This window comes from Candidatus Dadabacteria bacterium (assembly GCA_026705445.1).
Lineage (GTDB): Bacteria > Desulfobacterota_D > UBA1144 > Nemesobacterales > Nemesobacteraceae > Nemesobacter.
Genome location: JAPPAR010000003.1, coordinates 1 through 57,671 on the forward strand (window position 1 = coordinate 1; position 57,671 = coordinate 57,671).

A 57,671-nucleotide genomic window follows, 5' to 3' on the forward strand; every position below is an offset into this window, starting at 1 on the left:
AAATGGGGAATTGTCCTCAATCTTGAGCCGCAAACTAATTTTTAGAAGTGCCCTTTCTTGAAATCGAAGACATGCGTTCTACCAACCAGCTGACCGGAAGCAAGAAATCCGGCTTTTTGTAGCTCAGTTCGTGCTCATTTTACCTTTATACTGCCCGCTGCGCAAGCAAAATTGCGCGATATTGCGGGAAGAAGCTTTTCCAGAGGGGGAGTTATCTGCCGAGAAGAGTCTTTATCTCTTCTCGTTTGTTTCTGTAAACAGGATTGTCGGGTTCAATCTCACAGAGAACTTCAATTATCCCCAGAGCGTCTTCGTAAAGCCCTTGGGAAACATAGAGATTAAGCATCGTGTCCGTCTCGAAAACTCCGGCCTGCGACCTGATTTCCTCCTCCGGTTCCGGGGAGGGCTCCTCAGATTTCCCGGTATCCTCCCCCCTGCGCCATGGATCGGGAACGGGCGACAGGGCAACCCTGAAGGCTTCGGCTGTTCTGCCCGCGCTTTTGTATATATGAATCAGAAGGTCTGACGCCTGAGTGTTCCGGCGATCAAGAGAAAGCGCTTTTTTGAGTTCCTCCTCCGCAGCGGCGGCATTCAAGCACATAAGATGCGCCCTGGCCAGAACGAGTCTCGCCCGGCTGTTATCGCCTTTTTCCTCCGTAAAATCAGAAACCGTGCGTCTCGCCGTGGTCACGTCTCCAAGTGCGAGATGAACTTCCGCCAGAGCGAGAAGCGAATCGGAATCGGGAAACATCCTCAAGGTGTATTCGTACTTTTCCTTAAGCGCTTCAAGCTCACGCCGATTAAGGGTCTTAAGCTCATCCATAGGCCTTTTTGTTTTTAGAAATCCCGGTAATCGCCGCACCTTTTATCGATCCACCCTGAGCAATAAACATGCGCAGGAATCAAACCGGCACCGCCCTACCAAGAATACCGCAACGCTGTGGGGCGAACAACTCCAAACAAGACGCCGCCGCGACCCGGAGCTATCCTCTTTTAAGAAAAGAAAACATCTCCACTTCCTTTATGCCGACTATCTTGGCAAGCAGAAAATAAAGTATGACTCCTGACCCTACCGAGGCGGCCATAACCAGCGCCTTGTGAAAAGAGAAACCGCTTTCGCTCCAGTTAGAAAAACCGGCAACTGCACTTACCGCAAAACCCATTACAACCGCGATTGCAAGAATCCTGAGCGAAAAAAAGAGCATGTCGCGGGAGAGAAAATGTCCCAGACGGCCGTTCAGCAGGACAACCAGCAGGACAAAGTTCGCTACTGAGGAGATTGAACTCGCAAGCGCAAGTCCCAGGTGGTCAAGCGAGAACACGAATCCCAGAACGAAACCGCAGACCGCGTTCAGCAGGAAACAGAAAAACGCCACCTTGACCGGCGTCCTTGTGTCCTGAAGGGCGAAAAAAGCGGGTACGGTGATTCGAATTCCTCCCACCGCAAAAAGCCCGAGCCCATAGCCCAGGATGGCCTGAGAAGTATTTACAACCGCCGCGTAATCAAACTGCCCATGCTGGTAAAGAAAGTTGCAGAGGGGTACCCGCAGAGCTACTATGCCGACCATTGCGGGCACCATTATAAACAGTATGCGCCTCAGGGAACGCTGATACTCCGCGCCGAACCCCCCGTAATCATCCCTCGCCGCATAGCCCGAGAGCGCGGGGAGCGTAACGGTCGCCAGGGAAACGGCCACCACCCCGAGGGGAAACTCTATTATCCTCTCCGCGAAATAAAGGTAGGAGACGGTTCCCTCGGACATAAATGACGCGTACTGGGTGTTTACGAGTATGTTGAGATTGTAGACCGCTATTCCGAAAAGCTGAGGGAACATGAGAACCGCGAGTCTCCTGACCGCGGGGTGATTGAAGGTTTTCGCGAAGCCGAACATGAACTTTTCTTCGCGAAGATAAAACAGGTGGAGCAGCAGCTGCAGCACCCCCCCGCCAAGGATCCCGAAGCAGAGAGAAACTATAGGCACTTCAAATTCCCTGTAGAGGAACAGGGCGCTTGCTATTACGCACAGATTGAAAAGAACCGGAGAGAAGGCCGGTGCGAAAAAATGCCGTACGGAGTTAAGAACCCCCATCGCGAGAGCCGTAAGAGATATAAAAAGCACGTAGGGGAAAACAAGCCTGTTAAGATAGACCGCCAGATCGAAAGTCTTCTGATCAAATCCATAGGCGAAGAGCTTCACCAGCCAGGGGGAAAAAATTATCCCCAGCGCCACGACTAAAACGAGAATGATGAAAAGCACAGTGAATGTGGAACGCAGGGCGTCCTTTGCCCCTCGTCTGTCCCCCGACTCAAGGTACTCCGAGAATATGGGTACGAAAATCGCCGCCAGAGAGCCTTCGGCGAAAAGACGTCGCAGCAGGTTGGGAATACGAAACGCGACGTAAAAAGCGTCGGTCTGGAAACCCGCTCCGAAAATCGCCGCCACCACAACATCCCGCAGGTATCCGACGATCCTGCTCAACAGGGTAAGAAAACTTACTAGCCCCCACTTGTCCGTATGGTCTTCCCTTGTTTCCATGAAGATCCTAGTCCTCCGGCGGATCACCGCTCCTGGGAGGGTCGACAAAATCAAACTCTATTTCCCCCCTGAGCGCTTCCAGCACTCTGCGCGTTTCCGAAGTAAGTTCGGGAGTGGTGATCACCTTTACTATCATCTCCTTCGGAACTTCGGTTCTAACCCACATCAGGTGCCCGTAGGTGCCGAGTATCGCCTGCAAAAGAACATTGGAACTCTTGTCGGCAAGCTTTATAAAAAAAACAGACATTTCTTCTGAAGCAACCCCATGTGGAATCTCACCCTCCGAATCATCATGTCCTCTGATGAGAGTATATACAAAATAAGCCAACAAGTAGAATTGCGACCCCAACGGATAGTATTTTTTCTTATGCCCCCTCACGACATCATCCATTATTAAAGTAATATCTAGCCTTATATTTTTACCGCTCAACCGCTGAAAAGACTAGCTATTTCAAAATGTTACTTGACTTTTTACATGTTTTTTTATAATTTATGAATTGGCATGACAGGAATATATTATGGCATATAATGGCAGAAGGTAGCATAAAATGTTCAGAGGAAGATACGAACATACTATGACCAAGACCGGAAGGGTCAGTATTCCTTCGAAGTTCAGGGAGGTCTGCAGGAAGAAATATTCCGACGAGACCTTCGTAATAACGAACTTTGACCGCTACCTCATCGCCTATCCCATGAGGGAGTGGAATGAACTCGAGAAAAAGCTCTCCAAGATATCCATAACCGACAGCGAGGTTACGTCTTCAATACGCTATCTCATGGGAAACGCGGTTGACTGCCCTATAGACAACCAGGGAAGAGTTCTCATTCCTCAGTCGCTACGCTCATACGCCGCCATTGAAACTGAAGTCGTTCTGGTTGGCATGCTGAAAAAGATAGAGATCTGGTCAAAGGAAATATGGGAGAAGGAAAACGGCTCAGGGGCATTTGAGACTTTCATACAAAGCAGGGAGGTGCTCGCCGGATATGGTCTCTAAGAGAATAAGAGCCGCGGGCACAAGTTCTGAGCCGCAGGAGCAGTTCCATTCCCCAGTCATGGTAAAGGAGGTAGTTGAATACCTCGACCTGCCGGAGGGAGCAATCGTGGTCGACTCGACCGTGGGTCTCGGCGGACACTCCGAACATATTCTCAATGAATACCCTTCGATATCGAAGCTGATAGGCATGGATGTTGATCAGGCCACGATCTCTCTTGCGAAAGGCAGGCTTTCGGCCAACGCGGAAAAAGTAGAGATAGTGAAGAGAAACTTCATACACATTAAAAACACGGTCAATTCCATGGGAATAGAATACGTGGACGGCATCATCGCCGACCTGGGAATTTCCTCTTTCCAGCTCGAGCGTAGCGGTAAGGGATTCAGCTTCAACAGAAACGAGTTCCTCGACATGAGGATGGACGCGGGTCTTCAGTTCTCCGCCTACGATCTTGTAAACGAGATGAGAGGCGAAGAGCTTGAATACATACTGAGAAAATACGGCGAAGAGAAGTTCGCGCGGAGAATCGCTAACTCGATAATGAAAAGCCGGACGAAAAAACCCATACAGACTTCCCTCGAACTGGCCTCGATAATCTCGAACTCAATTCCCAAAAAGTTTCATCCGAAAAAAACGCATCCCGCGACCAAGACTTTTCAGGCGCTTCGGATCTCGATTAACAACGAACTCGACAATCTGGCGATCTTCATTGAAGAAGCTGTAAAGATCCTCAATACAGGAGCGAGGCTAGTGATCATCTCCTTTCACTCGCTTGAAGACAGAATAGTTAAGAACATGTTCAGAAAACTCGACTCCCCGTGTGCTTGTCCTCCAGATCTTCCCGTATGCGCATGTGGAGAATTTCAGCAGGTAAGAAGGGTGACCCGCTCGGTCGTACGGCCCGGGAGAAGGGAAGTGGAGGAGAATCCCAAGGCGAGAAGTTCAAAAATGAGGGTTGCAGAGGGGGTATAGTCGCAGATGAGAAGAAAGTTTGCCGGGAGGAAAAAAAGAGAAAAGGGATTATTTTCTCGTACATTAATCATTTTCTGTATCACTTTGATAATTGCGCTTTGCTTTCTGCGAATCAAGGTAGAACACACAAGGACCGGTTACGAGATTTCGAAAAACCGAGAAGTCGAAAGGGCTCTTTTAAAGGAAACCGTGATGCTTCACCACGAAATTTTAAAACTCAAATCTCTTGAACATCTCAAACCAGTGGCGGATAAAAAAGGATTCAGGTTCGCCAGTTACAAAGATGTCGTTTTCGTTGAAGAGGTAATAGTTGCACAGGAAGAACAGGATGAGGGATTCTGAAAAACAAAAACGGAAGTTTTATATTGCCTCAGTTTTTATTACAGGTCTGTTTGTGCTTCTGGGATACAGATCCTTTGAACTCCAGGTGCTCCAAAGTGAGAAGTTTTCCGCCGGGGCTAAAAAACAGCACAGCAGGGTTTACAGGATGCCTCCGGTACGGGGAACCTTGTTTGACCGGAATAAAAAACCTCTGGCCACAAGCGTCTGGGCAACTTCGATCTATCTGAATCCCAAGGAAGTAAAAAACCCGGACAAGCTTGCACGGACAATATCGAAACCGCTGGGTCTGTCCCGCAACAAACTGATCAGTCTTACACGTTCTGACAAGCCCTTTGTATGGATCAAAAGGGGAGAGGACCCCGGGACAGCAAAAAAGATAGAGGCCATGGGTCTTTCGGGGGTCGGTTTCGCCGAGGAACCGAAAAGGATTTACCCCAACGGTTCTCTGCTCGGGCAGGCGATCGGATTCACCAACATAGATCTTAAGGGAGTGGAGGGGCTTGAATACGGCTTTGAAAAAACGCTTGCCGGCAAACCAGCCACGGTGAGGATCAGAACCGACGGCAGGGGAAATAGCATATCCGACGTCCTGCTGAATGCGAAAGAACAGTCTACGAAGGGAAGCGACGTGCTGCTTACCGTGGATTCCAATATACAGCACATGACGGAAACTGCGCTCGAGAAAGGCATAAAGGAAATGAAAGCGGATAGGGGAGCCGCTCTCCTGATGAATCCTCAAACTGGTGAGATACTCTCCATGGCCTCCTATCCGTTTTTCAATCCTAACCGCTTCGGCGAGTTTTCTCAGGAAACGAGAAAGAATCTCCCTGTGTGGATGTCCTTCGAGCCCGGTTCCACGCTGAAGGTATTTTTGGCGGCGACCCTGCTTGAAGAAAAAATGGGGGATGAGAATACCGAGTATGACTGTGAAAACGGAAAGAAGAGAATCGGCCCGAAAGTAATAAAAGACGTGCACGGCCACGGAATCCTGACGGTTTCCGAGACCATCACGTATTCAAGCAACATATGTGCCTGGAAAATGGGGGAAACCTTAGGAAAGAAAAAACTTCACGATTCGCTCAGGAATTTCGGTTTCGGAGAAACGGTTGGAGTAGACCTTCCCGGGGAAGCCACAGGGAGAATACAGAGCCTAAGGGACTGGGGAGATATAGAACTGGCAACAATATCGTTCGGACAGGGAATATCGGTAACGGCAATCCAGCTGGCAACCGCGCTTTCGAGTATCGGAAACGGCGGATATTTGATGAAGCCTTATATCGTGAAGAAAATAGTCTCACCCGAGGGCAAAGTTCTCATGGAAAGAAGCCCGGAATCTGTAAAAAGAGTCATCTCCTACGATACGTCTTCTAAGGTCACCAGAATCCTTGAACAAGTAGTGGAAAACGGCACGGGTAAGAACGCCAGCATTCCCGGCTACAGAGTCGCGGGAAAAACAGGCACGGCGCAAATGCCTAATCCGCAGACCGGCACTTACTACGAAAACAGATATCTTTCGTCATTTATCGGTTTCGCCCCTGCTGATAACCCACGTCTTGCCCTCGTCGTAATCGTCGAGAACCCCAGAGAACATAACTACGGAGGGGTAGTCGCAGCGCCCATTTTCAAGTCCATAACTGAAAAAGTCCTGTTCTACATGCAAATACCTCCAGACAAGGAAAAGCTTGAAAAAATGGTCATGCCGGACATGGTGAACAAAAGCGCAAGAGCCGTCATGAAGTGGGCGGAAAAAGAGGAAGTGTCGGTCAGGTTCATAGGAAACGGCTACGTGGTCAGCCAGCATCCACCTTCAGGGAAAAAGATAAGAAGGGGAACAGACTGCACTTTCATCCTCAAGCAGAACATATGAGATTATCGGATGTTCTGAGAAACGCAGGAATCGAAGCTATAACTGGATCCAAGAATCCGGGAGATACGGAAATTACGGGAATAACTCTCAACTCGCAGAATGTGGAACCGGGGTCTCTTTTTATTGCCATCAGGGGCAAAGTCACCGACGGGCACAATTACGTCGCCTCCGCGGTAGAAAAGGGAGCGGTGGCGCTTCTGCTTGAGGAGATTTCAGCGGAAATTCCGGACCTCGGAGTTCCCTTTGCGAAAACGAGCGACTCTAGGGCTGCGGCATCCATTGTCGCCTCCAATTTCCATGATCACCCTTCCCTTGCAATGAAGGTCGTTGGGGTGACGGGGACAAACGGAAAAACCACTGTGTCTCACATGATAGAAGCCGGCTGGAAAGCCGATGGGGTAAACACGGGTCTCTTGGGAACAATAGAAAACAGATACATGGGTAAGACCGAACCTGCATCCCTTACAACACCTGATCCCATAGCTTTTATGAGCATGCTGCGTGAAATGAAAGACTCAGGAGTGACAAACGTCACGGTCGAAGTGTCCTCGCACGCCCTTGATCTAAAAAGGGTTGACGGATGTCACTTCGACGCGGCGATATTCACGAACCTCACCCAGGATCACCTGGACTACCACAAGACGCTTGAAGATTACTTCAGGGCGAAAGAAAGGCTTTTCTCGGAAATTCTCGAAAAAAGCGCAAAAAAAGAGGTGTTTTCGATAATAAACGCGGATGATCCTTTCGCAAGCAGGATATCCGCCTCGAAAAAAGGTCTGAAAATAACGTTTTCCACGGAAAAAAAAGACTCAGTCGTATTCGCGGAGAATTTCACGCTTGATTTTGGAGGTATAAAGGCCACGCTGGCCACCCCGTGGGGCAAGGTGGAACTTGATTCAAAACTCATGGGGAAACACAACCTCTATAACATGATGGCGGCAGCCGGAACGCTCCTCTCTCTCGGTTCGTCCCCAGCGACAACCGGGAGAGCGCTGAGTGAACTCAGGCGCATCCCTGGAAGGCTCGAGAAAATTGAGAGCAGCCTGGGAATAGATGTTTTTGTGGACTACGCCCATACCCCTGACGCGCTTGAGAACGTGCTTGCGTGTCTGAAACCTTTCTGTGCTCAGAGACTCATCACTGTCGTGGGTTGCGGAGGCGACAGAGACAGGGGAAAACGCCCCCTTATGGCTGCTGTGGGACGCAGGTATTCGGACATGCTGATAGTGACTTCGGATAACCCCAGAACGGAGGATCCGGAGAGGATAATAGAAGATATGACCGAGGGGGTAGAAGCCCAGGATACGGGGGTAGTGGTAATAACCGAAAGGGAGGAAGCCATAAAGAACGCCGTGGATAAGGCCGTACCTGGAGACACGGTTCTTATAGCGGGAAAAGGTCATGAGAACTACCAGATAATCGGCACTGAGAAAATTCATTTTGACGACAGGGAGATCGCAGAAAAACACCTTGAAGCCAGGGAAAGGAGGGGACTTTGAGATTCAGCCTTGACTTTCTGTTAAATTCCACGGGAGGGAGCCTCGTCGGCGGCAAGATGCCGGTTGGAGCTTCGGGGGTCTCCATTGATTCCAGAAATATAGAGAAAAACCAGCTCTTCGTCGCCATAGAGGGGCCCAACTTTGACGGGCACGATTACGTCGCCGAGGCTTTTGAAAAAGGCTCTGCGGGGGCGATAGTGGAAAAATACCCGCAAATACAGGACTCAAAACGCAACTGCGGCGCGATAATAAAAGTCGAATCCACGCAAAAAGCCCTCCTTGAGATGTCAAGACACTGGAGAAATTCGTTTCCCGACCTAAAAGTCGCCGCCATTACGGGTTCGAACGGAAAAACTACAACCAAGAACATGACCCACAGCATACTGTCCGTATCAGGCAGCGTGCTCAGCACCCACGGCAACCTAAACAATCAGATAGGTCTTCCGCTCAACCTTCTGAAACTGGAGAAAAGCCACGATTTCTGCGTGCTCGAGATGGGGATGAACTCTTTCGGAGAAATAAGAACCCTCGCGGATATCGCCTCGCCCGATGTGGGGACGATCACCACTGTAGGAAAAGCTCACCTGGAGGGAATGAAAAACCTGGAAGGAGTCGCAAAGGCTAAAGGAGAATTGGTTGAAAACTTCGGAGAGGAGAACACTTTCTGTGTAAACATTGACGATCCCTGGGTGGAGAAGATAGCGGCCCGCGTGCGCTGCCGGAAGATCACGTACGGGGTTGCCTCTCCGGAGGCTTTCATAAGGGCAGACGACATCAGCCACGAGGAAATGGAGTCCATCGAATTCACGATACACATAGGCAACCAGTCCGCCAGAGCGAGAATAAGGGGGATAGGAACTCACAATGTTTCAAATGCCCTTTCCGCCTCCGCTCTTGCGCATTCTCTCGGATGCGGAATGAGCGAGATACTGGCAGGTCTTGAGAAATACGTTCCCTCCGCCATGCGCCTTGAGGTTATCCGTACCCCTTTCGGCTTCAGAGTCATAAACGACTCATATAACGCAAATCCCGACTCGATGCGCGCGGCACTTGATGAACTCGTCGCCCACCGGCGCGGCAAGGCGAAGGCGGTAGCGGTTCTTGGGGACATGCTTGAGCTGGGAGAAAACAGCGAAAAAGAACACCAGATGATCGGGGAACATATCTCGAAGCTCGATCTTCATATGGTAATAGCCATGGGAGAATTCTCCCGGTCCCTCGTATCGTCCGTACGAGGGCAGACGGCATGTCACGTGGCGGAGAGCCCGCAGGAGGCAGCGGCCCTGCTTCTTGACGCGTGCCGAGAGGACGATTTGGTGCTTGTGAAGGGGTCCCGGGGAATGAAGATGGAAACGGTAATACAGATGCTTTACGAAAAATAAGCCATGCTCTACTTTCTGCATCTTCTAAAAGACGACTTTATTTTCTTAAATGTTTTCAAGTATATAACTTTCCGTTCTTTTGGGGCCGGGCTGACTTCGTTTGTCCTCTGCGTCCTCCTCGGGAAAAAGCTGATTGACCTGCTAAAAGCGGCGCAGCTCCAAGAAACCATACGCAAAGAAGGACCCAGCAGTCACGGCGTAAAAGCCGGCACTCCAACGATGGGGGGCATATTTATCGTAATGGCCATAATGATCTCATCCCTTCTCTGGACGAACTTCCTCATAGACAAAGTCATGCTCGTGCTTCTGTTCACGGCAAGCTTTGCCATTCTGGGATTTTTCGATGATTTCATGAAGATAAAGAGAGGAAAGGGTATAAGGGCAAGAGTAAAGTTTCTCTGCCAGACGCTCATAGCCGTGACTTTCGTGGTCATTCTCTGCATGAACGAAAGCGGAAGTTTCTCAATGTCCATGAGAGCCGGTGAAAGCGTGGTGTATCCCTCGACCTCGGTGGTGTCTCCGTTCATAAAGCAGGCAGTTGTGGATCTTGGGTATCTCTACATACTTTTCGCTCTTCTGGTCACCGTAGGTTCCTCAAACGCGGTGAATCTCACCGACGGTCTTGACGGTCTGGCCATAGGTTCGATCGCTATCGTAACCACCACTTATATAATCTTCGCCTATCTCGCCGGAAACCTGCAGTTTGCAAGCTACCTGCAGATTCCGCACGTGCAGGGAGCCGGGGAATTGGCCATCTTTCTCGCGGCGGTCGGAGGAGCATGCCTGGGGTTTCTCTGGTACAACTCCCACCCGGCCGAGGTGTTCATGGGAGATGTGGGTTCCCTTTCGTTGGGAGCAGCTATAGGATTCAGCGCCCTGATGATAAAGCAGGAAATACTCCTGATAGTGGCAGGGGGAATATTCTTCGTGGAAACGCTCTCGGTGATAATCCAGGTGATCTCGTTTCGCTCTACAGGCAAGAGAGTTTTCAGGATGACGCCCCTTCATCACCATTTCGAGCTTGCCGGATGGGCGGAATCGAAGGTGGTGGTGCGTTTCTGGATAATATGCGTGGTTCTTTCTATTCTCGCTCTTTCAAGTCTAAAGATAAGGTGACCAAATGGATCTCGACGAAAACAGATTCTTGATCGTGGGGCTCGGGATAACCGGAGTAGAAACTTCAAAATTCCTCCACTCCAAAGGAGCCTCGGTGAAAGCAACAGATTCGAGGGAAACCGGGGAACTCGGACCCGTGGTGGAGAAACTCGCGGCGGGAGGCGTGGAAATCCACTGCGGGACTCACGCGCCCGAATTCTTCGAATGGGCCGATACGATAGTACTGAGTCCAGGGGTAAGGTTCGATCTTCCCGAGATCAGGAACGCCCGAGTAGCGGGAAAAACGGTAATAAGCGAAATCGAGCTTGCGTGGAACTTCTTATCAAAACCGGTAATAGGCATAACGGGAACAAACGGAAAGACAACGACCACGTCCCTTCTCTCGGAAATGCTCAAACGAAGCGGAATAAGAATCTTTACGGGAGGAAATATAGGAACGCCCCTTATATCGGTAGCTGAAAAAGACGACGAATACGACTTCCTGCTGCTTGAACTCAGCAGCTTTCAGCTCCAGGGAATAAAGGATTTCTCTCCCCACATCGCGGTAATCCTCAACATATCACCGAACCACTTGGACCACCATTCGAGCATGGAAGAATACGAAGCGGCTAAGCTCGGGCTTTTCGCAAACCAGAAAGAAAATGACTGGGCAGTATTCAATGCGGACGATCCGGCGGTGCTTAAGGGCTCGAACAGCTTCAGGGCAAAAAAAATATCTTTCGGAACCGGGCAAGAGAAAACCGACGTCTACTGCAAGGAAGATGAAATAGTGTTCGGAGAGCTTTCCTTCTATCTTCGGAACTCGGCGCTTGTCGGAGAACATAACAAGGAAAACATAATGGCAGCGGTGGCCGTTGCGGGAGTACTGGGCTGTCAGCGGGATCCGGTGCAGAAAAGCATAAACGAATTCCGCCCACTTCCGCACAGAATGGAATTCGTGCTGACGACAAGGGGGGTAGATGTGTACAACGACTCAAAATCCACAACTCCATTCGCCACTCTAAGAGCAATTGAGAGCCTCCCCCCGCCGATCATACTGATTGCCGGAGGAAAGGACAAAGGAATCGACTACAACTGCCTTAAGGACGCAGTGGCAAGCAAGGTAAAAGCCCTGGTCCTGATAGGGGAGACAAGAGAGAAAATACGCGCCCAACTAGGCGACCTGGCGCAGACAACATGCGCGGACTCCCTGAAAGAGGCGACACAAAACGCTTTTGAACTGTCCAATGCCGGAGACACGCTCCTGTTTTCTCCCGGGTGTTCAAGTTTTGACATGTTCGGCTCATACGAGGAAAGGGGAAATCTGTTTAAGGAGATCGTAAGAGATGTTTGATTTCAAAAACAGGGATTTTGACGTACTGCTCCTCGGGCTCGTCCTCATAGTGGCGGGAATCGGGGTGGTGGCCGTATACAACTCAAGCTCCATATACTCGCTTGAAACCTATAACAACTCGATGCGGTTTCTCAAATTCCACGTCATATATCTTCTCGTTGGAATAACGGCCATGGTGACATTGATGCACATGAAGCCGTCTTTTGTAAGAAAGCTGGTTTACCCGGGTTATCTGCTCGGACTCGCTTTACTCGTAATCGTGCTTTTGCCTGAAATAGGAAAAGAAGTCGGCGGGGGACGAAGGTGGATTTCGGTCTGGGGATTCTCGTTTCAGCCGTCTGAGTTCTGCAAGTACATGCTGGTCATCTACATGGCGCACTTCCTGTTCAAGAAGGGGGACAAGATGGACAGCTTCTGGATCGGCATATTTTCTCCCCTGCTTGCCGGTGGCGCCTACGTGGGACTTATCCTGGCCGGGCCAGACCTCGGAACTTCTTTCCTGGTTCTGGCAATTCTTTTCATAATGCTCTTTGTCGGAGGAGCAAAACTCCAGCACCTGCTCAGCATCGGAATCGGGGCCGTGGGACTGCTCGTGCTGGCTATCATCAAAGAGGGTTACAGAATGGAGAGAATAATGTCCTTCCTAGACCCGTGGAAAGACCCCCTCGGCTCGGGATACCAGGCCGTTCAGTCGTTCATGGCCTTCGGTCTCGGCGGAATATACGGAAGCGGGCTCGGGAACAGTTCCCAGAAACTGCTTTTCCTTCCCCAGGCCCACACGGATTTCATCTTTTCGATAATAGGCGAGGAATTCGGATTCATAGGGGTAATAACGTTAATCGTGCTTTTCCTCATGATTCTGGGAAGGTGCGTAAGGATATCCATGCGGGCGGAAGATCCTTTCTCAAGATACATGGTATTCGGTTTCACGGCGCTCATAACGCTCCAAGCAGCGCTTAACATGGGAGTTGCGGTCGGCCTCTTCCCCACCACGGGACTGACGCTGCCTCTTGTAAGCTACGGAGGAAGCTCTCTTGTATCAACGCTTGCGGCGTTCGGAATCATCCTGAGCGTCTCTAGATTCAGTGCTAAGGAATGATGAGAGTGATAATAGCCGGAGGAGGAACAGGAGGACACGTATTCCCCGCGATATCAATCGCGGAGGAAATACTTGAGAGAAACAGCGGGAACGAGGTCATGTTCGTGGGCACCGAACAGGGAATCGAAAAAAGGATTCTTCCAAAGAAGGGATACAGAGTCGAATTCATAAAATCAAGGGGAATTGTAGGAAAAAGTTTCTCCCAGAAGGTGATAGCGGTGATTTCAATACTAGGAGCGATGCTGAGTTCCCTCAGGATACTCAGGGATTTCAGGCCCGATGTAGTTATAGGAGTCGGTGGATACGCGTCCGGACCTACCCTGCTTTGCGCCTCGATAAGTTGCATCCCGACCGCCGTCTGCGAACAGAACTGCGTCCCGGGGCTTGCCAACAGAATTCTCTCGAGGTTCGTCGGCAAGATATTCATAACTTTCGAAGAAAGCAAGGAGCATCTTCCGGCGAAAAAAACCGTGCTCACCGGAAATCCCATAAGACGCGATCTCACACATGGGGCCGCGGAGAAAAAAGCCCACCAAAGCGCCCAGCGAAACGTATTCGTACTCGGAGGAAGCCAAGGAGCGCGGAAACTGAACGAAATCGTTCCCCAGTCATTGGCAAAACTCGGCACCCGGGTAGACGTGACCCATCAGACCGGGGAAGTCCACATAGAAAGTGTGAGGGAAACTTACCGTCAGCTCGGCATTTCGGCCGAAGTGTTCGGATTTACAGACGACATGTCGCGGATATATGAAAAAACAGATCTCGTGATCTGCAGAGCCGGCTCCGGAACGCTGTCCGAGATAACGGCGTTCGGCATACCGTCAATACTGATCCCGCTTGCCTCCTCCACGCATGACCACCAGCTGAAAAACGCCAGGATCCTGGAGTCAAACGCGGCGGCAACGGTGGTTGAGGAAAAGGAACTTTCGGTCGAAGGTCTTTGCGCGGTTATTGAGAAAACCCTCGAACAGGAAACCCTCGACCGCATGGCGGAAAACTCGAGAAAACTCGCGCGGCCACACGCCGCCCGGGAAATTGTAGACGAAATCGAGCATATAATCGGGTAATCGAATGTACGGCAAGATAAAGAAAGTTCATTTCATCGGTATAGGCGGCATAGGAATGAGCGGCATAGCCGAAGTACTGATCAACATGGGTCTTGAGGTAAGCGGTTCCGATCTCGCGGAAACCCAGATAACCCGACGGCTAGCTTCCTTGGGAGCCGTCGTTCACACGGGCCACAGCTCGGAGAACATCAAGGGAAGCGAGGTGGTCGTATACTCTTCGGCCATCAGGAAAGACAATCCCGAGATGATTGCCGCCGCCGCGGCCAGGGTTCCCCTCATACCCAGGGCGGAAATGCTCGCAGAACTGATGAGACTCAAGTTCGGCATCGCAGTAGCCGGAAGCCACGGAAAAACCACCACGTCCTCCATGATAGCGTCGGTGCTTTCCCACTGCGGTGCCGATCCAACCATAGTGGTAGGAGGAAAGCTGCGGACCATAGACTCAAACGCCCACCTTGGAACCGGACGTTTCATGGTAGTGGAAGCCGATGAGAGCGACGGATCATTCGAAAAACTCTCTCCGGTCGTCACGGTGCTCACAAATATCGACAAAGAGCACCTTGATTACTACGGAGACATGAAGGCCCTCGAGCTTGCCTTCTCCAACTTCCTGCACAAAATTCCCTTCTACGGACTCGCGGTAACATGCGCCGACTGTCCGAGAACCGCAAAGATAAGCAGGGAATTCAACAAAAAAATACTTACTTACGGAATAAACAGCCCCGCGGATCTAATGGCCGAGAACATACGCTTTTCCAAGCTGCGGACATCGTTTGAAGTAACATACGGAGGTTATCTGCTCGGAGAGGTGGATCTCAGCACTCTGGGAGCTCATAACGCCCTAAATTCCCTAGCCGCAATAGCCGTGGGAATGGAATTCGGCTTCAGTTTCGAGAAGATAAAAGAGGGTCTTGCAACCTTTGAGGGCACGGAAAGAAGACTGCAGTTGAAAAGTGAGAAGAAAGGTGTAAAGATAGTAGACGATTACGGGCATCACCCGAGTGAGCTGGAAGTCACTATAGAAGCTCTTAAGGCAGCGTTTTCCCAAGAACCGATTCTTCTCTTCCAGCCCCACAGATTTTCTAGGACAAAGCTTCTTTACAACGACTTTGTCAGGGTTTTAGGAAAAATAAAACACCTATACGTTCTTGATATATATCCCGCCGGGGAGAAACCGGTGAAGGGAATAACTTCAGAAAAGCTAGTCGAAGACATAAAGAAAGCGGGCAATGCGAACGCACGTCACGTGGATGACCCCGATGCTTTCGTGAACCGTATGGCAAACGAGCTCAAAAAAGGGGATATCCTGCTTACCTCGGGCGCCGGGAACGTCTGGAAGTACGGGGACAGGATCGCAGAACGGATCGTATGAACAACTCAACTCAAAGCAGCGACCTTGAAATACTGGTCAACTACCCAATGAGGAAATACCTGTACATAAAAGTCGGGGGAGAGGCGAAACGCCTCGTGTATCCACAGAACATGAAAAGTTTCCTTGAACTGCTAAGACACTGCCACGAGTCGGGGGAGAAAGTCACCGTGCTCGGAGCCGGTTCCAACACCATAATAACCGAGCAGGGAATAGACGGCGTAGTCATAAGCACGAGGAAGCTGAAGGAAGTACGCATAGACGGAACACGCGTCGAAGCCGAATGCGGTGCAATGCTCTCATCCATAATGAACAGATCGATCCGCCTCGGACTCACAGGGTTTGAGTTCGCCGCCGGTATACCTGGAACGGTCGGAGGAAGCATATACATGAACGCCGGCGCAAACGGGGGAGAGATAAAGGACGCGGTAAAAAAAGTTTACGTATGGCACGAGGGCGAGGAAAAAGAACTGTCAAGAGAAAAGATAAATTTCGAGTACAGGAAAAGCAACCTACCTGAAGGCGCCATAGTCACGAAAGCCGTGTTCGAACTGCGCGAGGGAGACAGGAAGAAAAGCGAAGAGAACGTGAGACAGTATCTCGCTTACAGAAACAGGACCCAGCCCGTAAAAATGGCCAACACGGGTTCGGTCTTCAAGAACCCGCCCACGGTCAGTGCGGGAGAACTGCTCGAGGGGCTGGGATTCAAGGGGCTTTGCGTCGGCGGAGCCAAGTTCTCGGAAATCCACGCAAACTTCATCGTGAACTTCAACAGGGCAAAAGCCGACGATATCATCACGCTCATCGAGAAAGCGAGGGAAGCCGCGTTTGAAGAACGGAACATAACTCTTGAGCCCGAAGTCGAAATAATGGGCAAGGAAGCAAGAGCCACATGAACATGCTGACAAAGGGAATATCGGCGGTCTTTTTCTTCTCAGTCTGCTCTATTGCTCTTTTCGCAATAGAGCCGACTGAGCATCTTACCGTAAAGGAGGTTGTCATCACGGGAAACAGCAAGATAAGTTCCTCGGAAATCATAAAACGCTCCGGAATAAGAGCCGGCTCAACATCCATGCTGTTTCCCACTTCTAAAGCAAAGCGGGAAATCCTTGAGAATCCATGGGTAAGCGAGGTGCGGGTGAAGAAGTTTCTTCATGGAAAAATAAGAATTGAGATCTACGAAAACGACCCCTTCTGCATAGTGGCCCAGGAGGGAGCTAAGCCACACTACATAGACGTAACGGGAAGACGGCTAGGCATAGCAGAACCGCCGCAAGGTCTTGATTTTCCGGTTATCTCAAGCAAGAAGGAAATCAGTCCGGGTCTCATGCTCCAGGCAATCGAGATTCTCAACCTCTCCAAGTCAAGTCCGGCTCTTGGCTGGTCGGAAATTTCAGAGATAGTAGTGGAAGAAAACTTCGGCATCAAGCTCTTAACCCTTGACCGTAGGTTCGTAACCTTCGGGAAGAACAACATGAAAAGCAAGTGGCACAAAGTTGAGAGGATAATAGATCACTCGCGCAAGAATAATCTGGTGGAAAAAGATATAGACATAAGTTCGGGCGACGTAGGCGTAATAGGCTACGATTCCTAACATTACGAGATGGCACAGAGAAAAAACAGTTCGCCACCGATAGTTGGTCTCGACATAGGGACGACGAAAGTCTCCGTAGTGGTTGGAGAATCCGACCCGAGCGGCGAAACCGAGATAATCGGCGTCGGCAACCATCCCTCCCACGGGCTCAAAAGGGGGGTAGTGGTCAACATAGAGGAAACCGTGGACTCCATACAGAACGCGGTCGAGAAAGCCGAACACATGTCCGGACATGTGATAAAGGAGGTCATAGTAGGAATAGCTGGCGGGCATATAAAAGGGATGAATGGACACGGAATGGTCACCCTGCGGGAAAAGCAAGTAACTCCCAAGGATATCGACAGAGTCATAGAATCGGCAAACGCCCTTCTGATCCCCGCGGAAAGGGAAATTATCCACGCCATCCCGCAGGAGTACACGGTTGACAGGGAAAGCGGCATAAACGATCCGGTTGGTATCCACGGATTAAAGCTTGAGGCAAACGTCCACATAGTCACAGGAGATGTGACCGCGGCCCGGAACATCATAAAATGCATAGAAATGTCGGGGATGACTTCCATTGACATGGTAATTGAGCAGATAGCTTCAAGCGAAGCGGTTCTTACGCATGACGAGAGAGAAATTGGGGTAGGAATGATAGATTTCGGAGGAGGCACATGCGATATAGCGGTATTTATGAACGGAAGCATCAAATATACCGAAAGCATCACCCTCGGGGGAGACCATCTCGACAGAGATATCGCGTTCGGACTCTCCGTTCCGCTCCCCGAGGCAAGAAAGCTCAAGGAAAATCACGGCGTGGCCACAGCCAAGCCGAATGAAATGATAAGCGACGACAGAATAGAGGTAAAAAGTGCTTCGGGACGCGAGCCCAAGCGTATTCTGAAAAAAGATCTTACGGCGATAATCCAATTGAGAATGGAGGAAATCTTTACTCTGATAAAAAAAGAATTCTTAAAGCAGGGATTCATCGGCATGCTTCCGGCTGGGGTGGTGCTCACGGGAGGGAGCAGCAAGATGCAGGAGATGGCGACTCTTGCCGAGCGGGTACTCGACATGCCGGTTCGCATCGGCATACCCCGCGACGTAACCGGTCTCACGGACATTATCACCGACCCCATATACTCAACCGGGGTGGGGCTGGTTAAATACGCAAGTTTAAATAAAGAATCCGGCGTTCCGGCAGGAGTGCTGACGCAGAAAAATGTTTTTACGAGAATGAAAGGATGGTTTAACGAATTTTTTTAAAGGAAAAATCCAACCGGAGGGATAGACATATGGCAAGTTTTAGGATTGAGAATGTTGATGATGGCTTAGGCAGAGCCAAAATCAAGGTTGTAGGAACAGGTGGGGCCGGCGGAAACGCCGTCAACACCATGATAAGCAGAGGACTTAAAGAAGTGGAGTTCGTCTCCGTAAACACGGATTTCCAGGATCTGAGCAAATCACTGGCGCCGACGCAACTCCAGATAGGAGAAAGTATATCTAGGGGCCTCGGTTCCGGGGGAAATCCCCAGATCGCTAAGGAGGCCGCTCTTGAGGACCGAGACAAGATAGCGGAGGTTCTCGGAGAGGCCGACATGGTTTTCATAACCGCAGGAATGGGAGGCGGAACCGGTACTGGCGTTTCTCCCGTAATCGCCCAAGTATGCAAGGAGAGGGATATTCTCACCGTGGCTATCGTCACAAAGCCCTTTGAATTCGAGGGAATTGCAAGAAGGGAAAAAGCCGACTACGGAATTGAGGAGCTGGACAAACATGTTGACACGCTGATTGTGATTCCCAACGACAAGCTTGCGGCCATACACAAGGTCAGCATTCTTGACGCTTTTCGTCAAGCGGACGAAGTTCTTTACCAAGCGGTAAAAGGAATTTCCGACATCGTTACGGGAACCGGATACATCAACGTCGATTTTGCCGATGTGAAAAGCGTAATGGCAAATCACGGAGGCAAAGCCCTTATGAGTTCCGGGTTCGCACAGGGTCCGAACCGGGCGACTCAGGCAGCGCAGATGGCCATAACAAGTCCTCTTCTCGAGGAAGTGTCCATTGCTGGAGCCAAGGGGATACTGATGAACGTAACGGCTTCGGAGGATTTCGGAATTGAGGAACTGAACGAAGCGTGCAATCACGTGAGGGAAAGGGCAAATGGCGATATCGATCTGATTTTCGGTCTGGTCTTTGATGAAAAGGCCAAAGATTTCGTAAAAATCACCGTGGTCGCGACCGGGGTAGAAAATTATATCGATAAAAGGGTGACCGATATAATTTCGGAACAGCCGTACAGCCCCGATATAGAGGAAGACCTAGACATACCAACTTTCGTCAGAAGAAGAGAAAGAATCGCCCGCTAAGAAAACGCCGGGCGGTGTCAGACAACCTCGGATCTGCCTTCCTTAAGGAATGGCAGGTCCACCCTCGGGGTATCGATCCACAGCCCCTCAATGTCGTAGAATTCCCGGACGGGCCGGTAGAACACGTGGAGAACCACGTCCACGAGGTCAAGTAGCACCCATCGGCCTTCGGAGATACCTTCAGTCCCGAATATTTTTACTCCGTGTTTTTTAAGTTCCCGTTCAACGCTCTCCACTATGGTCCGCACCCCCCTGTCGGAGTTCGCGCTGCACACAACGAAATAATCCGCCACGTCGCTTTTTTCCCTAATTTCCAGAATTACGGGATCCTCCGCCTTCTTCTCCCAGGCGGCGCGGGCGACAAACAAGGCTTTTTCCTTGGGCTCTATGGTTTTTCCTCCAGCTGGTATAGGCCGTTTTCCGCTATGTATCCCTCTACTTCCCGCGCGACCAGATACCTGAGGGAGTTGCCCCGGCGCGCGAGTTCCCTAACCTCCGTGGAAGAAACCCTTATACCGGCGATATTTACGAAAAACAGCTCATTTGAGCTTTTGTGAGCAAAAACATCCATACCCCTGTCATCATAAGAATATCGAAAGTCATTTTCGAGGGCAAGAGGAATTGGACTAGCGGAATCAGCAAAGTCGTAACCGGGTCGGCGAAGAACAACGAAGCTTGAGTAGTTAAAAAGCTCCGAGAAATCTTTCCACATGTCTATTTCCGCAAAAAGTTCGCAACCCATTATAAAATAATGCTGGTTTTGCGGATTGCTTTCGTTAAGCGTCCTGAGGGTATCGATAGTGTAGGAAGGAGGTTCCCTGCGGAGTTCCATGTCGGAAACCTTGAAACGGGGATTACGCTTTACTGAGAGGTTAAGCATATTGAGCCTGTGGGAGGGGGAGGCCATGGTTTCTGAGCTTTTATGAGGAGAGACAAGAGTCGGAATGAAGACCACCTCGTCAAGCTTCAGTTTTTCGCTTATCTCCTCGGCGGCTCTCAGGTGACCCGCATGCACAGGGTCGAACGAGCCGCCCATAAGCCCTACCCTCATATGTAACCCTCTATCATCATTTCATCGCCGAACCTTCTGACCTTAATATTCTTGATATTGATCGCTTCCTCAATCGATTGCTTTCCAAGGTCCCCGATCATACTCATCCCGTCACCTCCTATAATCTTTGGCGAGTAAAAGAAAACTACCTTGTCAACCAGGCCCTCACGGAGAAAACAGGCCCCCACCCTGCTTCCACCTTCAACCAGAACTCCGCACATTCCCATGGCCCCGAGTTCATTAAGAAGGTCTGCTGCAGACACATGGCCCGCTGAATCGGATTTTAATCTCAAGATCTCGGCACCAAGTTCACGAAACTTCTTTTCCTTAAGCTTTCCCGGCCTCTCCGTAGTGGCTATTATGGAGCGTGGGTGAGTGCTGAAAATCTTCGCTTCGGGTGGAATACGAAGCTTTGAATCCATAATCACCGGAACCGGCTGCCGCATGTTTCCCCTAACGAGTCGAACGTCAAGTCCCGGATCATCCGTAAGCACCGTGTTTATCCCGACAATTACTGCGTCCACCTTCTTTCTGAGACGATGGGCCATTTTTCTCTGCCTCAGGCTCCCTATCCACTTGGAATCACCTGTTACGGAAGCTATCTTGCCGTCAATGGTCGAGGTGGATTTTAAGATTACGAAGGGAAGCCCCGAAACGACGTGCCTGTTGAAAAACTCGTTTATTTCCGCGCATTCCCTCTCAAGCACGCCTGTTCTTACTGCTATCCCGTTTTTGCGGAGCTTGGCCACCCCTTCTCCGCTTACTTTCGGGTTAGGATCAATGGCTCCCACAACAACATCCGATATGCCCGAGGCTATTATGGCGTCGGTACACGGAGGAGTAAGCTTTTCGGTATGACAGCAGGGTTCAAGCGTCACGTAGAGCGTGGCACCCTTAAGAGAAATTCCTTTTTTGGCGGCATCTAAGAATGCTTCTATTTCCGCATGCGGGGACCCAGCTTTTTTATGGTAGCCGCTGCCCACAATCCGTCCCCCAACTACGCAGACAGCACCGACCATGGGATTGGGACTGGTGCACCCTTCTCCCCTGAGGGCAAGCCTCAGGGCCTTTTTCATAAATTCCCTGTCATCTCGAGCGGACATCAAAAAACCTAGTGCAAAGCCTCCTTGTCCGAGGTGAAAAGCGCCCTTGTGAACTGTTCGGCGTCAAATTCCCGCAGGTCCCCGAGACCCTCCCCAACTCCTATATATTTCACAGGAAGACCTAACTGTTCCGCTATTGCCACTATTATTCCCCCCTTGGCGGTCCCGTCGAGCTTAGTAAGCACTATACCGGTCACCCCGATTGCCTCGCCAAAAACCCTAGCCTGCTCCACGGCATTCTGCCCAGTAGTTGCATCAACGACAAGGAGAGTTTCATGGGGGGCTCCCTCGAGTTCACGTGCTACCACTCTCCTCAGCTTCTTGAGTTCGTCCATAAGCCCCGTTTTCGTGTGAACCCGCCCGGCGGTATCTATTATAAGCAAGTCAATACCCCTTGAAACTGACGCCTTTACCGCATCGTAAGCTACGGCGGAGGGGTCCGCCCCGGTCTGGCCACGAAGAAAATCGCTTCCCACCCGTTCCGCCCACACCCCGAGCTGCTCAACCGCAGCCGCCCTGAATGTGTCGGCGGCGGCTACCATTACCTTTTTTTCTTCCCGTGTGAACCTGTTGGCGATTTTTCCTATGGAAGTAGTTTTCCCGACGCCGTTAACTCCCGCCACCATGAAAACCGTCGGTTTGGCGGAAAGCTCAACCACCGGACTCTCAACTCCCCTTAGAATGTCGAGGATCTCTTTTTCAAGAAGGCTTTTTATTTTCTCCATGTCTCCACCATCCCCTACCCCAACAGCAGATGAGACTTTCTCTCGCAGCTTCGCGGTGGTCGCAACTCCCATATCCGACATTATGAGTACCTCCTCGAACTCATCCCAGGCTGCGTCATCAATCTTCCCGGATGAAAAAACATGCTCAAGATTCTGAAGAATCCCCCTGCGAGTTTTGGAAAGTCCGAAGCTGAGTCTCGAGAAGAAATCCCCTTCCGTATCATCTTCTTTTTCTTCCGCAACAACTTCCTCCTCCGGCTCTTCGGGAACCTTGGTTTCCTCCGGTTCCTCTTCGGCTTTCGGTTCTTCGGGTTCAGCTTCAGTTTCTTCAGGGGAAATCGGCTCTTCGGAAACCTCGATCGGTTCAGCAACAGGTACGGAATCCGCAGGCGGCGTCACAATATCTTCTTCCACAGCTACAGGTTCGGGCGCGGTAAACTGCGGTTCAGGCGCAGTCTCGACAACTTGCCCGGGTGCGGCTTCCGGAGCGGGGGGTTCGGGCGGTGGCTCCACCTCTTCAGGTTCAGCGGAAACGGCCTCGGGCTGCTGCTGCGCCACGGTCTCCGGCGCAACTTCTTTCTTCCTGAAAAGAAAATAAACCGCCGCAAGTACGGCGACTGCTATAGCGACCGGAATCGCAATCTCCAGATCAATATGGGTTCCAAGCCCTGATAGAAGTTCAGTAGCCTCTTTCATATGGCCTGTCCGGTTGAAAACAGTTTTTTGCCGATAAAAAACGGTCCTAGGCTTTCAAGGTGCCTTGAAGTCTGCTGCGTCTTTCTCATCCTCTCCACCAGCGCGGAAAGAGGATAGAGATCTCTGCCCAGAATTCCTATCACGAAATCATTGTCATTTTTGTCAAGACCGTGGCTCGCAAGACGGATGTCCTTTGCGTATCCCGCATCCCCGAACTGAAACCCTACCTTGCCGTGTTCCCCGAGAACAGCTCTTTGCTCCTCGTAAGGGAGAGTTTCAAAGGCCTTAGCCCTCCTGAGCGGATACCATATGGCCCAGACAAGTTCCGGGTCAAAGATTTTCTGCTTCGGGCCCGAAATCAGGGTTCTTTCGAGTTCCTTTTCATAACCAAGCGAGTACGTCCTTCCGAGCATCGTGTACTCAGGCTTCGGCTTAAGTGTGGCAAAAGAGGAGTCAGAGAGAAATTGCCTGAGTTCCGTGACGAAAAATTCGGGAGTCTCGCTCATGGTCAAAAGGCCTGCGCCTTTGTAATCATTTACGTCCGAATAAAGAACCGCCGCTAAGGAAGAGTTCTCAAGATCCCGAACCAAAAGGGATTCAAGCACCGGATCAATACCCCCGAAACCCAGAAACTGCATGAAAAGCCTTCTGTCAAGAGACTCGCCTCCCCTTCCTTTCTCGCTTAAGTCAAGCTGATTGTCTGTGGGTTTGCTCATATTTCATCACCGGACTTAGGGGTTAAGTATCTATGATTTAAGGGCCTAACTCAATGCGATAAATCTCAATCGAGCCGCTGTGGTATAGTATTATAGAGAAGTGAGGACGGGGGTAATGCCGAATAAGCCCAGTTTTTCCGATTTAGCTTACAAAAACAAAAAGAAAGTAACCCGTAAACAGCGGTTCCTTGAAAAAATGGACGAGATTTTACCGTGGGAACTACTGCTTGAACCCATACTAAGCAAATATCCGAAGTCGCGTAAAGGGCGCCGACCCGTTCCGGCCAAGGTTATGCTGCGAATTTATCTGATGCAGCAATGGTACGGCTTGTCGGACCCGGCAATGGAAGAAAGCCTTTATGACACTGAGTCCATGCGCCGCTTTGCCGGTGTGTCAATGCAGAGGATTCCGGACGAGACTACTATTTGCAAGTTCCGCCACTTTCTGCTGAGGCACCAAATAACCGAAGGGCTGCTCCGTCTCACCGGGGAGTGCTTATCAGAATGCGGCTTAACGGTGAGCAAAGGCAATATTGCCGAACCCAGAATACGCAGGGTAAGACAAAAAGCCGACGCAGGCAAAAGATAGAAAAAGGGCAGATCACCACCCTTCCCCTCTCAAGTAGATACACTTCGAAATCAACAACAAGCCGATTGTAAAGTGAGACTCAGAACTTTCCTTTCAGAAATTCCACTTTTTAATGTCCGGCATTATCTTCAGGAAGGAATGCACAAATAAAAGAAAACTTATGTGGAAGTATCGCGGTTCTTCTGAGCCGGTTCAGGCACCAGGTGGTCTTACTGGTGCATCATGTTCAGAAAGTCCGTATTGCTTTTAGTTCCCCGGAGCTTGTCGAGGAGAAACTCCATTGCTTCGGTGGTGTTCATCGGATTGAGGATTTTTCGAAGAAGCCATATGCGGTTAAGCTCGGACTCCGCAATAAGAAGCTCTTCCTTTCTGGTTCCCGATCTCTGAAGATCTATGGCAGGAAACACCCTCCTCTCCGCAAGGCGACGGTCAAGATACACTTCCATGTTTCCCGTTCCCTTAAACTCCTCAAAGATAACCTCGTCCATGCGGCTCCCGGTATCTATAAGGGCGGTAGCTATTATGGTAAGGCTTCCTCCCTCCTCCGTGTTTCTCGCCGCCCCGAAAAATCTCTTGGGTCGCTGAAGAGCGTTTGCCTCTATTCCTCCGGAGAGCACTTTCCCGCTTGCGGGAGTCACCGTGTTGCTCGCTCTTGCAAGCCTGGTAAGGCTGTCGAGCAAGATAACGACATCCTTTCCGTGCTCGACATATCTTTTAGCCTTCTCGATCACCATGTCGGCAACCTGTATGTGCCTTTGCGCCGGTTCATCGAAAGTCGAACTCACGACTTCCCCCTTGACCGACCTCTGCATGTCGGTGACCTCCTCCGGGCGCTCATCTATGAGCAGAACGAAAAGCTCAATTTCGGGGTGATTCTCGGTTATCGCATTGGCTATTCTCTGGATTATTATGGTCTTGCCAGTGCGGGGAGGAGCCACTATCACGGCTCTTTGCCCCTTCCCCACGGGCACGAAAAGATTCATCACCCTCGAGCAGAATTCGTCTTTCTCATATTCAAGATCTATTTTCTCTTCCGGGTGAAGGGGAACGAGTCCCTCAAAAGGCGTTCTCTGCCTGCATATCTCCGGAGAGTCGTAGTTTGCCTCCTCTATTTTGAGAAGGGCCAGGTTCTTTTCCCCTTCTCTCGGGAGCCTCACAAGGCCTTTTATCGTGTCCCCGGTTTTCAGGCTGAAAGATCTTATCTGGGATTTCGAAACGTATATGTCGTCCGGACTAGGCAGATAGCTGTATTTGGGAGACCTCAGAAAACCATAACCTTCGGCCAGGATTTCAAGCACCCCTTCGGCTATTATGGAACCATGGCTTTCACTCTGTGCCTTGAGCAGGGAATAGATAAGGTCCTGCTTCGCCATTCTGGCGGTATCTTCAATGCCGGCCTGCCTGCTAAGTTTTATCAGGTCCGAGGGCTTTTTCGCTCTGAGATCGTTCAGGTAAAGCAGCTTGCCGTTTCCGTTTTTCTGCTCTCCCTTTTTCTGGACAGCATCCGCAGCTTCCGCTTTAGAAACTTTTGCCATACGGTAAAACTCCTTGAACTAAGGCATTGTTAAATTTTTTGGTTCAAAAAAATAATCGAAATCTTTTGAAGTGTCAGGAATGCGACAATCTCGCGCGTTAAGAGTTCAAAATGAAAAATCAGTACAACCGATATAGTTAATAGTATTGCCGCGTAACAAGCTTGTCAATATCTAAAATCGAACTTGCCAAGAGAAAAGTCTGATCCGCAGAAAATCCACACCGCTTTTCCATGAGAATCCCGTTCCTGCCTGACAAGCGTATTTAACACCTAGTACCATGCGGCTGAAACTACTTTTAGTAAATACACACAATGAGGAAAAATGTCAAGATGTTTTGGTCTCAGCAGCGCTCCCCGCACGTATAGGGAAGTTTCCGAAGCGCTGTGGCAATTTGAGGGGATTTTCGGTTATACTTTATGCGAGAATATGCAGAAACGGAGAAACAAGGGGGTGAGCTAAGATGGCGGGTCATTCCAAATGGGCGAATATAAAACACAGAAAAGCCGCAGTTGACGCCAAGAGGGGAAAGATATTCACCAAGCTTATCAGGGAGCTTACGGTCGCCGCTAAGGAAGGAGGAGGCGATCCGGAATCCAATCCGCGTCTTCGCACCGCTGTAGCAACTGCGAAGGGTGCCAACATGCCCAACGACACGATAGAAAGGGCCATAAAACGGGGCACCGGGGACATCGAGGGAGTAGTCTACAACGAGATATTTTACGAAGGGTACGGACCCGGCGGAAGCGCCGTATACGTAAAGACCCTTACCGATAACAGAAACAGAACCGTCTCTGAAATAAGAAGAATATTCACCAAACACGGCGGAGGGCTCGGGGAGAACGGCTGCGTTGCGTGGATGTTCGATCTTAAGGGAAGAATCGCGTTTGCCGAAGACTCGGTTGATGAGGATGCTCTTTTCGATCTGGTAATAGACGCGGGGGCTGACGACGTGTGCACCGAGGACAGCGATATCGTGGTTATAGCACCCACAGAGAACTATGAAACCGTAAAGAGAGCGGTCTCCGACGCCGGAATACAGTACGAATCGGCCGAAGTCACCATGATACCGCAGACAAACGTTAGAATCGAGGGCCGGGACGCCGAACACATGATAAGATTGATGGAAGCGCTTGAAGACAGCGACGATGTCCAGAACGTGTACGCCAACTTCGATATAGACGAGCAGTTACTCGAGGCAATTGGATAAAATTTCCGACACCAGGGTCATGGGAATTGACCCCGGATCAAGATCCTGCGGCTACGGAATCGTGGACGGCGCAGGAAACCGGTTAAGCTACGTAACCAGTGGAACAATCACCCCTGTGCCCGGAAACTCCGCTTCTGAAAGACTGAATGATATCTATGTCGGGATCCTGAGGGTAATTGACGATTACGCTCCCTCGGTCGTATCAATCGAGGAGATGTTTTTCGCTAAGAATGCGAGAAGCGCCATAAAACTCGGCCAGTCTAGGGGCATAGCGATCCTGGCGGCGGCGCAGAGAGGAATCCCGGTAAGCGAGTACGCACCCACCAGAGTAAAGCTCGCCCTGACCGGCAGAGGAAGAGCAGGCAAGGAAGAGATGCAGAAAATGCTTTCCTACATGCTCGGAGTCAGCGAATTTCAAAGCACAGACGAGTCAGACGCACTCGCGATCGCGATCTGCCACTTAAGTCTTTCAAAATACGGACTGCCGGACGGCGCTATTGGCAGTGCGGGAAACCGGCGCAGGAAAAAGAGATTCACCGTAAATGATCTATCTGCTTAGAGGCGCAATCGCTTGTAAGGAAATCGGGACCGTAGTCATTGACGTAAACGGGGTCGGTTACGGAGTTACCGTTCCACTTTCGACTTACTATGATCTCGGAGTCGTAGGAGAGGAAGTTGAACTCAAAATACATACAAGCCAGAGGGAAAACAGTATTGAATTGTTCGGGTTTCTCACCGAAGCGGAGAAAAAACTCTTTGAAAAACTCATCGGCGTTTCCGGCATAGGACCGAAAGCAGCCACGAACGTACTTTCGAACATTTCCGCCTCAGAGCTTGTAAGATCCATAATAAACGGGGACTTGGCGCAGAAAAAAATCCGTGGCATCGGCACCAAAACCGCTACCAAGATAGTAAACGAGCTTAAGGACAAGCTTGATGACCTTGCGGCGGACGAAGAGTCCTCGATATCGAACACCATGCTTAACGACACGATTTCCGCGCTACTTAACTTGGGTTACACGAGGGCCGAGGTAGAAAAGAAAACCCCCGAGATCAAAAAAATCATCGAGGTCTCGGGTTCCATAGAAAATGTGCTCCGGGATTCTCTTAAGGTGATAAGAAACTAAATGTCACAGAACACAAGAAAAACCGTTTCGCCCGAATACACGGAAACAGACGAGCTTACGGACGTAAATCTCCGGCCTGCTTTTCTTCGGGACTTTATCGGGCAACCGAACGTTAAGGAACAGGTCGCCATATTCATCGGTGCCGCCAAGGCAAGAGGCGAAGCCCTAGACCACGTCCTTCTCTCCGGCCCCCCAGGACTTGGAAAAACCACTCTCGCCCACATATTCGCAAATGAACTCGGCGTGGGGCTGCACCTTACCTCGGGGCCCGTTCTCGAAAGAACGGGAGATCTCGCTTCCATGCTTACCAACCTTGACGAAAAGGACGTGCTTTTCGTTGATGAAATACACAGAATAAACAGAGTCGTAGAAGAATATCTTTATTCCGCTATGGAGGATTTCAAAATTGACCTCATGATAGGAGAAGGCCCAACGGCAAGATCGGTAAAAATAAACCTTAACAGGTTCACCTTAATAGGAGCAACAACCAGAACAGGGCTTCTCACCTCCCCGTTTCGCTCCCGTTTTGGGGTCGAACTCAGGCTTGACTACTACAGTACAGAAGAGCTCTCAAGCATAGTGAAAAGGTCCTCCGGTATTCTTGGGGTCGAGATAACAGACGAAGGGGCCCGCGAGATGACATCGAGGGCAAGAGGAACCCCCAGAATAGCCAACAGGCTTCTTAAGAGAGTAAGGGACTACGCCCAGATGAAATCGGACGGGCGGATAACCGAAACCGTGGTCAGGGACGCCCTTTCGATGCTTGAGATAGATTCAATGGGTCTTGATAACCTCGACAGGGCGATACTTACCTCCATAATCGAAAAATTCGGAGGGGGTCCCGTAGGAGTAGACACTATCTCAGCCGCGGTGAGCGAGGACAAGGACACAATAGAAAACGTCTACGAACCCTTTCTGATAAGAGAGGGGCTAGTAGAAAAAACCCCTAGGGGAAGAAAGGCTACAAAACTCGCCTACAGGCATTTGGGACTCAGCCCTAGCAAAGGTCAGCCAAAACTTCTCTGATCCACGCAAAAATCTGAAAACATTCAGTCAAGGGGGATTTCCCTTATGAATTCATCCCAGTGATTCCCGGAAATGGAGTCTATTATTTTCCTCGGTTCCTTGTAACCTTTCTCCCCGGGAAATAATTTGCTGTATACCTCGTCCCTCACCTCAAGCCACCTGTCTATCGCCGCGTAGTTCTTGAATTTTACCACGGTTTTGTAGGTCCAAAGTGGCTTTATGGTATGTATTCTCTGTGAATACATCCTGTAATCGTCAACGGTGATGCCCCTCTTTTTCATTTCCTGCCAGAAAGGAAAAAGACGAGTTCTGTATACCCTGAGAAACTCCTCGCGGTTCTCTGGCGCTACAGTATAGAAACTTTCTTCCACCACAATCGTGTATCTGTCCTCCTCCGCGTGAACTGCCACGGCAGTCACGAGGGAAAAAATCAGAATAAAAATAGCTGAAAAACAGTGCTTTTTTGACATTTTGATCCCTCCATTGAGCGGATTATTCACGGATGTTCGCAAACCCCGTACTGTCTTTCAATTCTACCTGACAGCAAAGTTATGTTTAATTCCCCAAAACGGGTAAAATAGTTTAGTTAAGGTTTCCTGTATGATTTTTATCAGCAGTTATCTTTTCGCACGGCATCTGGTTATCCGGCCGCCTGCCACCCGCGACATGGCTTGAGAAATTTACCGACGGAACCGGAATTTTCGAATTTCGCCTAAGCACCCTTTATGAATCTGTTCACGGAAGGAACAAACAACATATTAATGCTGCTTGTAAGCACCGGGCCTGTGGTCAAGGCCGTGCTTCTGCTTTTAGTTTTCATGTCAGTTTTTTCCTGGGCGATTATCTACACAAAATTTCGTCTTCTAAGAAGTTCTTCCAAGAAATCAACCGCGTTTCTCAACCTTTATCATTCAAACGAAGACATGAGGGCACTTCTCTCCTTCTCGGAGAAAGTAGGTGGCCCGGTTGCGGAGTTGTTCAGGGCAGGCTACGCGGAAGTGGTGAAAACGGAGAAGAAGAAAAACCGGGGAGAACTCGATCCTAAGGAATCCGGAGACATTTCTTCCCGTTCCGAATCTGTAGACCTGGTGGAAAGGGCGCTTAACAGGGCGATGACCAAAGAAGCTTCAAAGCTGGAAAAGTCCTTGGTTTTCCTCGCAACCACCGGCAGTTCAGCTCCGTTCATAGGGTTGTTCGGAACCGTGTGGGGCATTATGAACTCCTTTATAGGACTTGCGGGAAGCAAAGGGGTCCCCTCGCTTGAGGTCGTGGCTCCAGGAATCGCGGAGGCTCTTATAGCAACCGCTATCGGTCTTGCGGCCGCCATCCCCGCCACAATAGCTTACAACTACTTTGTCAACCGGGTAAGGGCCATGGAGGTGGAAATGGAGCATTTCTGTGCCGGATTTCTTAACACGGCGGAAAGGTATCTAAACAGGTAGCGGGGAATTTCGCCTCATGGCAGCGGGAAAATTCAACACCGGCTGGCGCAGGTCAGTCCTCTCAGAGATAAACGTCACTCCCTTTGTTGACGTAATGCTGGTTCTTTTAGTTATTTTCATGGTCACCACCCCAATACTTTATCAGGGAATCAGGGTAAACCTTCCGCAAACGGCATCTTCTAAAATCCCGGTCAAAAACCAGAAACAGATAACTGTGACCGTAACCGGGTCCGGAAATATATTTCTCGAAGACACTAGCTACTCCCTTTCAGAAATCGCCACAGCTCTCGGTAAATTAATGGCGGCCGAGGGAACCACGCCCGAGAGCGGACGGGTTTTTCTCAGAGCGGATAAATCAGTCAAATACGGATTCGTGGTAAAGGTCATAGACGAGATAAAGAAAACCGGTGTTGAAAAGCTAAGCCTGATCACGGAATCAAAAAACATAAAGGACAAATAAGCGGACATGTAAAAAGATGAAGGGAGAAAAGAATCATTTTCGCAAAGGACTTTTTATTTCCTTGGGTCTTCATCTGCTGATTGTCTGTCTGCTTGCTCTTGGGGTCGGAAGGCACGGGCCAGTTTCTCCCGAGCAATCAATAGAAGTGTCACTCTCGACCCAAGTTCCGCGCGCCAGCAAGAAAAAATCAGTTGTTAGGGCTCCCAGCCGTCCCAAAAAACCGGAGAAAAGCGCAAAGAAAATCAAAAAACCCGCTAAGGAACAAGTAAAAGCTCCCCAGAAAAAGAAAAAAGCGGATCCTGTGATAACGAAAAAAGAAAAAAGCCCGGATCCCCCTACCCCGCAAACAAAACCAGACGAGAAGCCGAAAGAACCTCCAGTAGCAAGCAAAGAGACACCACCACGCACAGAACCCGAAACGGAAAAGGAAGAAGCGGTCGCCGAGAAAAAAGCTCTTGAATCCGAGAAAAAAGAAGTGATCAGGAACATTAAAAAGGAATCCGTTTTAAGTAACATCAAGAAAAGTGCCGAACAAGCGTCTGTCGAACCGGCTCCCAAAGAATCTGCCCCGGGAGTCATCTCACTTGTGCTTGACGTCTATTACAGAACAATATCGAAACGGATACAGAGGAGCCTGATACTGCCACTTAACATAGATTCCGGTATCCTTCTCGCGGCTCAGGTAAATTTTTACATGAAAGAAACCGGCGAGGTTTACAATGTGGGAATAGAAAGAAGCTCCGGAAACCTGAAGTTCGATTCTTACTGTATAAAGGCCGTAAACGACGCTTCGCCGCTTCCCCCTCCGCCAAGTGAGTTGAGAGAAAGGATAAAGTCGGATTTCTTTGTCATCTCCTGTGAAAGCAAAAAGTGATTCGCATGCGGCTGATACTCGTAAGACACGGAAAAACAGACTGGAATGAAACCGGAAAATGTCAGGGGATAAGTGATGTTCCGCTTAACCCCACCGGAATAGAACAGGCGGAGAAAGTAGCTTTCTCTCTTAAGGACGAGAGTGTCGACCGCATATACTCGAGCAACCTTGTAAGGGCGAAGACGACGGCGGAGAAAATCGCCGCGTACCACTCAATTGACGTTGATATCAGGGATGATCTTCGGGAGATGGACCAAGGAATTTTTGAGGGGCTTGATTTCTCCTATATAAGGGAGAAGTATCCCGACGTGCTTGAACACTGGCGCAAAGACCCGGAGACCTTGCAGTTACCAGGCGGAGAGTCATTAAAAGGGGTTCAGCAAAGGGCTCTTGACGCCATAGCAGATATCAAAAGCCGCTTCGAATCGCAGAACATAGTGGTCGTAAGCCACAATATGGTTATAGGAACACTGTTTTGCAGTTTTACCGGAAGATCCCTTAAGAAATTGCGAGATTACATAGTAGATGAAGCCTCAAAAAGCGTTGTTGAAGTATACGACGGCAGGTTCGTTATAATATCCTTTAACGATATCGATCACCTAGGTCCTCCCGTCGAGTAAGTCAGGCCGCAAAAACTCATGAAGGACGAAATACTGAAAATCATAAAAGAGTCCGTGGATTCGCTCGCGCTACCCGGAAGCCCAATGGGAAACGAGACAGAGTTCGAGGTGTCGGTACCGAAAAAAAAGGAATTCGGCGATTTCTCCACGAATGCGGCGCTCGTTATAGGAAGCATGAAGGGCAAAAATCCCCGTGAAGTCGCGCAAAAAATAGTCAAGGCCATAGAGCAGCGCCAGCACGGTTTCATAGAAAGGCTTGATATTGCGGGGCCGGGATTCATAAATTTTTTCGTTAACGAAACCCTGTTCGAATCACAACTTAGAGAGATTCTTCGTCTCGGCGAAAAGTACGGAGCCTCACTCCAGGGTTCCAGACAGAGAGTGATAGTTGAATTTGTAAGCGCCAATCCTACGGGCTATCTTCATTTCGGCCACGCCCGAAATGCCGTTGTCGGAGACTCGGTATGCAGAATACTTTCCTTTTGCGGATACGGAGTGATCAGAGAATTCTACATAAATGACGCAGGCAGGCAGATGGATATGCTCGGCGAGTCGGTATACTCGGCTCTCGCACAGTCCTACGGACTCGCAAGAGAGCTTCCAGAAGACGGCTATCGCGGCAAGTACATCTCAGAACTCGCCGAGGAAATAAAAAAATCGGAAGAATGCCCTCAAGTGCCTGGGGATGAATCGGAAGCTATAGAGTTCTGCAGAGAGTTTGCTTACTCAAGGCTTCTTGAGGAAATAAAAACTGACCTTCTGAACCTAAGGGTGGATTTTGACAACTGGTACAGCGAGAGAATTAAAATACACGGTCGCGGTTCTGAAGAAGGAAAGCTGGACAAGACTCTTACCAAACTCGAGGATCTTGGGACAGTTGAAAGAAAAGAGCAGGCGCTCTGGTTCAAGGCTTCCCTATACGGGGACGGCAAGGACTGGGTAATAATAAAAAAAGACGGTGCTCCGACTTACTTTCTATCCGACATAGCCTACCACATGGATAAATATTCAAGAGGATTTTCCAAGTTAATAAACGTCTGGGGAGCCGATCACCACAGCCACGTATCGCGTCTTAAGTCCTCTATGAAGGCTCTGGGCCTAGATGAATCTTCTCTGCAGGTGCTCCTTATACAGTTCGTGAGGCTCGTAAGAGACGGTGTGGAAGTTCCGATGTCGAAGAGAACGGGAGATTTCGTTACTCTCCGCGAAGTGCTTCGCGAAGTTGGGTGTGACGCCACGAGATTCTTTTTGCTCATGAGAAGCTCCGACAGCCACCTTGATTTTGATCTTTCACTGGCAAAAAAGGAGTCCAGCGAAAATCCCGTTTACTACGTTCAGTACGCAAACGCTAGAATTTCAAGTCTGATGAGGAACTCAGAGGAAGCGGGGATTAGTGCCTCGGAGGAACATCTTAATCTCCTTTCAGACGATGAGGAACGAAGCATAATGAAAATACTTCTCAGGTTCCCCGAGGTAGTCCGTTCGGCGGCCGAGTCGCTTTCCCCGCACAAAGTGGTTTATTATCTTCAGGAATTGGCGGCCGAGTTCCATTTTTATTACAATAAGACGAGAATTCTGGACTCGGAGAACACCGACATGGCCTCCGCGAGACTCTACCTAGCACGCTGCGTACAGGTGGTAATAGAAAACGGTCTCGGTCTTCTCGGAATAAACGCCCCCAGAAGTATGTAAAAATGGCTGAAGAAAAAAAAGAAAAAAATCCCCGGATTCTGCGTCTTTCTCTGGTTTTTCTCGTTGTTTTCACAATGGTGTTTTCCCTGGGAGTCGTGGTGGGGAAAAAATTCATCCCCGCGGACGAGCCTGTCTCGGCGGAGAAATCCCCAGGACTGCTGGAAAAACTGTTTTCGTTTATTTCGCAAGAGAAAACCCCAGGCGACGAAGCGGAAAAACTGGCCTCCACCCCAGATGAAAAAGATCCATCCGCCCGTGACAAGTACTTGTCGGCGATGATCAATCCTGACCATAAATACACCATTCAGATCAGCTCTTTCCTGAGCAAAAAAGTCGCCAACCGAACCGTGAGATTCTACAAAGACAAGGGATATCCCGCTTTTATAAAGGAGTACTCGCCTTCTGAAATCACAACTTTCTACAGAGTGAGGATAGGAACCTTTCAATCCAAGGAACAGGCACGGGAATACGGAAACGAAATAAAGGAGAAAGAAAGGGACTTCAAGTTCTACGTAACTGTTAACGACTGAACGGCAGAAGACAGCCGTATGTCGTCTACCCCAATAGACTACAGAGAAAATTACAGGGTATTATCTTTTTATGGAAAACGAATGGTCAAAACCTAACTCCGAGGAAGCTGACGAGAGGTCTAAAACCGGGAGAAAACCGGACTCTTCCAAGCTTCTCTCAGGCGGGATCAAGTCCTGGTGGGTCTTTCTCATGAGGCCCATAGAGGACTTTCTTATAGAAAGGGAGTTCCGCCCCAACGTACTCACCATTACCACCCTGATAGTTTCCGCACTTGCGGGATGGTTTTTCCATCTGGGCATGATCTTCATAGCCGGAGTTCTGCTGCTTGCCGGCTCGACTTTTGACATTTTCGATGGAAGGGTGGCGCGAGCCCAAGGCCTTAATTCACCCAGAGGGGCTTTTTTTGACTCCTGCGTGGACAGATATTCAGAAGTTCTTATCTACTTGGGTCTTCTGAGCTTTTTCAAAGACACTTTTTTCGTCTATATCGTTTTCCTTACAGTCAGTTGTTCCATGATGGTCAGCTACACAAGGGCCAGGGCCGAGGGACTTGGAATCGACTGCGAGGTGGGGATAATGCAGAGAGCCGAGAGGGTAGTTTACTTGGGGGTTCTCTCGACGTTTAACTTCCTTGGCAACATAATTACCTTTCTCATGGGGCTTGGAAACAGGGATTACCTTCTGAAGCTTTCAGTCCTCATTCTCTTCGTCTTTTCCTTATACACCTCAATACAGAGAATGGTTCACGTAATGAGCAAAATGGAGAAAGCCGAAAACGGCGGGACTGACGGAACTGGAAAAGTCGCAGACTAGGAAGTTCTCTCTCTTATTCTGCTGGCTTTCTTTGAAAGGCCTCTTAGGTAGTAAAGCTTGGCTCTTCTCACGCGGCCTTTTCTTTTTACTTCTATTTTCCCTATAAGAGGGGAATGCAGGGGAAAAATTCTCTCGACACCTATACCGTAGGAAACCTTCCTTACCGTGAAAGTTTCCCTGAAGCCCGAACCTTTTTTGGCTATCACGGTACCTTCAAAAACCTGGATCCTTCTCCTTTCACCTTCCTTGATGTTGTAGTGGACCGATACCGTGTCCCCAGCTCGAAATTCCGGCAGGTCGGTTCTCAGGTGCTTTTTTTCAATTTCTGCTATGATTCCCATTTTCTCAATCTTCCTTTTCGCGGGATGTTGAATATACAGAACCCCATGGGGATTGTCAAAATATTAAAAGGGTTTTTTTCGGCTGCTTCAGGAAGCTTCCCGAGACGTCCGTCCCAGCCGGTTTCAGCGGATCAGGCTCCGCAGGAAAGCAACCTGTCAAGCACTATGGCGGCCGCGCTTCTCACCGAAAGATGGTTGAATTCACTATAGCCGCTTATGGGTTTCAGAACGTAGTCAGCTGCTTTTATTGTCTCAAGCGTGAGTCCCCATCCCGTACCGAAAAGAATCAGAAAAGGCTCCGTGTTCTCGAATATTTTTTCCCGAAGCACCCGGTAGCCAGTCATGTCGTCTGAAAAGCGGGCGTCAGTAACCACTATTTTCGGTTTTTCCCCTTCGATTTCCTCTATCTGCTCGACGGTCTCCTCAATAGTATTCATTATGGTTATGATGCCGAAAGCCTTGCTTTTGGTCTCGTTAAAATTCCTCCCCTCTCCCTCGATCCAGTGATCGACGAGTCTGCCCGCAAGGCGGCGCTGCTCTTCGACAGGGTTTATCAGATAGAATTTTTTGACCCCGTACGTAGTGGCGTCCCTTGATATGTCGTGCGCGTCTATGCTCTTAAAGGCGGTTGAGACGACTTCGAGACGGTTATTATACGCCGGATAATGCACAAGGGCTATGTAAACCCTAAAATCCGGAGAATTGCCGACCTTGAGTTCCTTTAGGAAAGCGTCTTCTTCTTTGGAAAGTTGGGCGTCGTCAAGGGAAGCGGGGTTGTGGGTGAAAGTACTTTTTATGCTCTCCTGCCTCCTCCATTTCCTTATTTTTTCGTGGTCTCCTGAAAGAAGCAGCTCGGGAACTTTTTTTCCTCTGTATGTTCGTGGCTTCGTATACTGGGGATACTCAAGAAGCCCGTTTGTAAGAGACTCAGAGGAAAGAGACTCAGTGTTTCCGAGAACCCCCGGAAGGTATCTTGATACGGCATCCACTATCAGGGAACATGCGTATTCTCCCCCGGAATTTATGTACTTCCCGGTTGATATCTTCATATCAACATATAGTTCGCTCACCCTGTCGTCCACCCCTTCGTAGCGGCCGCAGAGGATTATCAGCTGCTCAAACCCGCAAAGTTCTTGCGCCTTGCGATCATCAAACTCTTCTCCCTTGGGAGTAGTCAGAATTACGGCGGAGCGAAGCCCCTTTTTTCTTATACGGCCGATGGCATCCCCTATAGGTCCCGGGGTCATAAGCATTCCGCTTCCCCCTCCGTACGGAGTATCATCGGTTTTTCCATGCTTCTCCGCTGAATAAGTTCTCAGATCGTGGACGTTTATCTCCACCGCCTTGTTTTCAACGGCCCTGCTTATTACTCCGAATGAAAAAACGGAATCAAAAAACCCGGGAAAAATTGTCACTATGTCAAACTTCATCGCAGTATCACGGGAATTACTCGAGGAGCCCCTCTACTGGTTCCACGGTGATCATCGAACCGTCAAGATCCACCGTGGTTACGAACTTCTTGACAAACGGAACTAGGAATTCCCGCCCCCGTTCCAGACTCTTTATCACGAGAATGTCGTGTCCACCCGAATCGATAAGATCCTTCACCTCCCCAATATTATCTCCGTGGGAGGTGCGGACCCGAAGCCCGATGAGGTCAGTCCAGTAATATTCATCTTCTCCCGGGGGATGCAAATCGTTTTTTTCGACCAGAACATGGAGATTCTTAAGTGCGTCGGCAGCCTCGGGGGTATCGATGTCCTTTAGCTTAACAATTGCGACGTTTTTCTGGATTTTTATCTGGGACAGACTGAATCTTCGGGGTTCTTTGCGGTTGGGAATTTCTACATAGATTTTTCCTAACCCGGAGAGGGTTTCGGGATGCCCGCTGAAGGCGAACACCTTCACTTCACCGTAAAGACCATGTCTTTTGGTTATCTTCCCGTAGAGAACAAGGTTTTGTTTCGCGCTTTCCGGCAATGCTATTCAAGGATCTCCAAGACAGCGCGCTTTTTCATTTTTGCGGCCGCGGCGCTCAATATGCTGCGAATCGCCTTTGCGGTTCTCCCCTGTTTTCCAATTACCTTCCCCAAGTCTTCGGAGGCTACTCTAAGCTCAATAACCGTAGTTTTTTCGCCCGCCACCTCTGTCACCTGGACCTCCTCGGGGTTGTCGACAATGGATTTAGCCATGAATTCGACAAACTCTTTGAGCTGACTCATAAGGAGCATCCCTCCTGAAACTAGAATCTTTGTGTATGAACTTTCGTGTGGAAGAAAATGTGCTACGTAACCTGCGATATGAGCTTGCTTACCCTGTTGGTCGCCTTGGCACCGTTATCCATCCACGCTTTCACTCTTTCCATGTCTACCTTGAGTTCGTGAGGTTTTTTCCGCGGATCGTAATGTCCCAGTATTTCAAGAAACTTTCCGTCGCGCGGGGAACGGACATCCGCAGCGACTATCCTGTAAAACGGCCTCTTCTTAGATCCTATTCTGCTCAACCTTATCTTGACCAAACTGCTGTTACCTCCTGAAGTCGGGGTTAAAGATATGCTCCCGTCATCTGAATTTCGTCATTCTTTTTGCTAGTTTACCCATTTTCCCCATGTTTTTCATCATGTTTCGCATCTGTATGTAGTTTTTTACCATGCGGTTCACATCAGGCACTGTAGTTCCGCTTCCCTTGGCGATTCTTTTTCTGCGACTGCCGTTTAGGATAGCATGATTCCTTCTTTCAGACACCGTCATGGAATTGATTATCGCAAGGCTCTTTTTTATCTCTTCCTCCGCCTTCGCCATCGCTTCGGGGTTATCGGTAACCTTTTTCATCCCCGGGACCATGTGGGCTATGCTTTCTATTGAACCGAGTTTGCTCATGGCCAGTATCGATTCCCTGTAATCTTCGAGGGAGAACTGCTTTTTCGATATTCTCTCCGCGAGTTTTTTCGTTCTTTCCTCTTCAAAAGCGTCTTCCGCCTTTTCTATGAGGCTCAGAACGTCTCCCATTCCCAAGATTCTCGAGGCTATTCTCTCGGGGTGAAAAACCTCAAGTGCGTCGGCCTTCTCTCCCGTTCCGAAAAACTTTATAGGCTTGCCGGTGGTGGCCTTTATCGAAAGGGCCGCCCCTCCCCTCGCGTCCGCATCCATCTTCGTGAGAATTACGCCGTCGAGATCAACGGCGTCATCAAAACTCTGCGAAACGTTCACGGCATCCTGTCCCGTCATCGAGTCGGCAACAAGGAGGATTTCATGGGGATTTACCTTCTTCTTTATGCTTCCCAGTTCATCCATTAGCTCGCGGTCAAGATGAAGGCGTCCGGCCGTGTCTATGATCACCGCGTCCGCCCCATGTTTCGCCGAGGCAGAGACCGCATCCGCGCACACGTCCACGGGGTCAGAACCGGCCACGGTATCGTAGACGCTTACGTCTATTTTTTCTCCGAGCACCTTGAGCTGCTCTATCGCGGCAGGACGGTAGATATCGGCGGGAACCAGAAGCGGGGTCTTGCCATAGCGTTCCTTGAGAAACTTGGCAAGCTTCGACGCCGTGGTGGTTTTTCCCGAACCCTGAAGCCCAACCAGCATTATTATCACGGGCGGCGCGACGCTCAGATTCAGAGGTTCGTTTTCCAGCCCCAGAATGCCGGTAAGTTCTTCTTTGACTATCTTTACGAACTGCTGTCCCGGGTTGAGACTCTTTTCGACTTCCCGGCCCAGTGCTCTTTCCTTGACAAGCTCGGTGAACTGGCGGACCACCCTGAAATTGACATCCGCTTCAAGAAGGCTGAGACGCACTTCGCGAAGTGCGTCCTCTATGTTCTTTTCGCTGAGTTTTCCGTAGCCCCCTATTCTCTTGAGGGTGGTGCCGAGTTTTTTCGAGATTCCTTCAAACATCGCTTCGCTGAGCTCTGGTTCCAAGATCCTGAGGGTCACGACTGCAATTTATATAATACCGGAATTAAGAAATACAATCTTTCCGCAATTAAGGCAATAAGGGATTCGAGAGCCTGCACTGACACAGTGGCAAAGTTCACTTGACTTGACTAGGGGGGGGGTAGATTATCGTATTAGCAAAATTGACTCATGGAGGTGATGAAATATGAGCGGCAGGCTTCTGCGTGTTTACATCCTTGCCCTTGCTCTGGGGCTTTTTCCTTTGTATGGCTGCGGAGGGGGAGGAGGGGGAAGAGGAGGTTCATCTCGACCATCCGCAGGGGATGTACTGGACAGCGTCGTATCAGAAGCTGATAAGAACAACGCCGGGGATGAAATTTCCGAAGCTGCAGAGAATGAACCGAGCGTGGGTAGCGTTACCCAATCCTCAAATGCCAATAACGGCATCACGACAGACAGGGTTTCAGTTGAGGCTTCATACAGTGGAGGACAAGTTCGATACATTGTTCGGAACAGTAGCGCCGGATGGTCCGTTGACAGCACCACAGATACAGTGTTGAACCGGCTTGGAGGAAACAACTGGGACGGGATTGAACTGATAAAAAGACTGCCGGGAGGATATCTTTACGTCGATGTCTATTCGGAGGAAAGAACAAGGGAGAGAAAAGATTACATAGCCGGCGGAGTCTGGATATATGTGCCGGACAGCACCACCGGAACTGACGATTTAGAATTGGGTGTCTTCGGAGATGGCAGCGATCCCTTCACACAGGGAAATCTCTCCGGCCTGGACGTGAGCAACCCTGTGACCTATGAAGGGGACGCCACCGCTATGTATTCTGAAGAAGGCAGTATTTATTTTGCTGAAGGGAAAGTGACTTTGACTGTTGATTTTGATCGCGGAACCGTGAAGGGGAAGATTCATTCCTTTCTTGATGAAGAAGGCTATCCCATTGAAGGAACAGTAACACTGGAAGAGGCAGATATCGGGAATTCAGACAGCGGTTTCTTCCGAGGTGATACGGATTTGGCACATTCAAGTCCAAGTATAGTGGGAGCGGAAGGCAAATGGGGTGGACAGTTTTTCGGAAACGGGAACAGAATTCCAAGAGCAGTGGGAGGAACCTTTGGCGTTACAACGGCTGGCGGAGAAGTTGCCGGCTTGGGCGTATGGGGCGCACTGAGTCCCCGCATGCCGCAAGGGTCTGAACCTGCTACCACATCCAAATGTGGTACAGGTAACGCGGACGGTCAAAGCTGTACGGTTAGAGTTGCCGGCCAGACGGTAACACTAAATCCCGATGGTTCATGTGAGCAGGGCAGTATTAGAAGTGGAAGCGGGGCTATCAGCATTAACGGCGTGAATATCTGCGAGCAAGCGGCCGAAAGCGCTGGAATTAATTGGACGCCCGGAAGGGGTTTTGGAGATGGCGGAACTGGCCCTCCACCCGACACTTCCGGGAGAGTGCCTTCTCACCCGAGCATATTGAGTCACCGAATTTCACCACAAGAACTAGAACCTGGAGGATCAGGTGAGGTAATTGTCACTTATAGCAGGGTTCCAGAGGCGACTGATTATAAAGTGCATATCAATGTTGGTATTGCCGATTTTCCACTTACTTACAGGAGAGATGGACCAGGTTGCGACGTTTTCCCCACCGCGGATCATGTTGTAGAAACCACGAGCACAACCCATATACAGAGATTTGAGGTTCCTGACGCTCCTGGGTTTAGAGTGTACTATAGGGTAGCTGTGCAGGCCTGCAACGCGACTGGCTGCTCCTGTCCTCCTCAGTGATAAGCTTTACGGCGTATTCCCTTCTCCACTGTTATGCGGTGGGGGGAGGATGCACGGCGGCAGCACCGACACATGATAAACTCACTCCCACGCTGGAAATATCCGCATGGAAGAAGGCGTCTGGTTCTGATTCGAGATGAGAGAATTCCGAACTCGCGGTTGTTAGGTATGGATAACTTGCTCCGTCCATTGCGCAATAGCCGACGGCCGCAGGCAGAAGGGTGCGGGCACGGTGTTCAGGCCGTCTCATTTTCAGAGCAGTAGAAGCCATCATAAAAAGTTCAGTGGACAAAGCTGTCCCAGTCATTATACTTAGCCGCACTGATGGTTTGTCGGAGGTGCCGTTGAAACTCGGAGCATACGGTTACATAAAACAGTTTCTCAGAGATCCAAAGCGCACCGGCTCCATAGGGCCTTCAAACGAGGAGCTGTCGGAGCTTGTCACCGAGACCGCCCGGCTCAACGAAATGGGAACCGTGGTGGAACTTGGCTCTGGAACCGGGGTTTTCACCGAGAAGATTCTTGAGAAGAAAAGTCCGGAAGCACTGTTTTTCGCAATAGAGATCAATCCCGAGTTCTGCGAGGCGACCAAATCACGATGTCCTTCCGCGACAGTCTACAGGGATTCTGCGGAGAACATGAAAAAATATCTCGAGCAGCACGGAAAAGATTCCTGCGACTGCATTATCTCAAGTCTCCCTTGGGCCGTATTTGACCACGGAACCCAAGACAGACTGCTTAATGTCATCTGGGATGTACTCAAGCCTGGAGGCAGGATGATCACATTCAGCTATTCAATCAGCATGATGGTTCCAAATGCCAGAAGATTCCGCTCAACGCTCCGAAACAAGTTCACAAGCGTCGTTAAGTCGAAGACCGTCTGGTCCAATTTCCCTCCAGCGTTTGTTTACAGCGCGGAAAAATAACGTTGTCTCCGACGCCGCCCAAAACCACACCAGCAAGCTGATTCTCCCACCGCAAGGACGGTTGGGTATACTTAATGAATAACGCGTAAGCGGTTTCTTTCATGTCCCAGCACCCGCTCTATCTGATTGACGGCAGCTCATATATATTCAGAGCGTATTACGGCGTAAGGGCCGATCTTTCCACCTCCGATGGGTTTCCAACCAACGCCGTCTACGGATTTGCAACCATGCTTCTTAAGTTTCTCAGGGAATACGAACCGAGGTACCTGGGGATGGTGTTCGATTCCAGGGGAGAAGTGTTCAGAAACGAAATATACCCTGAGTATAAGGCCAACAGGGACGAGGCTCCGGAAAGCCTCCAGCTCCAGTTCTCTAAGATTTTCGAACTGGTACGGGCATTCTCAATACCCATGCTCGCAATGGAGGGATATGAGGCCGATGACATCATAGGAACCATAGCCAGGGCACAGGGAACATCAAAGGTGGTTCTGGTCACCGGAGACAAGGATTTCTGCCAGCTGGTGTCTGAGAACGTGACTCTGGTTGACACAATGAGGGAACGTGTAACCGGAGTGCAGGAAGTGCACCAGAAGTACGGGATCGAGCCCGGACAGATGATTGATTTCTTCGCTCTTGTGGGAGACAAGGTTGACAACATTCCGGGAGTGGCGGGCGTAGGGGGGAAAACCGCTTCGGCCCTTATATCCAAGTACGGGAATCTTGACGGCGTATATAGAAACCTTGAAGAACTTCGCCCCAGCGTCGCGAAGAGGCTAAGAGAGCACAAAGACAATGCATACCTCAGCCGAGAGCTCGTTACCATAAAAACTGATGTCGAAGTAGGAACCGGAATCGAGGACTTCAGATACGGTGGATACGCGGCCGAAGATCTTCAGGAAATATTCTCAGAGCTTGAATTTGAAAAGCTCCTAGACGAAATCGGTGCATCCCGTACGCCAGGCGAAAGTGAAGCAGTAAGATACGATTCCTACGAAACTGTTTTCGATGAGATGTCCCTCGGCCAGGTCATAAGAATAGTAGAGGAGGCAGGAGAACTCTCAATAGATCTCGAGACGGATTCTAGACTGCCGATGAACGCAGGGATAGTCGGCTTTTCACTGTGCACAGCCCCGGGACGGGCTTTTTACGTTCCCGTAGGACACACGGGAATCATGGAAGCCGAAAAGCAGATGAAACCTGAGACCGCACTTTCTATGCTGAAACCAGTTCTCGAGTCCGAGGGCATAAGGAAAATAGGACAGAATATAAAATACGATATGCTCGCACTTAAAAATCACGGCGTCAGTCTCAGGGGAATTTACTTTGACACGATGCTGGCCGCACACCTGCTCGACGCTTCCCGGGGAAGCTACAAGCTTGACGAACTCTCAAGAACTGAGCTTGGCCACAAGATGATTTCCTACGATGACGTTACAGGAAAAGGGAAATCAAGGAAGAACTTCGCCGAAGTTGATATCGAGACGGCAGCAAGGTACTCGTGCGAAGATTCGGACGTGGCGCTTATTCTTTCAAGAAAATTTCTTGAGACTCTGAAAAAAGAGGGGCTCTGGGACCTTTACAGGGAAAATGTTCTGGGCCTTGTTCCGGTTCTTTGCGACATGGAGTTCACGGGAGTGAGCGTCGACACCGCTATTCTCGGGAAAATGTCTGAGGAGTTCGAGAGGGATCTCGATTCCATCGAGGGCGGAATATATGAAAAAACCGAAGGAAAGTTCAACATAAACTCGACAAAGCAGCTCTCCGAAGTGCTCTTCGAGAAGCTAGGACTTCCCGTTAAGAAAAAAACCGCGAAAGGCGCCTTTTCCACCGATTCCGAAGTTCTAAGGGATCTGTCGACAATCCACGAGGTGCCGCGTCTCATACTCAGACACAGGTTTCTCTCCAAGCTGAAATCTACCTACATCGACCAACTTCCGAGACTCATAAATCCGGTCACCGGAAGGATTCACACCTCTTTTAACCCTGCCGGCACCTCAACCGGCAGACTGAGTTCCAGCGATCCCAACCTTCAGAACATCCCGATAAAAACCGGGGACGGAAAAAGAATACGAAAATCGTTCGTGGCAAAAGACGGCTGCGTTATACTGTCGGCTGACTATTCCCAGATAGAGCTTCGTCTGCTCGCCCATTTCTCTGAGGACCCGATCCTGCTTGAAGCTCTCCGAGACGATAAGGATGTGCACGTCGCAACGGCCTGCGAAATCTTTAACGCAAGCGAAGACCAGATCACCTCCGAGATGCGAAACCTCGCTAAGACCATAAACTTCGGGATAATATATGGCATAAGCGCTTTCGGGCTCTCAAAGCAACTCGGTACCACGGTCTCGGTATCAAGAAATTACATAAACAGATATTTTGACAGATATTCTGAAGTGAAAACCTATATGCAGGCATCAGTTGAAGAAGCCAGGAACAGGGGCTACACAGAGACGCTTGTTGGGAGAAGAAGGCCGATACCGGAGCTTGTTTCGGGAAACAGGGTAGAGAGGGGAAGAGGAGAGCGTGAGGCTATAAATACTCCGATACAGGGATCCGCAGCGGATATAATAAATTTGGCCATGATCCGCATATTCAGAAGACTTGAAGAGGGAGAATTTCGCTCGAAAATGATCCTCCAAGTTCACGACGAGCTTCTCTTTGAGGTTTACGAAGCAGAGCTTGAAAAACTACGAACTCATATAAAAAACGACATGGAAAACGCCTGGGAACTCAGAGTACCGCTTAGAGTGGAAATGCGCGCCGCAGAGAACTGGGCCGAGGCTCACTAAGAATACAGTAACGATGGATTCCAGAATAAAGACCCTGATTCTGCACACGCTCGTTTTACTCTTTGTGTTTCTGTCGGCGGCACCTTCTCACGCTGAAGTAAACGAGAAAAAAATACTCTCCTTTATTTCGAAAAATTCCTCGTCGCGAAAGAAAATCGGGGTCATGGTCCGTTCCGCCGATACCGGCAAGACGGTTTTTCGCTATAACAGCAAAGAGGAATTCATTCCCGCCTCCAATAACAAAATACTTTCCTCCATAGCGGCGCTTTCCCTGCTCGGAAAGGGTTTTCGGTTCAAAACGGAGTTTTATCTGGGTGGAGGAATACACTCGGGAGTCGGCCACGGCGGTCTTTACGTAAAAGGGTTCGGAGACCCCACTATAGACATCGAGAAGCTCAGAGAGATTGCAGAGCGGATTAAGGCTCTCGGGATAAAAGGAATCGAGGGCGGGATTTACCTAGACGGTTCGTATTTTGACGACATCCATTACGGAGAAGGCTGGGATCCTGAATGGCGCGGCAAAAACTTCTGCCCTCCCGTAACGGCGATTTCGTTTAATTACAACTCGGCCAAGATAAAAATTTCCGCGTCCAGGGTGCAGGGAGTTCCCGCAACGGTGAGAACGGAACCCGCCGAGTTTCCCTTCCCGATCAAAAACAGGGTTTCCACCAAGCTGAGAAGATCGGGTGTGAGAGCACAGTACAACGAACGAAACGAACTCAGGCTCTCCGGATACGTCTCCTCCCGAAAAAAAGCCGAGACCCTAGAGATTTCGGTGCCAGACCCGTTTTTTTACTTCGGGGCTACACTCAAGCAAGTTCTCAAGAAGGAAGGAATTGAAGTAAGCGGACCCATAGAGCGCAGGAGAGTGCCTCGGTGGACCGGCAAAATATTCACCCATTACTCAGAACCTCTGGGCACCATTATCCATGAGTACAACAAAGAAAGCGTCAATATAATCGGAGAAAGCATAGTCAAAGTGATCGGGGCCAAGCATCTCAACACCCAGGGATCATGGAAATCCGGCACGCACGTAATTGAAAATCATCTGAGGAGAATTGGTCTTAACGGAAACTTCTCCGTGGCCGACGGTTCCGGTCTTTCGAGGCTAAACAGGGTGTCCCCCGAGGATATAACCGAGGCGCTCCATGTGGCCTACGGCGATCCGGACATTTCAGAGGAGTTCGTTGCGTCCCTTCCGATCGCCGGAGTTGACGGAACTCTCAAAAAAAGATTTCGCGCCCTCAAGGGCAGAATCTATGCGAAAACCGGATATCTTGAAGGAGCCAGATCTCTATCCGGCTACGCATTCGCAAAAAACGGGCGGGTTTATGTTTTTTCCATCATATCAAACGGCATGGGAACAAGGGTAAAGAAACTTCAGAATCTGCTTCTTAGGGAACTTGTCTACTGATTTATCGCGTGGAAGCTGTCGGCCAATCTCGCGAATTCCTCAACCGAAAGGGATTCCGCCCTTCTTCGCTGATCGATACTCGAGTCTGAAAGTGCCTGTTCAACGGTTTCCCTCTCAAAGAAGTTGCTGAGAGAATTCCTTATGGTCTTTCTCCGCGAGGAAAACGCACATCTGGTAACGGTCCTGAAGGTCTTCTCGCTCGATACAGAAAACACAGGCTCCTTAAGCGGATCGAGCACCACCACCGCCGAATCCACCTCGGGAACCGGATAGAACACGCGCCGGGAAACTTTGAAGGCAATCTCTACGCTGAAACAGCTCTGGAGAAGTATCGAGAGGGAACCGTAGCTCTTCCGTCCCTTTGCAGAGGATATCCTCTGCGCCACTTCCTTTTGCAGCATCACTACTATCTTTGAGAAGAGTTCTCTTTCATCAAAAAGCTTAATTAGAACCTGAGTGGATATGTTATAGGGAAGATTAGATACAAGTTTCGTCTTTTTTCCGTCGGAAAAACGACTGAACCCGATTTTAAGGACATCTTCGTAAACAAATCTGACGTTTGCAGATTCCCCGAATCTCTCGTCAAGAAAGGTCTTCAGCCTCTTGTCTTTCTCAATTGCCGTGATTCTGCCGGCACCGTGTGCGAGATGCTCCGTGAGGCTCCCCTTGCCGGGTCCGATTTCAATCACATGATCTTCTTTGTGGAGATTTGCGGTGACGCAGATCTTGCGGAGTATGTTGGGATCGTTCAGAAAATTCTGTCCAAGCCTCTTAGCCTGATGAAATGCCTCTTCTTGTTTTCTTCCAAGCAAGAATATATCCTATGCTGTAGAAAAAACTTCTCGGGTTAAGAATCTAATTCTGGTTCATCTATTGCTTCTAGCAACCTGCTAATACGACCTTTCTCTTTAGATTTTTCGATATAGTTTTGGTAACTGATCTCCGCATCGTTGATTAGCTGCTGATAGGTAATCACACGGATATTTTTAGCTTCAAGCGTCTTTTCGGATTCCTCTTTACCTTTTTCACTGTCCCAATCTTTCAATTTAGTTCCCACCAAGCAAATAGTTTCAATGGGACCATCTTCCCCCGCATCTTCAGCCTGTTTTTTAATGGCTCTTCTGTATTTGTCTACTTGCCCTAGCAAAGAACTTGTCTCCGTTGATATACGAGCCCTTTTGAGCTCAATAATAATATGCTTTCCAGAGGACTTCTTGTATCGAATATCAATCCGACCCTCCTTTTCTTCTTCTTTTGCCTCTTCAGATATCTTATCAAAAGCAATTCTTACGTTTTCTTCCATGCTTGGAGTTTCTGTTGCCCTATCCCACGAAGGATCAAGCAACCATAGATGTGAATAAATGTGTTTTTGGATAACTTTCTCTAAAGCATTTTTATCGGTATGTTCCTTGAGTTTACGGATAACATCCAATCTGCCCTTAGTAATTTCATAGTACCAAGATGCTTCAATGTCATCTAGTTCCGAAAACAACTGTACCGCAATCTCAAGGTTCTCAATATCAAGTTGATCCAATTGACTAAGTTTTTCTTTATGATGAAGATGTTCAAAAGCCAGAATACCATGCTTTAGAAGTGTCCTTCTGTGCTGCCCATCTGTTGCAATAGCATTGATCCTGCCGAACAACTTTCTTGCGGCACTGCGTGCGTCACTTTTTAATCCTTGTAACCATTCATTAATTGCAGGAATCTCCTTTGCCTTTTCTTCACCCTCCTCTTCTTTATAACGAGCACGATCCACTCTTAAAAATTTCAATTCTTCTTTTACAAACTCTGATAAGCTAGAAAATCTTTCTTCATTTCGTATAAAATCCTGTCTGCTAGAAGTTGCTATATCTTCTCTTTCCGTTAAATCCAAAAAGTCCGCTTCTAGTTCACCTATCAAATATTTGGTATGTAAACCACCTTCCCTGAAGATATCAAGGATGTTTTCCAAAGCGACTTTACCTCGTGTCAGAACAGCCAGTTTGTTAAGATTGTCATCTCCATCTTGCAGGGATCCGGATTCCATGACAAGACCTATCCATCCTTTTACATCATAACCCTGCTCACTATTTATCGTGCTTCCACGCTCTTTTATCCGCTCATCAGGAAGATGCTTAAAATGCGTCTTCTCGTAGTCGCCATAAACTAATACATACTCAAGTTTATGGAAATAGTCCCTGTCACCAATGGTTACCTGCCTACCTGCTATAAATACGTTGAAATTGTCTGATAATATGCTGAAACGTCGGGAAATTCGTTTTCGCAAGTTATCATCAATTGACGATTGAATCCGCTTTTTTAGTTTTGATAAAACAATAATTGTCCCCGTTTCTGTTAATATCTCGTACTCAGAAGGAATATCAGATATAGGTTTCGGATAATGACGGTTGCCCTTTGTTATATCATTGCGAATATCTTCAACAACAAGTTCTAGACCTAAAGTTTGATCATCTTTTTTTGTGTAGATTTGGACATTGTCAGCAATGGAGAAAACAGACAGTTTGCCTATACCTTTTCTCCCCATAACCCTGCGACGTTTTTTGGGGGTAAGGTCATCCTGCATATCTTTTCTGCGTTTATAACCAACCGTCAGGAACTTTTTTCTTAGGTCCTGTTTGTTCATCCCGCAACCGTCATCCCTGACACTGATTATTTTCTCATCCTCTATCAAGGTAATATCAAGATACACTTCTACCGCATCGGCATCCCAAGCATTAGCTATTAGTTCCGATAAAACGGCGGGAACATTGCTGTACAAATTGAGCCCCAGATGCTCTAACGCATTTAAATCAACCTTCAGTTCATAATCTCGCATCAACACTCTCCAGATGATTTATTATGGAACTACCGATAGCGGTGGCTAAAAGGGGTGGTACAGCATTACCTATGTGCTTTCCGATAACAGAAAATGTGGGTTTTTCGCCGAGAGGACAGAACTTATAGTCTTCTGGAAAAGTTTGCAGTATAGCCCCTTCTCTGAGACTCAAAGCACGGTCTTGCTCAGGATGACCAAAACGCCCTGTCCCATAACCATGGAACTGAGTAGTAAGCGTCGGCGCAGGTTTATCCCAACTCATTCGCCCATAAACATTGAGGTAGGTTCCGCCACTACTTTTCCTGTAACAGGCAGGAAGCAACTCTCTTGGCCAATCTCTCCAGCTTCCTCCCGGTACCGAAGCTTGGATTCTTCTAAAATTGATAGGAGATAAAGACCTGCAGACATGCATTGGGTCTGTTGGGCTCGCTTCCCCATGGGCCAGATTTTCCAAGTGCCCTATAGCTCTTCTCACTGTAATGGGATCTTCAACCCTTTTTCCTGGTAGACAGATGTCTTCTAACAAAGAAGCAAGCAAGACCAAACGACGTCGACTTTGGGGCACGCCGAAGTGTGCGCAGGGAATGATTCCATCAGCAATCCGGTAACCATGCCTTCGCAGGGTACTTTTGAATTTACGATAAACCTCCTTGCTTTTGAGTGCCGGTACATTTTCCATGGAAACAACTTCGGGCATTCCCTCGGTTACTAATCTCAAAAATTCATTAATTAGGTTCCATCGGAAATCCTCATTGTTCTTTCTATGTTTACTCGTGTGTGTAGAAAAGGGTTGACAAGGTGCACACCCAACCAGAATTCTATATTTCGCCCCGTCAAAATAAGAAGAAATATCTGCGTAACTAACGCTCCTGATATCCGAATGAACAAATTCTGCCTGACAATTTTCCTCATAGGCATAGCGACAGGTTGCATCAATGTCCAATCCTGCTACTACTGTGATTCCAGACTTCTGCAGTCCGTAGGATAATCCACCTATGCTGCAGAATACATCAAATGCCTTAGCAGAGATGGTAGACATCACAGTTGGTGTATTGTTAACAACTGGCTGGCTCAAGGCTATATCCTCTCTATTACAATAATAAGCATTGCAGAACCTAGTAGCAATTTCCGCTTCATGCTTCAATCGAGAAAACCAATAGACATTTTAAGAATATTCCTGAGCAGGACAGTTTCAGGAATGATCACCGCCGAGCCTCTGACGTTCCTTGACCAACTCAACAAAGTCCTTGACGTTCATCAACCATTTCTGTTGTGCAGGATTGTAGGAACTGAATATTACGCTTGGCACAACAAGCTGTAGCCTCTCTGCTTGCATTTCGTCAGTCTGTGCCTCTGAAATCCCCGGTTGCATCGTGAGTAGGTGCTTCTCCTCAATCTTGTTTGCCTCGGTAAGTACCTGCCGCCAACGGTCCTTGCAACTAGTCTTTACACCTAGCATTGTTAGGAGACCCGCATCAAAGTCAGGATCATGATACTGCTTTTCTCCAAGAAAGAGGAAATCGGGACCTCTACGCTTCTCAGTAGTAGCCTCGCGCGTGTATAGAACATCCTGTACTTTCAGTATCGCCTCAACATGATGACCAAAAGCCCATCCAGCCCGTGACTTGCGGCGATTCTGGATACTCAGTGAGAAACGCAGGAAGTCGTCTACATCGGGGATGTCTACAAAGTTTTTTCTAATCTGATCGGCGATTATATAGCGTTCCAAGTGCCTAAACAATACTTCCTCATGGTCCATCCATGCCGCCAGCGTCTCATCGGGTGCTCCAACCGGATCAACATCAGGAAGTGTGTCACGGGCAAAACCGGAGAACTCCGCAGTTCCCGGAAATCCATCTCCATATCTGGCAATCAATTCTCCCAATGCATCGGGAGGCTTCGGTGCCTCCAATTCAATGCCGAAACCATCAAGAATTGCTCTGACACTATAACCCAGATGAATGCCTTCATCGGTCCCAAGAATTTTTGCTTCAACCCTCCGTCCCATTAGATCAAGTCCGAAGAGCCAAAGTAGCTGACGGGCAATTGTTGTATTCGCAGGACAAAGCATTACATGCAGATTTTGTTCCCTAGTCTTCGCAATAACAAGAAGATCACCCACCTTCGCTCTGTGGACAATTGCTTCGGATTCAGCACTATAATAAAGATGATATTCTGCCGAACGGGCAGGATTGTTCCTTCGAACATCACTCCAAGTGCAAAAGGAATTTGAACTTGCTGGTTCCCTGTCTTCCTCATCATCAAGCCAGTGAAAAGTGGAAGGAAATCTGATCTTCTCTGCTGATTTTCCGAGGAATCTGCGAAAGCTGCTAACACCTTGGAATTCATGTTGGTTCGAGCGCAGCTTGTTGATTTCCACTTCGGTAAGGTACTTTGCCCCCACACCCTCAAAAAAATCAGAAAGAATGCCAAATTTCACGGGTTTCTCTCCCCTGTGATCTGATCTTCCGGATCATTACCCGCTATCCAAGCACTAATGCGATCCATAAGAGTTTCAAAGTCAAGGCGTTTTTTACCCCTAAGTGCACATTCCCATACTATAAGATATCTCCAGCCGTTTTCTAAAACAGAAGTCCGAACTTCTGCATCGCGCTGGCGGTTTCGATTAATCTTGGCTCGCCAAAATTCCGATCGTGTTGAGGGAATTTTAAAAAGATGGCAGTCATGTCCATGCCAAAAACAACCGTGTACAAAAATCGCAGCACGGTAGCGTGACAAAACCAGATCGGGTTTCCCACAGATTCCAGGAGAATGAAGCCTGTAGCGAAAACCGCGCGCATGCAAAGCCTTTCGGATCATCATTTCCGGTTTGGTATTTTTTCCTCTGACGCTGGACATTATCCGGCTGCGTGTGAACGCATCCACTGTGTCAGCCATCAGGTCGCCACAACTTCCTGAGAAACATAGTTGGAGGCTTTCTCACTGTTTAACAGATATGGAACCATGTAACGGGCTAGACACTCCACAACAGGTACGGCAACCGCGTTTCCAAACTGTCTGTATGCTTGGTTATCACTGACCGGAATCAGAAAATCCGATTGGTCTGGTCCGTCAAAACCCATGAGACGCGAACATTCTCTAGGTGTCAACCTTCGCGGGTTGCCTCGCTTGCGCCTTATAAGAATCTCCGAACCATCCTTGTAGTAGCGTGCAGAAAGAGTACGAGCGACATCCTCAGGTCCTACAAGCCCAAAACCAAACCCGTTTCCACGTCTGCGATGTTTCCTCGCATAATCCTGAAGGTATCGCCACAATCTATCAGATAGAGTGTACTTGCTGTTCACACGGCCCTCGTAGTCGGTATAGTGCTTGTCCTTTCCTTCGGTTCCATCTTCAGGGTGAAGAATTGTCCCCAGTCGTGGCCCTTCAAGGGGATCAGGAATGTAAACATCTTCAAGAGAGAAATCCGTCTCCTCACAAAAGCCTGCAATGAAAATGCGTTCGCGGTGTTGTGGAACAAATCCTTTGGCATCAATTACCCGACAGCTTATATGATAGCCCAAGTCATCCACAAGAGTCTTGCGGATAATCCGAAAAGTATTTCCCTTATCGTGATTGACAAGGTTTTTTACATTTTCAAGCAAAAATGCCTTCGGCCTATGATGCTCAATAATCCGTGCCAAATCGAAGAACAAAGTGCCTTGAGTTTCGCAACGAAATCCGTGTGCATGTCCAAGGGCATTTTTCTTGCTTACTCCTGCAATCGAAAAAGGCTGGCAGGGGAAACCCGCCAGAAGAAGATCATGCTCAGGTATGTCAGTGACATCTACATACCTGATGTCACCTGCCATAATATGATCCTCACCGTCACGGTAATTGGCCAGATAGGTTTGCTGGGCATATTTATCCCATTCGGATGTAAAGGCACATACCCCCCCTAAGCTATCAAAACCCTGACGCAACCCCCCGACCCCCGCAAAAAGATCAATGAAGCGGAAAAAACTTTGTTTGTAAAGAGAATTTCCCTTGTTCCCCTTCATGCGCTACCTTATAAGGTCTTCTAAGTATTGTTATTGTTGACTTGTGCGGTTTGGAGTCTCCTTTTCCTCATCTCAAAAGAGTTTGTTCCAAATAACCAAGTAAGTCGGACAGTTGTGACAATGCTATAACAGCAAGACAGCATAGCACAGAATTAACATTAATATTATGGCGTACCAGCCACGGATTGCAAGGTAATCTTGGCCATTAGGATAATTAGTCTTAAGGTTCTCCTATCAAGTCAGTTAAGTTGGCAGAAAAAACAATATTTTTTGACAGGGAGAAAGCGGATTGGTGAAGTAGGCGTGCGCAATCTTAGGCAACATAGTTGGCATGATTGACCAAGTACTTGGTCAGGAAAGGGTACTGAATCGGTTCACGCTGGGCAACGGTAACAAAATACCCCCCCCCCCCGATGAAACTCTGATTGAACTATCCATTTACAAATATATCCTTAAAAACCCAACCAGCCTAAACACCAAGAGTTGTAAAGTTATTCTTCTTTGAACCTGAATATCTTTTCTTTGTCTTTTATCATCCCCAGTTCCTCTCTCAGTATTTTCTCAATGTATCTTTCGTCTTGCTTAAGGGCCTTTATTTCTTCTCTGTACGCCCTGTTCTGCGCTTCTAAGTCCTCTATCCTCTTCTCTATCCTCTTGTTTTCGTTCTTGAGAAAATAGACCTTGGAAATCTCGTTGAAAAACATCAAGGCCACCGCTACGGCAATCACCGAGTACGCAGCCAACCTAATGAATCTTTGCGGTCTCATATGTCCTCTAAAGAGCAAAAGTTCCCACGAGAAAAGGATTAGTCCTTTTTTCAATTCCCACTGTCGTTTGAGGGCCGTGGCCCGGATGGATTTCGTAATGGTCGGGATATTGAAGAATCTCGGAGCGGATCGACCCGACAAGCTCCGTCATGCTCGTTCCCCCGGTAAGATCCACCCTTCCTACGCTTCCAGCGAAAACAGTGTCTCCAGCTATTATTGATTTTCCGAAAACAAAACATATATGCCCCCAGGTATGTCCCGGAACAAGGAGTATCTCTCCCCTGAGATTCCCCACAGAAAGAGTTTCTCCTTCTTTCACGTAACCATCTACCTCAGGGACTTCGACAAAGTCAAATCCCGGGAACCTCATCTTCGCCTCGGGAAGCAAATCAAGGACGGGCTGTTCTTTTTCGTGTATGTAAAAGGGTATGCCAAGCATTTTCTTGAAAGCCTCGACACCGGCCACGTGATCCAAGTGCGTGTGGGTATTAACTATTTTTTTTACCTCGAGTCCTGATTTTTCGATTTCCTCGGATATCTCCGCTATCTGCTCTCCGGGATCAACGAGCATAGCCTCGTTCGTATCTTCATCCCCTATGATGTAACAGTTTTCAATGAATATCCCGCCCGGGATGCATTTTATTATCAATCTGATCTCCTTTGAGTTCTGTTTATACGAAAATCGATGAATCCGCCCCCGGGTGGAAGCCACTTGAATTCAACCGATTCGACCTTTGCGCGGGGCGGTCCTTCTCCGCACCACTCAATCAGCTTTTCGAGATTCTCGGTCGTTCCTTCAGCGACTATTCTGACGTTTCCATCCATGAGGTTCTCGACATGTCCCTTGATGCCAAGCTCAGTCGCTGTTTGGGCCGTCGAGACTCTGAAGAAAACTCCCTGCACCTTTCCCTTTACCAGGATAACGGCTCTTCGTTCCATCCGATTCTTCCAGACTACCGAAAGCCTCTGTCAGTGTCAATGAACGCAGAGATTCGGGACTTTAAAGTAAGCACCGGAGCAGGAGAAAAGGGTTTGCGCGGCGTTGACAGAGAAAAAGGCAAAATGTATTTTCTTTTCTTAATGAGTGAGTACCGAGCCCATTTCAGATGCATAGACGAGAACTGCTCTGAAACCTATCCCATCGACGAAATCATTTACAGGTGCAAGAAGTGCGACAATCTTCTTGACGTTCAGCACGACATGGAAACTCTGGGGCAAAAAACGCCCGAGCAATGGAAAGAGCTTTTTGACAGCAGGTACAGAAAGCAGGTCTGGCCTTTCGGAAGCGGCGTCTGGGGGAAGAAGGAGTGGGTTATGCCCTCAATCGAAAACGAGAAAATAGTTTCAATGTACGAGGGGTGCACGAACCTTTTCTGGGCCGAGAGGTTCGGAAAACAGGTAGGCGCTGAAGATCTCTGGATAAAGATGTGTGGCAACAGCCACACGGGATCCTTCAAGGATCTGGGGATGACCGTGCTCGTATCGGCCGTAAACCAGATGATAAGCGACAACGTGAGCATCCCGGCGGTAGCCTGCGCCTCAACTGGGGATACATCGGCTGCTTTGGCCGCCTACTGCGCGTCTGCAGGCATTCCTTCCATAGTCTTTCTCCCCAAAGACAAGGTATCCATTGCCCAGTTGATCCAGCCCATATCGAACGGATCTCTGGTTCTCTCCCTGGATACGGACTTTGACGGCTGCATGGAGATGGTCCAGAGAATAACCAGCGAGCATAACATTTATCTTGCAAATTCGATCAACTCCCTGCGCATAGAGGGACAGAAAACTATAAGCATAGAACTTTGCCAGCAGTTTGACTGGGAGGTCCCGGACTGGGTAATAATTCCAGGCGGCAACCTAGGCAACGTGTCCGCGCTCGGGAAGGGATTCCTGATGATGTATGAGCTCGGCGTCATAAAAAAACTTCCGAGAATAGTCTGTGCGCAGGCACAGAACGCAAACCCTCTTTACCTGAGCTATCTTAAGGGATTTGAAGAATTTACCCCCGTAACAGCGAAAAAAACCCTCGCAAATGCCATACAGATCGGAAACCCGGTAAGCATCAACAAGGCAATTTCGATCCTCAGGCGATTTGACGGAGTTGTGGAGCAGGCATCGGAAGACGAACTTTCCCATGCCTCGGCAATGGCGGACAGAACAGGCACGTTTAACTGCCCGCACACAGGAGTTGCACTCGCAGTGTTTTTGAAACTGCTTGAGAAAAAGGTTCTTTCTCCCAAGGAGAAGATAGTGGTGGTTTCCACAGCTCACGGGCTTAAATTCGTTGAGTTCAAAGCCGGCTACCATAGGTCCGTTCTTGAAGGGATATCTTCTGAGCTAAGCAATGTTCCGGTGGAACTTCCAAACGATTACAAGGCCGTAAAAAACGCAATACAAAGCAGAATTCCGGTCCAGTAGTCACCATAAGAGTCATTCGGCAATCTGGATAATCCCTTGTTCTCAGCCGCTATCAACAATGTCTGTTCGGATGGCTGAGGCTTTTTCCGAAGCCCGAAACCTCCACCATTCCCAAGCGAGAAAAACCCACACGGGCGCAAACTCTATCCATATCACCGCGTTCCCGAATATTCCACCTTCCTCCGGGTGAGAGGGAAAATAGTACTGAAGGTAATAAAGCGGGAGCAGTGCGGTTAAAGCAAGGAACCCCGGGCTTGGAGCTATGCAGAGAAACGGAAGAAGCCACGTGTAGTACCAAGGAAACTGTGCCGGGATCAACAGAAACACACCTCCAATTATCAGAAGTGCTTTTCTGTGGAGACCTAAAGACCTGCATACAAACGCCACGTAAAACTTCCAGAGAAGAAAAATCGCGATGAGACCAATTCTTGAATGTGCCTGCGCATGTCCGGGGTGAACATCAAACGCCTCCAGGATAAACTCCCATCCCGAAAGAACCGCCGTGAAGAACGGGCTGTTGTTCTGCCAGCTTTTTCCGTACGCTACGATGCCGGAAGTCGAATCCAGCCTAAATACAACCATGGGAAGAAATATGATTAAGACCGCACTGGCGAAAATAGAGATCTGCAGCAGTGTTTGCCGTTTCTCCTTAAGGGGATTTAAAAACATCCCGAAAAGAAGCGCCGGCCAGAGCTTGACTCCCACCGCCAAGGAAAGGACGAGCGTCCAGAGCTTTTTCCTTTCGCAGAGAAAAAGAAGAATCGCTCCCAGT

At 49.1% G+C, this 57,671-nt stretch carries 58 protein-coding genes (1 of these 58 running past the window's edge); 32 read left to right on the plus strand and 26 right to left on the minus strand.

The window, feature by feature from the left end; genetic code table 11:
* Positions 1–211: 211 nt before the first annotated feature.
* The 3 genes from OXG75_00775 to OXG75_00785 all read right to left on the minus strand — a co-directional run bounded on the left by OXG75_00775 (position 212) and on the right by OXG75_00785 (position 2,784).
* A complete protein-coding gene (locus tag OXG75_00775; GenBank protein MCY3624524.1) occupies positions 212–862 on the minus strand; it encodes a hypothetical protein in 651 nt (216 codons plus the stop codon).
* A 121-nt stretch (positions 863–983) separates the two neighbouring features.
* The gene (gene murJ, locus OXG75_00780) at positions 984–2,537 is read right to left on the minus strand and encodes a murein biosynthesis integral membrane protein MurJ (protein ID MCY3624525.1); all 1,554 of its coding nucleotides are present in this window, start codon (positions 2,535–2,537) and stop codon (positions 984–986) included.
* A 7-nt stretch (positions 2,538–2,544) separates the two neighbouring features.
* Entirely contained in the window at positions 2,545–2,784 is a 240-nt protein-coding gene (locus tag OXG75_00785) for a DUF4911 domain-containing protein (protein MCY3624526.1), read from the minus strand.
* 301 nt (positions 2,785–3,085) lie between these two features.
* Between OXG75_00785 and mraZ the strand changes: the two genes are divergently transcribed.
* The 15 genes from mraZ (at position 3,086) to ftsZ (ending at position 19,524) form a co-directional block, all read left to right on the plus strand.
* Entirely contained in the window at positions 3,086–3,532 is a 447-nt protein-coding gene (gene mraZ / locus OXG75_00790; protein ID MCY3624527.1) for a division/cell wall cluster transcriptional repressor MraZ, read from the plus strand.
* Entirely contained in the window at positions 3,522–4,502 is a 981-nt protein-coding gene (rsmH, locus tag OXG75_00795) for a 16S rRNA (cytosine(1402)-N(4))-methyltransferase RsmH (GenBank protein MCY3624528.1), read from the plus strand. Before mraZ ends, rsmH begins: the two co-directional genes overlap by 11 nt.
* Positions 4,503–4,694: 192 nt before the next feature.
* Positions 4,695–4,844, plus strand: a complete 150-nt coding sequence (locus tag OXG75_00800) for a hypothetical protein (protein ID MCY3624529.1) — start codon at positions 4,695–4,697, stop codon at positions 4,842–4,844.
* A 145-nt stretch (positions 4,845–4,989) separates the two neighbouring features.
* Positions 4,990–6,711, plus strand: coding sequence for a penicillin-binding transpeptidase domain-containing protein (locus OXG75_00805; GenBank protein ID MCY3624530.1), 1,722 nt, complete (start codon positions 4,990–4,992; stop codon positions 6,709–6,711).
* Complete coding sequence (locus tag OXG75_00810) at positions 6,708–8,210, plus strand: UDP-N-acetylmuramoyl-L-alanyl-D-glutamate--2,6-diaminopimelate ligase (protein MCY3624531.1); 1,503 nt, start codon at positions 6,708–6,710, stop codon at positions 8,208–8,210. The genes OXG75_00805 and OXG75_00810 overlap by 4 nt, the downstream gene beginning before the upstream one ends.
* Positions 8,207–9,592, plus strand: coding sequence for a UDP-N-acetylmuramoyl-tripeptide--D-alanyl-D-alanine ligase (locus OXG75_00815; protein MCY3624532.1), 1,386 nt, complete (start codon positions 8,207–8,209; stop codon positions 9,590–9,592). Before OXG75_00810 ends, OXG75_00815 begins: the two co-directional genes overlap by 4 nt.
* Before the next feature lie 3 nt (positions 9,593–9,595).
* Positions 9,596–10,708, plus strand: coding sequence for a phospho-N-acetylmuramoyl-pentapeptide-transferase (mraY, locus tag OXG75_00820; GenBank protein ID MCY3624533.1), 1,113 nt, complete (start codon positions 9,596–9,598; stop codon positions 10,706–10,708).
* Between the two features lie 4 nt (positions 10,709–10,712).
* The gene (gene murD / locus OXG75_00825) at positions 10,713–12,041 is read left to right on the plus strand and encodes a UDP-N-acetylmuramoyl-L-alanine--D-glutamate ligase (protein MCY3624534.1); all 1,329 of its coding nucleotides are present in this window, start codon (positions 10,713–10,715) and stop codon (positions 12,039–12,041) included.
* Complete coding sequence (gene ftsW / locus OXG75_00830; protein MCY3624535.1) at positions 12,034–13,140, plus strand: putative lipid II flippase FtsW; 1,107 nt, start codon at positions 12,034–12,036, stop codon at positions 13,138–13,140. The genes murD and ftsW overlap by 8 nt, the downstream gene beginning before the upstream one ends.
* Positions 13,137–14,207, plus strand: a complete 1,071-nt coding sequence (murG, locus tag OXG75_00835; protein ID MCY3624536.1) for an undecaprenyldiphospho-muramoylpentapeptide beta-N-acetylglucosaminyltransferase — start codon at positions 13,137–13,139, stop codon at positions 14,205–14,207. The genes ftsW and murG overlap by 4 nt, the downstream gene beginning before the upstream one ends.
* 4 nt (positions 14,208–14,211) lie before the next feature.
* Positions 14,212–15,579: a UDP-N-acetylmuramate--L-alanine ligase gene (murC, locus tag OXG75_00840; GenBank protein ID MCY3624537.1), complete on the plus strand. Its 1,368-nt coding sequence runs from the start codon at positions 14,212–14,214 to the stop codon at positions 15,577–15,579.
* Positions 15,576–16,472 (plus strand): UDP-N-acetylmuramate dehydrogenase, encoded by an 897-nt coding sequence (murB, locus tag OXG75_00845; GenBank protein ID MCY3624538.1) that lies wholly within the window; start codon positions 15,576–15,578, stop codon positions 16,470–16,472. Before murC ends, murB begins: the two co-directional genes overlap by 4 nt.
* Complete coding sequence (locus OXG75_00850) at positions 16,469–17,170, plus strand: FtsQ-type POTRA domain-containing protein (GenBank protein MCY3624539.1); 702 nt, start codon at positions 16,469–16,471, stop codon at positions 17,168–17,170. Before murB ends, OXG75_00850 begins: the two co-directional genes overlap by 4 nt.
* 9 nt (positions 17,171–17,179) lie before the next feature.
* Positions 17,180–18,418, plus strand: a complete 1,239-nt coding sequence (gene ftsA / locus OXG75_00855; GenBank protein ID MCY3624540.1) for a cell division protein FtsA — start codon at positions 17,180–17,182, stop codon at positions 18,416–18,418.
* Between the two features lie 29 nt (positions 18,419–18,447).
* Entirely contained in the window at positions 18,448–19,524 is a 1,077-nt protein-coding gene (gene ftsZ / locus OXG75_00860; protein MCY3624541.1) for a cell division protein FtsZ, read from the plus strand.
* 17 nt (positions 19,525–19,541) lie between these two features.
* On the opposite strand, the gene rsfS is transcribed toward ftsZ, so the two are convergent.
* From rsfS to OXG75_00885, 5 genes are read right to left on the minus strand one after another with little or no spacing between them, the layout of a single operon-like run.
* Complete coding sequence (rsfS, locus tag OXG75_00865; GenBank protein MCY3624542.1) at positions 19,542–19,892, minus strand: ribosome silencing factor; 351 nt, start codon at positions 19,890–19,892, stop codon at positions 19,542–19,544.
* A 17-nt stretch (positions 19,893–19,909) separates the two neighbouring features.
* Entirely contained in the window at positions 19,910–20,575 is a 666-nt protein-coding gene (gene nadD / locus OXG75_00870) for a nicotinate-nucleotide adenylyltransferase (GenBank protein MCY3624543.1), read from the minus strand.
* Entirely contained in the window at positions 20,572–21,678 is a 1,107-nt protein-coding gene (gene ribD, locus OXG75_00875; protein MCY3624544.1) for a bifunctional diaminohydroxyphosphoribosylaminopyrimidine deaminase/5-amino-6-(5-phosphoribosylamino)uracil reductase RibD, read from the minus strand. Before ribD ends, nadD begins: the two co-directional genes overlap by 4 nt.
* Positions 21,679–21,686: 8 nt before the next feature.
* Complete coding sequence (gene ftsY / locus OXG75_00880; protein MCY3624545.1) at positions 21,687–23,099, minus strand: signal recognition particle-docking protein FtsY; 1,413 nt, start codon at positions 23,097–23,099, stop codon at positions 21,687–21,689.
* Positions 23,096–23,815 carry a chlorite dismutase family protein gene (locus tag OXG75_00885; protein MCY3624546.1) on the minus strand — a complete coding sequence of 240 codons (720 nt, stop codon included), beginning with the start codon at positions 23,813–23,815 and terminating at the stop codon, positions 23,096–23,098. The genes ftsY and OXG75_00885 overlap by 4 nt, the downstream gene beginning before the upstream one ends.
* A gap of 115 nt (positions 23,816–23,930) precedes the next feature.
* Between OXG75_00885 and OXG75_00890 the strand changes: the two genes are divergently transcribed.
* Positions 23,931–24,404 carry a transposase gene (locus OXG75_00890; protein ID MCY3624547.1) on the plus strand — a complete coding sequence of 158 codons (474 nt, stop codon included), beginning with the start codon at positions 23,931–23,933 and terminating at the stop codon, positions 24,402–24,404.
* 209 nt (positions 24,405–24,613) lie between these two features.
* On the opposite strand, the gene rho is transcribed toward OXG75_00890, so the two are convergent.
* Positions 24,614–25,939 carry a transcription termination factor Rho gene (gene rho, locus OXG75_00895; GenBank protein MCY3624548.1) on the minus strand — a complete coding sequence of 442 codons (1,326 nt, stop codon included), beginning with the start codon at positions 25,937–25,939 and terminating at the stop codon, positions 24,614–24,616.
* A 460-nt stretch (positions 25,940–26,399) separates the two neighbouring features.
* On the opposite strand from rho, the gene OXG75_00900 reads away from it, so the two are divergent.
* Genes OXG75_00900 through ruvB form a run of 4 tightly spaced genes read left to right on the plus strand, consistent with a single transcriptional unit; the run spans position 26,400 to position 29,299 of the window.
* Positions 26,400–27,146, plus strand: coding sequence for a YebC/PmpR family DNA-binding transcriptional regulator (locus tag OXG75_00900; protein MCY3624549.1), 747 nt, complete (start codon positions 26,400–26,402; stop codon positions 27,144–27,146).
* Positions 27,139–27,705, plus strand: a complete 567-nt coding sequence (ruvC, locus tag OXG75_00905; protein ID MCY3624550.1) for a crossover junction endodeoxyribonuclease RuvC — start codon at positions 27,139–27,141, stop codon at positions 27,703–27,705. Before OXG75_00900 ends, ruvC begins: the two co-directional genes overlap by 8 nt.
* Positions 27,689–28,273, plus strand: coding sequence for a Holliday junction branch migration protein RuvA (gene ruvA / locus OXG75_00910; GenBank protein MCY3624551.1), 585 nt, complete (start codon positions 27,689–27,691; stop codon positions 28,271–28,273). Before ruvC ends, ruvA begins: the two co-directional genes overlap by 17 nt.
* The gene (ruvB, locus tag OXG75_00915) at positions 28,274–29,299 is read left to right on the plus strand and encodes a Holliday junction branch migration DNA helicase RuvB (GenBank protein ID MCY3624552.1); all 1,026 of its coding nucleotides are present in this window, start codon (positions 28,274–28,276) and stop codon (positions 29,297–29,299) included. It abuts the gene before it with no gap.
* 23 nt (positions 29,300–29,322) lie between these two features.
* Here the strand turns inward: ruvB and OXG75_00920 are convergent, their stop codons facing one another.
* The gene (locus OXG75_00920) at positions 29,323–29,769 is read right to left on the minus strand and encodes a hypothetical protein (GenBank protein MCY3624553.1); all 447 of its coding nucleotides are present in this window, start codon (positions 29,767–29,769) and stop codon (positions 29,323–29,325) included.
* A 291-nt stretch (positions 29,770–30,060) separates the two neighbouring features.
* On the opposite strand from OXG75_00920, the gene tolQ reads away from it, so the two are divergent.
* The 7 genes from tolQ to OXG75_00955 all read left to right on the plus strand — a co-directional run bounded on the left by tolQ (position 30,061) and on the right by OXG75_00955 (position 35,731).
* Positions 30,061–30,741: a protein TolQ gene (gene tolQ / locus OXG75_00925; GenBank protein ID MCY3624554.1), complete on the plus strand. Its 681-nt coding sequence runs from the start codon at positions 30,061–30,063 to the stop codon at positions 30,739–30,741.
* A 16-nt stretch (positions 30,742–30,757) separates the two neighbouring features.
* Positions 30,758–31,201, plus strand: coding sequence for a protein TolR (tolR, locus tag OXG75_00930; GenBank protein ID MCY3624555.1), 444 nt, complete (start codon positions 30,758–30,760; stop codon positions 31,199–31,201).
* Positions 31,202–31,217: 16 nt separating this feature from the next.
* Positions 31,218–32,075, plus strand: a complete 858-nt coding sequence (locus OXG75_00935) for a TonB family protein (GenBank protein MCY3624556.1) — start codon at positions 31,218–31,220, stop codon at positions 32,073–32,075.
* 5 nt (positions 32,076–32,080) lie between these two features.
* Complete coding sequence (locus tag OXG75_00940) at positions 32,081–32,695, plus strand: histidine phosphatase family protein (GenBank protein ID MCY3624557.1); 615 nt, start codon at positions 32,081–32,083, stop codon at positions 32,693–32,695.
* A gap of 18 nt (positions 32,696–32,713) precedes the next feature.
* On the plus strand, positions 32,714–34,387 hold the full coding sequence (gene argS / locus OXG75_00945; protein ID MCY3624558.1) for an arginine--tRNA ligase: 1,674 nt from the start codon (positions 32,714–32,716) through the stop codon (positions 34,385–34,387).
* Positions 34,388–34,389: 2 nt separating this feature from the next.
* The gene (locus tag OXG75_00950) at positions 34,390–34,917 is read left to right on the plus strand and encodes an SPOR domain-containing protein (GenBank protein MCY3624559.1); all 528 of its coding nucleotides are present in this window, start codon (positions 34,390–34,392) and stop codon (positions 34,915–34,917) included.
* A gap of 70 nt (positions 34,918–34,987) precedes the next feature.
* A complete protein-coding gene (locus tag OXG75_00955; GenBank protein MCY3624560.1) occupies positions 34,988–35,731 on the plus strand; it encodes a CDP-alcohol phosphatidyltransferase family protein in 744 nt (247 codons plus the stop codon).
* Here the strand turns inward: OXG75_00955 and rplS are convergent.
* The 6 genes from rplS to ffh form a co-directional block, all read right to left on the minus strand.
* Positions 35,728–36,072, minus strand: coding sequence for a 50S ribosomal protein L19 (rplS, locus tag OXG75_00960; protein ID MCY3624561.1), 345 nt, complete (start codon positions 36,070–36,072; stop codon positions 35,728–35,730). The genes OXG75_00955 and rplS overlap by 4 nt on opposite strands.
* A 131-nt stretch (positions 36,073–36,203) precedes the next feature.
* A complete protein-coding gene (gene trmD / locus OXG75_00965) occupies positions 36,204–37,502 on the minus strand; it encodes a tRNA (guanosine(37)-N1)-methyltransferase TrmD (protein MCY3624562.1) in 1,299 nt (432 codons plus the stop codon).
* A 16-nt stretch (positions 37,503–37,518) separates the two neighbouring features.
* On the minus strand, positions 37,519–38,052 hold the full coding sequence (gene rimM, locus OXG75_00970) for a ribosome maturation factor RimM (GenBank protein MCY3624563.1): 534 nt from the start codon (positions 38,050–38,052) through the stop codon (positions 37,519–37,521).
* 2 nt (positions 38,053–38,054) lie between these two features.
* Positions 38,055–38,294: a KH domain-containing protein gene (locus OXG75_00975; protein MCY3624564.1), complete on the minus strand. Its 240-nt coding sequence runs from the start codon at positions 38,292–38,294 to the stop codon at positions 38,055–38,057.
* A 62-nt stretch (positions 38,295–38,356) separates the two neighbouring features.
* The gene (rpsP, locus tag OXG75_00980; GenBank protein ID MCY3624565.1) at positions 38,357–38,590 is read right to left on the minus strand and encodes a 30S ribosomal protein S16; all 234 of its coding nucleotides are present in this window, start codon (positions 38,588–38,590) and stop codon (positions 38,357–38,359) included.
* A 43-nt stretch (positions 38,591–38,633) separates the two neighbouring features.
* Positions 38,634–39,968 (minus strand): signal recognition particle protein, encoded by a 1,335-nt coding sequence (gene ffh, locus OXG75_00985; GenBank protein MCY3624566.1) that lies wholly within the window; start codon positions 39,966–39,968, stop codon positions 38,634–38,636.
* Positions 39,969–40,173: 205 nt separating this feature from the next.
* Here ffh and OXG75_00990 point away from each other — a divergent pair, with 205 nt between their 5' ends.
* The 4 genes from OXG75_00990 (at position 40,174) to dacB (ending at position 46,895) form a co-directional block, all read left to right on the plus strand.
* Entirely contained in the window at positions 40,174–41,766 is a 1,593-nt protein-coding gene (locus OXG75_00990; GenBank protein ID MCY3624567.1) for a hypothetical protein, read from the plus strand.
* 344 nt (positions 41,767–42,110) lie between these two features.
* Positions 42,111–42,692: a methyltransferase domain-containing protein gene (locus OXG75_00995; protein ID MCY3624568.1), complete on the plus strand. Its 582-nt coding sequence runs from the start codon at positions 42,111–42,113 to the stop codon at positions 42,690–42,692.
* Between the two features lie 101 nt (positions 42,693–42,793).
* A complete protein-coding gene (gene polA / locus OXG75_01000; protein ID MCY3624569.1) occupies positions 42,794–45,481 on the plus strand; it encodes a DNA polymerase I in 2,688 nt (895 codons plus the stop codon).
* Positions 45,482–45,494: 13 nt separating this feature from the next.
* On the plus strand, positions 45,495–46,895 hold the full coding sequence (dacB, locus tag OXG75_01005) for a D-alanyl-D-alanine carboxypeptidase/D-alanyl-D-alanine-endopeptidase (GenBank protein MCY3624570.1): 1,401 nt from the start codon (positions 45,495–45,497) through the stop codon (positions 46,893–46,895).
* On the opposite strand, the gene rsmA is transcribed toward dacB, so the two are convergent.
* The 9 genes from rsmA to OXG75_01050 all read right to left on the minus strand — a co-directional run bounded on the left by rsmA (position 46,889) and on the right by OXG75_01050 (position 55,420).
* Positions 46,889–47,707 carry a 16S rRNA (adenine(1518)-N(6)/adenine(1519)-N(6))-dimethyltransferase RsmA gene (rsmA, locus tag OXG75_01010; protein MCY3624571.1) on the minus strand — a complete coding sequence of 273 codons (819 nt, stop codon included), beginning with the start codon at positions 47,705–47,707 and terminating at the stop codon, positions 46,889–46,891. The genes dacB and rsmA overlap by 7 nt on opposite strands.
* 35 nt (positions 47,708–47,742) lie before the next feature.
* A complete protein-coding gene (locus OXG75_01015) occupies positions 47,743–49,713 on the minus strand; it encodes an ATP-binding protein (protein ID MCY3624572.1) in 1,971 nt (656 codons plus the stop codon).
* Positions 49,700–50,788: a DNA cytosine methyltransferase gene (locus OXG75_01020; protein ID MCY3624573.1), complete on the minus strand. Its 1,089-nt coding sequence runs from the start codon at positions 50,786–50,788 to the stop codon at positions 49,700–49,702. The genes OXG75_01015 and OXG75_01020 overlap by 14 nt, the downstream gene beginning before the upstream one ends.
* A gap of 117 nt (positions 50,789–50,905) precedes the next feature.
* Positions 50,906–52,153, minus strand: coding sequence for a type II restriction endonuclease (locus tag OXG75_01025; protein ID MCY3624574.1), 1,248 nt, complete (start codon positions 52,151–52,153; stop codon positions 50,906–50,908).
* Positions 52,150–52,611 carry a very short patch repair endonuclease gene (locus OXG75_01030; protein MCY3624575.1) on the minus strand — a complete coding sequence of 154 codons (462 nt, stop codon included), beginning with the start codon at positions 52,609–52,611 and terminating at the stop codon, positions 52,150–52,152. Before OXG75_01030 ends, OXG75_01025 begins: the two co-directional genes overlap by 4 nt.
* Positions 52,611–53,714, minus strand: a complete 1,104-nt coding sequence (gene dcm / locus OXG75_01035; protein MCY3624576.1) for a DNA (cytosine-5-)-methyltransferase — start codon at positions 53,712–53,714, stop codon at positions 52,611–52,613. The genes OXG75_01030 and dcm overlap by 1 nt, the downstream gene beginning before the upstream one ends.
* 491 nt (positions 53,715–54,205) lie before the next feature.
* The gene (locus OXG75_01040) at positions 54,206–54,481 is read right to left on the minus strand and encodes a septum formation initiator family protein (GenBank protein MCY3624577.1); all 276 of its coding nucleotides are present in this window, start codon (positions 54,479–54,481) and stop codon (positions 54,206–54,208) included.
* 7 nt (positions 54,482–54,488) lie between these two features.
* Positions 54,489–55,130 carry an MBL fold metallo-hydrolase gene (locus tag OXG75_01045; protein MCY3624578.1) on the minus strand — a complete coding sequence of 214 codons (642 nt, stop codon included), beginning with the start codon at positions 55,128–55,130 and terminating at the stop codon, positions 54,489–54,491.
* The gene (locus tag OXG75_01050; GenBank protein ID MCY3624579.1) at positions 55,127–55,420 is read right to left on the minus strand and encodes an acylphosphatase; all 294 of its coding nucleotides are present in this window, start codon (positions 55,418–55,420) and stop codon (positions 55,127–55,129) included. The genes OXG75_01045 and OXG75_01050 overlap by 4 nt, the downstream gene beginning before the upstream one ends.
* A gap of 141 nt (positions 55,421–55,561) precedes the next feature.
* Between OXG75_01050 and thrC the strand changes: the two genes are divergently transcribed.
* Complete coding sequence (gene thrC / locus OXG75_01055) at positions 55,562–56,899, plus strand: threonine synthase (GenBank protein ID MCY3624580.1); 1,338 nt, start codon at positions 55,562–55,564, stop codon at positions 56,897–56,899.
* Between the two features lie 42 nt (positions 56,900–56,941).
* Here the strand turns inward: thrC and OXG75_01060 are convergent, their stop codons facing one another.
* Positions 56,942–57,671, minus strand: partial view of a hypothetical protein gene (locus tag OXG75_01060; protein ID MCY3624581.1) — the 3' portion only. Its footprint extends 689 nt past the window's final position; 730 of the gene's 1,419 nt are visible here — the last part of the coding sequence; its start codon lies beyond the right edge, outside the window — the gene reads right to left on this strand; its stop codon occupies positions 56,942–56,944.

Coding starts and splice junctions, on each gene's coding strand:
- murJ (MCY3624525.1), bottom strand. CDS start 2,537: ATGGAAACAAGGGAAGACCATACGGACAAGTGGGGGCTAGTAAGTTTT.
- OXG75_00785 (MCY3624526.1), bottom strand. CDS start 2,784: ATGTCTGTTTTTTTTATAAAGCTTGCCGACAAGAGTTCCAATGTTCTT.
- mraZ (MCY3624527.1), top strand. CDS start 3,086: ATGTTCAGAGGAAGATACGAACATACTATGACCAAGACCGGAAGGGTC.
- rsmH (MCY3624528.1), top strand. CDS start 3,522: ATGGTCTCTAAGAGAATAAGAGCCGCGGGCACAAGTTCTGAGCCGCAG.
- OXG75_00800 (MCY3624529.1), top strand. CDS start 4,695: ATGCTTCACCACGAAATTTTAAAACTCAAATCTCTTGAACATCTCAAA.
- OXG75_00805 (MCY3624530.1), top strand. CDS start 4,990: ATGCCTCCGGTACGGGGAACCTTGTTTGACCGGAATAAAAAACCTCTG.
- OXG75_00810 (MCY3624531.1), top strand. CDS start 6,708: ATGAGATTATCGGATGTTCTGAGAAACGCAGGAATCGAAGCTATAACT.
- mraY (MCY3624533.1), top strand. CDS start 9,596: ATGCTCTACTTTCTGCATCTTCTAAAAGACGACTTTATTTTCTTAAAT.
- murD (MCY3624534.1), top strand. CDS start 10,713: ATGGATCTCGACGAAAACAGATTCTTGATCGTGGGGCTCGGGATAACC.
- ftsW (MCY3624535.1), top strand. CDS start 12,034: ATGTTTGATTTCAAAAACAGGGATTTTGACGTACTGCTCCTCGGGCTC.
- murG (MCY3624536.1), top strand. CDS start 13,137: ATGATGAGAGTGATAATAGCCGGAGGAGGAACAGGAGGACACGTATTC.
- murC (MCY3624537.1), top strand. CDS start 14,212: ATGTACGGCAAGATAAAGAAAGTTCATTTCATCGGTATAGGCGGCATA.
- murB (MCY3624538.1), top strand. CDS start 15,576: ATGAACAACTCAACTCAAAGCAGCGACCTTGAAATACTGGTCAACTAC.
- OXG75_00850 (MCY3624539.1), top strand. CDS start 16,469: ATGAACATGCTGACAAAGGGAATATCGGCGGTCTTTTTCTTCTCAGTC.
- ftsA (MCY3624540.1), top strand. CDS start 17,180: ATGGCACAGAGAAAAAACAGTTCGCCACCGATAGTTGGTCTCGACATA.
- ftsZ (MCY3624541.1), top strand. CDS start 18,448: ATGGCAAGTTTTAGGATTGAGAATGTTGATGATGGCTTAGGCAGAGCC.
- nadD (MCY3624543.1), bottom strand. CDS start 20,575: ATGAGGGTAGGGCTTATGGGCGGCTCGTTCGACCCTGTGCATGCGGGT.
- ribD (MCY3624544.1), bottom strand. CDS start 21,678: ATGTCCGCTCGAGATGACAGGGAATTTATGAAAAAGGCCCTGAGGCTT.
- ftsY (MCY3624545.1), bottom strand. CDS start 23,099: ATGAAAGAGGCTACTGAACTTCTATCAGGGCTTGGAACCCATATTGAT.
- OXG75_00885 (MCY3624546.1), bottom strand. CDS start 23,815: ATGAGCAAACCCACAGACAATCAGCTTGACTTAAGCGAGAAAGGAAGG.
- OXG75_00890 (MCY3624547.1), top strand. CDS start 23,931: ATGCCGAATAAGCCCAGTTTTTCCGATTTAGCTTACAAAAACAAAAAG.
- rho (MCY3624548.1), bottom strand. CDS start 25,939: ATGGCAAAAGTTTCTAAAGCGGAAGCTGCGGATGCTGTCCAGAAAAAG.
- OXG75_00900 (MCY3624549.1), top strand. CDS start 26,400: ATGGCGGGTCATTCCAAATGGGCGAATATAAAACACAGAAAAGCCGCA.
- ruvA (MCY3624551.1), top strand. CDS start 27,689: ATGATCTATCTGCTTAGAGGCGCAATCGCTTGTAAGGAAATCGGGACC.
- ruvB (MCY3624552.1), top strand. CDS start 28,274: ATGTCACAGAACACAAGAAAAACCGTTTCGCCCGAATACACGGAAACA.
- OXG75_00920 (MCY3624553.1), bottom strand. CDS start 29,769: ATGTCAAAAAAGCACTGTTTTTCAGCTATTTTTATTCTGATTTTTTCC.
- tolQ (MCY3624554.1), top strand. CDS start 30,061: ATGCTGCTTGTAAGCACCGGGCCTGTGGTCAAGGCCGTGCTTCTGCTT.
- tolR (MCY3624555.1), top strand. CDS start 30,758: ATGGCAGCGGGAAAATTCAACACCGGCTGGCGCAGGTCAGTCCTCTCA.
- OXG75_00935 (MCY3624556.1), top strand. CDS start 31,218: ATGAAGGGAGAAAAGAATCATTTTCGCAAAGGACTTTTTATTTCCTTG.
- OXG75_00940 (MCY3624557.1), top strand. CDS start 32,081: ATGCGGCTGATACTCGTAAGACACGGAAAAACAGACTGGAATGAAACC.
- argS (MCY3624558.1), top strand. CDS start 32,714: ATGAAGGACGAAATACTGAAAATCATAAAAGAGTCCGTGGATTCGCTC.
- OXG75_00950 (MCY3624559.1), top strand. CDS start 34,390: ATGGCTGAAGAAAAAAAAGAAAAAAATCCCCGGATTCTGCGTCTTTCT.
- OXG75_00955 (MCY3624560.1), top strand. CDS start 34,988: ATGGAAAACGAATGGTCAAAACCTAACTCCGAGGAAGCTGACGAGAGG.
- rplS (MCY3624561.1), bottom strand. CDS start 36,072: ATGGGAATCATAGCAGAAATTGAAAAAAAGCACCTGAGAACCGACCTG.
- trmD (MCY3624562.1), bottom strand. CDS start 37,502: ATGAAGTTTGACATAGTGACAATTTTTCCCGGGTTTTTTGATTCCGTT.
- OXG75_00975 (MCY3624564.1), bottom strand. CDS start 38,294: ATGAGTCAGCTCAAAGAGTTTGTCGAATTCATGGCTAAATCCATTGTC.
- ffh (MCY3624566.1), bottom strand. CDS start 39,968: ATGTTTGAAGGAATCTCGAAAAAACTCGGCACCACCCTCAAGAGAATA.
- OXG75_00990 (MCY3624567.1), top strand. CDS start 40,174: ATGAGCGGCAGGCTTCTGCGTGTTTACATCCTTGCCCTTGCTCTGGGG.
- polA (MCY3624569.1), top strand. CDS start 42,794: ATGTCCCAGCACCCGCTCTATCTGATTGACGGCAGCTCATATATATTC.
- dacB (MCY3624570.1), top strand. CDS start 45,495: ATGGATTCCAGAATAAAGACCCTGATTCTGCACACGCTCGTTTTACTC.
- OXG75_01015 (MCY3624572.1), bottom strand. CDS start 49,713: ATGCGAGATTATGAACTGAAGGTTGATTTAAATGCGTTAGAGCATCTG.
- OXG75_01030 (MCY3624575.1), bottom strand. CDS start 52,611: ATGGCTGACACAGTGGATGCGTTCACACGCAGCCGGATAATGTCCAGC.
- dcm (MCY3624576.1), bottom strand. CDS start 53,714: ATGAAGGGGAACAAGGGAAATTCTCTTTACAAACAAAGTTTTTTCCGC.
- OXG75_01040 (MCY3624577.1), bottom strand. CDS start 54,481: ATGAGACCGCAAAGATTCATTAGGTTGGCTGCGTACTCGGTGATTGCC.
- OXG75_01050 (MCY3624579.1), bottom strand. CDS start 55,420: ATGGAACGAAGAGCCGTTATCCTGGTAAAGGGAAAGGTGCAGGGAGTT.
- thrC (MCY3624580.1), top strand. CDS start 55,562: ATGAGTGAGTACCGAGCCCATTTCAGATGCATAGACGAGAACTGCTCT.